The 57671-nt window shown below is 44.9% G+C and carries 57 protein-coding genes and 1 other annotated feature (2 of these 58 cut by a window edge); of the genes, 46 read left to right on the plus strand and 11 right to left on the minus strand.

What is annotated here, in order from left to right:
* The 28 genes from J2T19_RS07090 to J2T19_RS07225 all read left to right on the plus strand — a co-directional run.
* On the plus strand, positions 1 to 1739 hold the 3' portion of the coding sequence (locus tag J2T19_RS07090) for an FtsK/SpoIIIE family DNA translocase (RefSeq protein WP_307214274.1). The gene continues 988 nt to the left of window position 1, outside the view; only the last 1739 of its 2727 coding nucleotides appear in the window; the start codon falls outside the window, past its left edge; it ends in the stop codon at positions 1737 to 1739.
* A 193-nt stretch (positions 1740 to 1932) separates the two neighbouring features.
* Complete coding sequence (sleB, locus tag J2T19_RS07095) at positions 1933 to 2760, plus strand: spore cortex-lytic enzyme (protein ID WP_307214275.1); 828 nt, start codon at positions 1933 to 1935, stop codon at positions 2758 to 2760.
* Positions 2761 to 2977: 217 nt separating this feature from the next.
* Positions 2978 to 4258 carry an EF-P 5-aminopentanol modification-associated protein YfmF gene (yfmF, locus tag J2T19_RS07100; protein WP_307214276.1) on the plus strand — a complete coding sequence of 427 codons (1281 nt, stop codon included), beginning with the start codon at positions 2978 to 2980 and terminating at the stop codon, positions 4256 to 4258.
* Between the two features lie 3 nt (positions 4259 to 4261).
* Entirely contained in the window at positions 4262 to 5542 is a 1281-nt protein-coding gene (gene yfmH / locus J2T19_RS07105; protein WP_307214277.1) for an EF-P 5-aminopentanol modification-associated protein YfmH, read from the plus strand.
* 1 nt (position 5543) lies between these two features.
* The gene (gene ymfI, locus J2T19_RS07110; protein ID WP_307214278.1) at positions 5544 to 6317 is read left to right on the plus strand and encodes an elongation factor P 5-aminopentanone reductase; all 774 of its coding nucleotides are present in this window, start codon (positions 5544 to 5546) and stop codon (positions 6315 to 6317) included.
* A 121-nt stretch (positions 6318 to 6438) separates the two neighbouring features.
* A complete protein-coding gene (locus tag J2T19_RS07115) occupies positions 6439 to 6702 on the plus strand; it encodes a DUF3243 domain-containing protein (RefSeq protein ID WP_145046389.1) in 264 nt (87 codons plus the stop codon).
* A gap of 198 nt (positions 6703 to 6900) precedes the next feature.
* Positions 6901 to 7668, plus strand: coding sequence for a DUF3388 domain-containing protein (locus tag J2T19_RS07120; RefSeq protein WP_056700702.1), 768 nt, complete (start codon positions 6901 to 6903; stop codon positions 7666 to 7668).
* A 193-nt stretch (positions 7669 to 7861) separates the two neighbouring features.
* On the plus strand, positions 7862 to 8896 hold the full coding sequence (locus J2T19_RS07125; protein ID WP_307214279.1) for a helix-turn-helix domain-containing protein: 1035 nt from the start codon (positions 7862 to 7864) through the stop codon (positions 8894 to 8896).
* Positions 8897 to 8969: 73 nt separating this feature from the next.
* Positions 8970 to 9134, plus strand: coding sequence for a hypothetical protein (locus J2T19_RS07130; RefSeq protein WP_164848671.1), 165 nt, complete (start codon positions 8970 to 8972; stop codon positions 9132 to 9134).
* Positions 9135 to 9292: 158 nt separating this feature from the next.
* The gene (locus J2T19_RS07135; protein ID WP_145046393.1) at positions 9293 to 9784 is read left to right on the plus strand and encodes a YajQ family cyclic di-GMP-binding protein; all 492 of its coding nucleotides are present in this window, start codon (positions 9293 to 9295) and stop codon (positions 9782 to 9784) included.
* A gap of 325 nt (positions 9785 to 10109) precedes the next feature.
* Positions 10110 to 10697 carry a CDP-diacylglycerol--glycerol-3-phosphate 3-phosphatidyltransferase gene (gene pgsA, locus J2T19_RS07140; RefSeq protein WP_307214280.1) on the plus strand — a complete coding sequence of 196 codons (588 nt, stop codon included), beginning with the start codon at positions 10110 to 10112 and terminating at the stop codon, positions 10695 to 10697.
* 106 nt (positions 10698 to 10803) lie between these two features.
* Complete coding sequence (locus J2T19_RS07145) at positions 10804 to 12060, plus strand: competence/damage-inducible protein A (RefSeq protein ID WP_307214281.1); 1257 nt, start codon at positions 10804 to 10806, stop codon at positions 12058 to 12060.
* Positions 12061 to 12300: 240 nt separating this feature from the next.
* Positions 12301 to 13365, plus strand: coding sequence for a recombinase RecA (gene recA, locus J2T19_RS07150; protein ID WP_145046399.1), 1065 nt, complete (start codon positions 12301 to 12303; stop codon positions 13363 to 13365).
* 254 nt (positions 13366 to 13619) lie between these two features.
* Complete coding sequence (locus J2T19_RS07155) at positions 13620 to 14360, plus strand: regulatory protein RecX (protein ID WP_145046400.1); 741 nt, start codon at positions 13620 to 13622, stop codon at positions 14358 to 14360.
* Positions 14361 to 14666: 306 nt separating this feature from the next.
* Positions 14667 to 16208 carry a ribonuclease Y gene (gene rny, locus J2T19_RS07160; RefSeq protein WP_056700714.1) on the plus strand — a complete coding sequence of 514 codons (1542 nt, stop codon included), beginning with the start codon at positions 14667 to 14669 and terminating at the stop codon, positions 16206 to 16208.
* 109 nt (positions 16209 to 16317) lie between these two features.
* Positions 16318 to 17112, plus strand: coding sequence for a TIGR00282 family metallophosphoesterase (locus tag J2T19_RS07165; RefSeq protein ID WP_128101453.1), 795 nt, complete (start codon positions 16318 to 16320; stop codon positions 17110 to 17112).
* 117 nt (positions 17113 to 17229) lie between these two features.
* Positions 17230 to 17490: a stage V sporulation protein S gene (locus tag J2T19_RS07170; protein WP_019005392.1), complete on the plus strand. Its 261-nt coding sequence runs from the start codon at positions 17230 to 17232 to the stop codon at positions 17488 to 17490.
* Between the two features lie 90 nt (positions 17491 to 17580).
* Positions 17581 to 18564: a dipeptidase gene (locus J2T19_RS07175; protein WP_307214282.1), complete on the plus strand. Its 984-nt coding sequence runs from the start codon at positions 17581 to 17583 to the stop codon at positions 18562 to 18564.
* Positions 18565 to 18826: 262 nt separating this feature from the next.
* Positions 18827 to 19399 carry a phosphate propanoyltransferase gene (gene pduL, locus J2T19_RS07180; protein ID WP_017689107.1) on the plus strand — a complete coding sequence of 191 codons (573 nt, stop codon included), beginning with the start codon at positions 18827 to 18829 and terminating at the stop codon, positions 19397 to 19399.
* A 307-nt stretch (positions 19400 to 19706) separates the two neighbouring features.
* Positions 19707 to 21263, plus strand: a complete 1557-nt coding sequence (gene miaB, locus J2T19_RS07185; RefSeq protein WP_056700721.1) for a tRNA (N6-isopentenyl adenosine(37)-C2)-methylthiotransferase MiaB — start codon at positions 19707 to 19709, stop codon at positions 21261 to 21263.
* A 314-nt stretch (positions 21264 to 21577) separates the two neighbouring features.
* Positions 21578 to 21991, plus strand: coding sequence for a YlbF/YmcA family competence regulator (locus J2T19_RS07190; protein ID WP_285859217.1), 414 nt, complete (start codon positions 21578 to 21580; stop codon positions 21989 to 21991).
* A 235-nt stretch (positions 21992 to 22226) separates the two neighbouring features.
* Complete coding sequence (locus J2T19_RS07195) at positions 22227 to 22652, plus strand: PaaI family thioesterase (RefSeq protein WP_056700726.1); 426 nt, start codon at positions 22227 to 22229, stop codon at positions 22650 to 22652.
* A gap of 58 nt (positions 22653 to 22710) precedes the next feature.
* Complete coding sequence (locus tag J2T19_RS07200; protein WP_056700728.1) at positions 22711 to 23514, plus strand: NUDIX hydrolase; 804 nt, start codon at positions 22711 to 22713, stop codon at positions 23512 to 23514.
* Positions 23515 to 23579: 65 nt separating this feature from the next.
* Positions 23580 to 24140: a cysteine hydrolase family protein gene (locus J2T19_RS07205; RefSeq protein WP_307214283.1), complete on the plus strand. Its 561-nt coding sequence runs from the start codon at positions 23580 to 23582 to the stop codon at positions 24138 to 24140.
* A gap of 185 nt (positions 24141 to 24325) precedes the next feature.
* Positions 24326 to 25783: a nicotinate phosphoribosyltransferase gene (locus J2T19_RS07210; protein ID WP_307214284.1), complete on the plus strand. Its 1458-nt coding sequence runs from the start codon at positions 24326 to 24328 to the stop codon at positions 25781 to 25783.
* Between the two features lie 374 nt (positions 25784 to 26157).
* Entirely contained in the window at positions 26158 to 26808 is a 651-nt protein-coding gene (locus J2T19_RS07215) for a hypothetical protein (protein ID WP_307214285.1), read from the plus strand.
* A 151-nt stretch (positions 26809 to 26959) separates the two neighbouring features.
* Positions 26960 to 27973 carry an acrylyl-CoA reductase family protein gene (locus J2T19_RS07220; protein WP_307214286.1) on the plus strand — a complete coding sequence of 338 codons (1014 nt, stop codon included), beginning with the start codon at positions 26960 to 26962 and terminating at the stop codon, positions 27971 to 27973.
* A 92-nt stretch (positions 27974 to 28065) separates the two neighbouring features.
* Positions 28066 to 28620 (plus strand): hypothetical protein, encoded by a 555-nt coding sequence (locus J2T19_RS07225; protein ID WP_307214287.1) that lies wholly within the window; start codon positions 28066 to 28068, stop codon positions 28618 to 28620.
* Positions 28621 to 28724: 104 nt separating this feature from the next.
* On the opposite strand, the gene J2T19_RS07230 is transcribed toward J2T19_RS07225, so the two are convergent.
* Entirely contained in the window at positions 28725 to 29189 is a 465-nt protein-coding gene (locus tag J2T19_RS07230; RefSeq protein ID WP_307214585.1) for a MogA/MoaB family molybdenum cofactor biosynthesis protein, read from the minus strand.
* A 387-nt stretch (positions 29190 to 29576) separates the two neighbouring features.
* Between J2T19_RS07230 and J2T19_RS07235 the strand changes: the two genes are divergently transcribed.
* The 7 genes from J2T19_RS07235 (at position 29577) to J2T19_RS07265 (ending at position 36589) form a co-directional block, all read left to right on the plus strand.
* Positions 29577 to 30740 (plus strand): CobW family GTP-binding protein, encoded by a 1164-nt coding sequence (locus tag J2T19_RS07235; RefSeq protein ID WP_307214288.1) that lies wholly within the window; start codon positions 29577 to 29579, stop codon positions 30738 to 30740.
* A 67-nt stretch (positions 30741 to 30807) separates the two neighbouring features.
* Complete coding sequence (locus J2T19_RS07240; protein WP_307214289.1) at positions 30808 to 31146, plus strand: four-helix bundle copper-binding protein; 339 nt, start codon at positions 30808 to 30810, stop codon at positions 31144 to 31146.
* 264 nt (positions 31147 to 31410) lie between these two features.
* Positions 31411 to 31695: a binding site (T-box leader), on the plus strand.
* A 69-nt stretch (positions 31696 to 31764) separates the two neighbouring features.
* Positions 31765 to 33492 (plus strand): arginine--tRNA ligase, encoded by a 1728-nt coding sequence (argS, locus tag J2T19_RS07245; protein ID WP_307214290.1) that lies wholly within the window; start codon positions 31765 to 31767, stop codon positions 33490 to 33492.
* A 7-nt stretch (positions 33493 to 33499) separates the two neighbouring features.
* The gene (locus tag J2T19_RS07250) at positions 33500 to 34588 is read left to right on the plus strand and encodes an ATP-binding cassette domain-containing protein (protein ID WP_307214291.1); all 1089 of its coding nucleotides are present in this window, start codon (positions 33500 to 33502) and stop codon (positions 34586 to 34588) included.
* The gene (locus tag J2T19_RS07255; protein WP_307214292.1) at positions 34585 to 35295 is read left to right on the plus strand and encodes a hypothetical protein; all 711 of its coding nucleotides are present in this window, start codon (positions 34585 to 34587) and stop codon (positions 35293 to 35295) included. The genes J2T19_RS07250 and J2T19_RS07255 overlap by 4 nt, the downstream gene beginning before the upstream one ends.
* Complete coding sequence (locus J2T19_RS07260; protein WP_307214293.1) at positions 35262 to 35948, plus strand: hypothetical protein; 687 nt, start codon at positions 35262 to 35264, stop codon at positions 35946 to 35948. The genes J2T19_RS07255 and J2T19_RS07260 overlap by 34 nt, the downstream gene beginning before the upstream one ends.
* A 32-nt stretch (positions 35949 to 35980) precedes the next feature.
* Positions 35981 to 36589 carry a YdcF family protein gene (locus J2T19_RS07265; RefSeq protein ID WP_307214294.1) on the plus strand — a complete coding sequence of 203 codons (609 nt, stop codon included), beginning with the start codon at positions 35981 to 35983 and terminating at the stop codon, positions 36587 to 36589.
* Positions 36590 to 36699: 110 nt separating this feature from the next.
* On the opposite strand, the gene J2T19_RS07270 is transcribed toward J2T19_RS07265, so the two are convergent.
* The 5 genes from J2T19_RS07270 to J2T19_RS07290 all read right to left on the minus strand — a co-directional run bounded on the left by J2T19_RS07270 (position 36700) and on the right by J2T19_RS07290 (position 42427).
* Positions 36700 to 36873 carry a hypothetical protein gene (locus J2T19_RS07270; RefSeq protein WP_239289443.1) on the minus strand — a complete coding sequence of 58 codons (174 nt, stop codon included), beginning with the start codon at positions 36871 to 36873 and terminating at the stop codon, positions 36700 to 36702.
* Positions 36874 to 36887: 14 nt separating this feature from the next.
* Positions 36888 to 37682, minus strand: coding sequence for a hypothetical protein (locus J2T19_RS07275; protein ID WP_307214295.1), 795 nt, complete (start codon positions 37680 to 37682; stop codon positions 36888 to 36890).
* Complete coding sequence (locus J2T19_RS07280; RefSeq protein WP_307214296.1) at positions 37672 to 38373, minus strand: TetR/AcrR family transcriptional regulator; 702 nt, start codon at positions 38371 to 38373, stop codon at positions 37672 to 37674. The genes J2T19_RS07275 and J2T19_RS07280 overlap by 11 nt, the downstream gene beginning before the upstream one ends.
* A gap of 208 nt (positions 38374 to 38581) precedes the next feature.
* A complete protein-coding gene (locus tag J2T19_RS07285; protein ID WP_307214297.1) occupies positions 38582 to 40669 on the minus strand; it encodes an ABC transporter ATP-binding protein in 2088 nt (695 codons plus the stop codon).
* Between the two features lie 12 nt (positions 40670 to 40681).
* Entirely contained in the window at positions 40682 to 42427 is a 1746-nt protein-coding gene (locus J2T19_RS07290) for an ABC transporter ATP-binding protein (RefSeq protein ID WP_307214298.1), read from the minus strand.
* 643 nt (positions 42428 to 43070) lie between these two features.
* Between J2T19_RS07290 and J2T19_RS07295 the strand changes: the two genes are divergently transcribed.
* On the plus strand, positions 43071 to 43367 hold the full coding sequence (locus J2T19_RS07295; RefSeq protein WP_145046436.1) for a HesB/YadR/YfhF family protein: 297 nt from the start codon (positions 43071 to 43073) through the stop codon (positions 43365 to 43367).
* A gap of 118 nt (positions 43368 to 43485) precedes the next feature.
* Positions 43486 to 43929: an NUDIX domain-containing protein gene (locus tag J2T19_RS07300; protein ID WP_307214299.1), complete on the plus strand. Its 444-nt coding sequence runs from the start codon at positions 43486 to 43488 to the stop codon at positions 43927 to 43929.
* 241 nt (positions 43930 to 44170) lie between these two features.
* On the opposite strand, the gene J2T19_RS07305 is transcribed toward J2T19_RS07300, so the two are convergent.
* The 3 genes from J2T19_RS07305 to J2T19_RS07315 all read right to left on the minus strand — a co-directional run bounded on the left by J2T19_RS07305 (position 44171) and on the right by J2T19_RS07315 (position 46305).
* A complete protein-coding gene (locus J2T19_RS07305) occupies positions 44171 to 44683 on the minus strand; it encodes an ADP-heptose synthase (RefSeq protein WP_307214300.1) in 513 nt (170 codons plus the stop codon).
* A 174-nt stretch (positions 44684 to 44857) separates the two neighbouring features.
* Positions 44858 to 45301, minus strand: coding sequence for a DUF441 domain-containing protein (locus J2T19_RS07310; protein ID WP_128101478.1), 444 nt, complete (start codon positions 45299 to 45301; stop codon positions 44858 to 44860).
* A gap of 5 nt (positions 45302 to 45306) precedes the next feature.
* The gene (locus J2T19_RS07315) at positions 45307 to 46305 is read right to left on the minus strand and encodes a YpdA family putative bacillithiol disulfide reductase (protein WP_307214301.1); all 999 of its coding nucleotides are present in this window, start codon (positions 46303 to 46305) and stop codon (positions 45307 to 45309) included.
* 188 nt (positions 46306 to 46493) lie between these two features.
* Here J2T19_RS07315 and J2T19_RS07320 point away from each other — a divergent pair, with 188 nt between their 5' ends.
* The 6 genes from J2T19_RS07320 to J2T19_RS07345 all read left to right on the plus strand — a co-directional run bounded on the left by J2T19_RS07320 (position 46494) and on the right by J2T19_RS07345 (position 51741).
* On the plus strand, positions 46494 to 47087 hold the full coding sequence (locus J2T19_RS07320; protein WP_307214587.1) for a DUF2087 domain-containing protein: 594 nt from the start codon (positions 46494 to 46496) through the stop codon (positions 47085 to 47087).
* Positions 47088 to 47542: 455 nt separating this feature from the next.
* Positions 47543 to 48634 carry a ribosome small subunit-dependent GTPase A gene (gene rsgA, locus J2T19_RS07325; RefSeq protein ID WP_307214302.1) on the plus strand — a complete coding sequence of 364 codons (1092 nt, stop codon included), beginning with the start codon at positions 47543 to 47545 and terminating at the stop codon, positions 48632 to 48634.
* A gap of 57 nt (positions 48635 to 48691) precedes the next feature.
* Positions 48692 to 49030, plus strand: coding sequence for a L,D-transpeptidase (locus J2T19_RS07330; protein WP_056700775.1), 339 nt, complete (start codon positions 48692 to 48694; stop codon positions 49028 to 49030).
* Between the two features lie 138 nt (positions 49031 to 49168).
* Positions 49169 to 49708: a GNAT family N-acetyltransferase gene (locus J2T19_RS07335; protein WP_307214303.1), complete on the plus strand. Its 540-nt coding sequence runs from the start codon at positions 49169 to 49171 to the stop codon at positions 49706 to 49708.
* A 164-nt stretch (positions 49709 to 49872) separates the two neighbouring features.
* Positions 49873 to 51354 carry an aldehyde dehydrogenase family protein gene (locus J2T19_RS07340; RefSeq protein WP_307214304.1) on the plus strand — a complete coding sequence of 494 codons (1482 nt, stop codon included), beginning with the start codon at positions 49873 to 49875 and terminating at the stop codon, positions 51352 to 51354.
* A gap of 234 nt (positions 51355 to 51588) precedes the next feature.
* Positions 51589 to 51741, plus strand: a complete 153-nt coding sequence (locus J2T19_RS07345; protein ID WP_307214305.1) for a hypothetical protein — start codon at positions 51589 to 51591, stop codon at positions 51739 to 51741.
* Positions 51742 to 51761: 20 nt separating this feature from the next.
* Here J2T19_RS07345 and J2T19_RS07350 read toward each other — a convergent pair whose 3' ends face one another.
* The gene (locus J2T19_RS07350) at positions 51762 to 51944 is read right to left on the minus strand and encodes a hypothetical protein (RefSeq protein ID WP_307214605.1); all 183 of its coding nucleotides are present in this window, start codon (positions 51942 to 51944) and stop codon (positions 51762 to 51764) included.
* Positions 51871 to 52110, minus strand: coding sequence for a hypothetical protein (locus J2T19_RS07355; protein WP_082560509.1), 240 nt, complete (start codon positions 52108 to 52110; stop codon positions 51871 to 51873). Before J2T19_RS07355 ends, J2T19_RS07350 begins: the two co-directional genes overlap by 74 nt.
* Before the next feature lie 420 nt (positions 52111 to 52530).
* Here J2T19_RS07355 and J2T19_RS07360 point away from each other — a divergent pair, with 420 nt between their 5' ends.
* The 3 genes from J2T19_RS07360 to J2T19_RS07370 form a co-directional block, all read left to right on the plus strand.
* On the plus strand, positions 52531 to 52851 hold the full coding sequence (locus J2T19_RS07360; RefSeq protein ID WP_145046449.1) for a hypothetical protein: 321 nt from the start codon (positions 52531 to 52533) through the stop codon (positions 52849 to 52851).
* 100 nt (positions 52852 to 52951) lie between these two features.
* On the plus strand, positions 52952 to 56953 hold the full coding sequence (essC, locus tag J2T19_RS07365; RefSeq protein WP_307214306.1) for a type VII secretion protein EssC: 4002 nt from the start codon (positions 52952 to 52954) through the stop codon (positions 56951 to 56953).
* 16 nt (positions 56954 to 56969) lie between these two features.
* On the plus strand, positions 56970 to 57671 hold the 5' portion of the coding sequence (locus J2T19_RS07370) for a hypothetical protein (protein WP_307214307.1). It continues 129 nt past the right edge of the window; 702 of the gene's 831 nt are visible here — the first part of the coding sequence; its start codon is at positions 56970 to 56972; its stop codon lies beyond the right edge, outside the window.

Here is a 57671-nt window from a genome sequence, read left to right on the forward strand (position 1 = left end):
CTATCATTCGTGATTTCTTTGAACATGTTCGTTCAGAGGATACCAACAAGGATGACGATCTGGATGACGCATATCCATTTCCAGCGGATATAAGTGACCCTGGTAACGAAGGGGATCATGGGATTCAGATCAAAGATGAATCACTTGGCTCTGATGAAGATTGGTCTGTGCCTGAGGAAGGTGTTGGTGAGGTTCATACTGGTGACCAGGTTCTAACTGCTGAAGCCACAGAGAACAATTCTACACCGCTTGATCCTGCATCGAGTAGTGGTAATGAAGAAGCACAACCTATTCAGCCACCACCACCGCCACCGAAGCCTTACAAATTACCTTCGTTCCGCCTTCTCTCTAAGCCGAACAATGGTGGCAAGGCTGGGGATCAGAAGGATTATATGCAGACAGCGCGTAAGCTAGAAGCTACTTTGGAAAGCTTCGGAGTTCGAGCTAAGGTTCTTGAAGTCGTTCGAGGACCTGCGGTGACGCGGTACGAGATTCAACCAGATATCGGTGTAAAGGTCAGCAGAATTGTCAGTCTTACAGACGATATTGCATTGGCTCTGGCAGCTAAAGACATTCGTATGGAAGCACCGATTCCTGGTAAATCAGCCATAGGTATTGAAGTACCTAATGGAGAAGTTTCTATGGTAACCATGAGAGAAGTCATGGAGACGGCAACCTTCCAAGATGCAGAATCCAAAGTGACGATTGCTTTTGGACGCGATATCTCGGGTCAGACCATCATCGGTAATTTAGCTCGGATGCCCCATCTACTTGTTGCTGGTGCCACGGGTTCGGGTAAATCAGTATGTATTAACGGAATCATCACGAGCATACTGTACAAAGCTAAGCCAGACGAAGTGAAGTTCTTGATGGTCGATCCCAAAATGGTCGAGTTGAACGTATATAACGGCATCCCGCATCTGATGGCTCCTGTTGTAACGGATCCCAAACGGGCGTCGCTTGCTTTGAAAAAAATCGTAGTTGAGATGGAGAAGCGATATGAGCTATTCTCCAAATCGGGTACTCGGAATGTAGAAGGTTACAACAACTTGATGAAGGATAATCCAGCAGCAATCTTACCTTACATCGTAGTTATTGTAGATGAGCTTGCTGATCTTATGATGGTCGCGGCAGGTGACGTGGAGGATGCGATTGCTCGATTAGCTCAGATGGCGCGTGCCGCAGGGATTCATTTGATCATCGCAACCCAGCGGCCTTCCGTTGACGTTATTACAGGGGTAATCAAAGCCAACATCCCATCACGAATTGCCTTTGGCGTGTCTTCCCAAGTCGATTCACGAACAATCCTTGATATGGGTGGCGCGGAGAAGCTTTTAGGACGTGGAGACATGCTGTTCATGCCTATGGGGGCTTCCAAGCCTGTGCGGGTACAAGGAGCGTTCATGAGCGATGAGGAAGTGGAGAACATTGTAAATTATGTACGTGGCCAAGGTGAAGCCCAATATGATGAATCGATCGTGCCTGAGGTAGATGACTCGGTTCAGGCGGCGGACGAAGTACAGGACGAGCTGTATGAGCAGGCTGTACAGATTATATTGGAGGCTAAGCAAGCCTCAGTATCACTATTGCAGCGCCGGATGCGAGTTGGTTATACCCGGGCTGCACGTTTAATTGATTCCATGGAAGCCCGAGGTGTTATAGGCCCTTATGAAGGTAGTAAGCCGAGGGAAGTATTAATCTCACTGGAGCAATATCAGCAAAATAAAATAAGCTCGTAATGTTAATAGGCTATAACAGACGGCAAGGAAACCCTCAATCCATTTGATTGAGGGTTTTTTATGTGTTTATTTGTTTGATGCATTGGCATCTTGTCCAATCCTCGGGAGAATTGGTGCATAGGAAACAGGCAGGCTTGTCATAATAAGCTTAGCGATTCTGTTAATCCCACAAGAGAAAGGTAGAGCACAATCGATGCGAAAAATGAACATATGGCTTTTCACTGCTATTTTGCTGATGTCCGCATTGGGACTTCGTTATTTGCTCCCTCACCATGCGGCAACGGAAAGTACTAGTCCAAGTAAGCCGCAAACGGAAGAGACGGCTATGCCCACCTTTAGTAGTAATGCTGTCAAGTATGGGAGCTATGGTCAGGATGTCTATGAGTTACAGGGTAGACTGAAGTATCTCGGATTCTACAATGGTAAAATCGACAGTAATTTTGGCAGTAGCACGTTAAAATCTGTAAAGTGGTTTCAGTCCGAATTCGGAATGAAAGCAGATGGAGTCGTTGGCGCTAAGACCAAATTGAAGCTGTACAATGCAACCAAACAGTGGTCACCTACTGAGCCTCCTTTGCATAAGCAGCCGGCTGGAAATAAACAAGGGAATGCGGATTCGGCTAATCAAGAACAGAATAATATGGGTTCAGCCAACACGATGGGACTTTCCGAGAATGAACTAAAAATCATGGCGAATGCCGTATATGGGGAAGCGCGTGGCGAACCATTCGAAGGTCAAGTGGCAGTAGCGGCCGTGATTTTGAATCGCGTTAGAGCCGAAAGCTTTCCTAGTACACCGTCAGGAGTTATCTTCCAACCTGGTGCGTTTACCGCGGTGGCGGATGGTCAGATTTACTTAGAGCCTAATGCGCAAGCGCGTAAGGCTGTTGAACAAGCGATGAATGGATGGGATCCATCGGGTGGGTGTCTGTATTATTTTAATCCGAAAACAGCAACATCGAAATGGATCTGGACTCGCCCTCAGGTGAAAACAATCGGTCAGCACATCTTCTGTATGTAATGATCTTATAAGAAGCGTCCATGAAGTCCATTTCTTACTATTTAGGAATATCAATACGGACGTTTCGAATGTTCTCAAGAAGCAACCAGAAGGCGTGTCTTTGGTTGCTTCTTGGCTTTTGGATGGGTTAAAATGGTTGATACGCTTAAGGTTTGCTACGCTTAGCATCACAACGCAATCGTGCATGACAAATGACGCCGTAAAGGGGTTTTGACAGTTGAATACAACAGGCTTTGAACGAGGAAGTCGGAAACAATTCCGTATACATGTATTGCCTACGAAACGTTTCAAGACATTCGCTATATCGCTTTACGCGGGTGTTCCTTTACAAGAAGATACAGTTACAAAGGTGGCGCTAACCCCTTTTGTACTTCGACGGGGAACAGAATCATATCCTGAAACAACGCAGTTCCGTGAACAACTGGAGCATTTGTATGGTGCTGGATTTGGGTTTGACGTATATAAACGCGGAGACTATCAGATTGTACAATTTCGGATGGATACCATTAATGATTCGTTTGTAGGTGGAGATGAGCAGCTGCTGGATCGTTCTTTTGCTTTCCTAGGGGAAGTGCTCACTCGCCCGGCTCAGGAGAATGGACATTTCAGGTCATCTTATGTGCAGGCTGAGCGTGAAACGGTACGCAAAAAGTTGGAATCCATCGTCAATGATAAAATGCGTTACGCTGCTGAGCGAAGCATTGAGGAGATGTGTAAGCATGAGCCTTACCGTCTGCATCCATTGGGAGAGCGCAAAGATCTTTCTACTATTGAACCTCAGGGTTTGACAAATTCATATCAATCATGGTTGCAGGATGCAAGTATGGATCTATATGTGGTTGGAGATACAACGTTGGAAGAAGTGGAGAACATGGTCGAGCGACATTTTAATGTGGAGCGAGTGACGTCTGCTGACTATCATGCGCAAGAAGCTTCTGTCGGAGATAATGAAGTCAATACAGTGGTTGAACGAATGAGTGTCAGTCAAGGTAAATTGAATATGGGATTACGGACATCGATCACGTACAGAGACCCTGAATATGCATCGGCGTTGCTGTACAATGGTATTTTGGGCGGGTATCCTCATTCGAAATTGTTTGTTAATGTTCGTGAGAAAGAAAGTTTAGCTTATTACGCTTCTTCACGTTATGACGGACATAAGGGGATTGCAACCATTCAATCAGGAATTGAAATCCCCAATTATGAGAAGGCTGTGACCATTATTAAACAGCAGCTAGAAGAGATGAAAAGTGGAGCAATCACGGATCTGGAGATGTCGCAGACCAAAGCGATGATTCGCAACCTTTTAAAAGAAATGCAGGATTCTGCATACGAGATGATCGCTTATGATTTTAATCGCCAATTATCAGGGAAAGATCGTACAGTTGAAGAGCTGTTGAATCAAGTAGAGTCCCTTAGCAAAGTTGATGTTCAACAAGCAGCTGAGAAGTTCCGTCTGGATACGATTTATTTCTTGCGTGATGAGAAGGAGGAATAACCGGTGGAGAGCATAAGATATGAACATTTGCAGGAAACGCTGTATTACGAAGTCATGGAAAATGGACTGCATGTCTATATACTGCCTAAACCGGGATTCCAGAAAACGTATGCAACGTTTGCTACGAAATATGGATCGGTTGATAATCATTTCCGAGTAGAGGGACAAGAAGAGATGAAAGTGCCAGATGGCATTGCTCACTTTTTGGAACACAAAATGTTTGAAGAGCCGACTGGTGATATTTTTGCTACTTTTGCGTCTAATGGTGCTTCGGCGAACGCATTTACCAGTTTCGATCAGACCGTTTATTTGTTTTCTGCCACAGAGCATATTAACGAAAATATACAAACATTAATCAATTTTGTGCAAAATCCGTATTTTACGAATCAAAATGTGGACAAGGAAAAAGGTATTATCGGCCAGGAAATTAATATGTATTCCGATAATCCCGATTGGCGTGTTTACTTTGGCTTAATTGAAGCTATGTATCAGAAACATCCTGTGCATATCGACATTGCGGGTACCGTTGAATCCATAAGTGGGATCACGAAGGAAACGTTATACAACTGTTACCATTCTTTCTACCATCCGAGTAACATGCTCTTGTTTGTTGTTGGTGGAGTAGACCCGGAAGAAGTGATGGAACTGGTTCGTAGGAACCAAGCGGAGAAAAGCTTTGAGTCCCAAGGACAGATAGAGCGTCTGTTCGAGGATGAACCAGAGCAAGTAGGAGAGGCCAGACGAGAATCCAAACTCGCTGTATCCTTGCCTAAGTGTCTCTTTGGGTTCAAGGAAACAGAGGTCGGATTCACTGGAGAAGAATTGCTGCGTCGTGACATGGCTACCAAATTAATGATGGATCTACTTTTTGGCTCCAGTACACCACTGTTCCAGAAGCTGTATGATGAGGATCTGATTTCGGATAGTTTCGGATTTGAATACAACAGCTCACCGCAGTATGCATTCTCGGCTATTGGTGGTGACACGAAGGATCCGGATCTATTGCTCGCCCGAATCCGTGAAGAGGTCGATGCTATCGTGGCAAAAGGATTTGAAGCCTCTGATTTTGAGCGGGCTCGCAAAAAGAAAATAGGGGGATATTTACGAATGCTGAATTCACCAGAGAACATTGCACATGAATTTACACGTCAACAATTCCGTGGAGGGGACTTTTTCAACATGTTACCGGTGTATGAATCCCTTACCTTGGAAGAAGTAAATGACAGATTGAAAGAACATATTCGTTGGGATCAACTAGCGGTATCGCTTGTCGTGAGTCCTTAACATGGAGAGGGGAACAGGACAAATGTTGAAGCCGATTGGAGAAATGACAGTGCTGGTTACTGGTGCGAGTGGAGGCATTGGAGCAGCCATTGCAGAGCGCTTTGCGAGAGTTGGCATGAATGTCGTAATTCACTACATGAAATCACATGAAGCAGCCAATGAAGCGGCTAGAAGATGTATGGAGCATGGTAGTGGCAAGGTAATGACGGTATCTGCGGATCTTCGTAGTCGGGAACAGATTGGACGTATGCGAGAGAAGCTGGAAAGTCACGGGCTAATGCCTGATATACTAGTTAACAACGCGGGGATATCCCATTACGGAATGCTCGCAGATGTCACGGAAGAAATATGGGATGAAGTGATGGCAATCAATCTGAAAGGTACATTTATGTGTACCCAGGAAATGATGCCACATATGATCTCACAACGATATGGACGAATTATTAACGTGTCATCCATATGGGGGTTGTCAGGTGCCTCCTGTGAAGTGCTGTATTCCACGACTAAAGGAGGCTTAAATGCCTTTACCAAAGCGTTAGCCAAAGAGCTTGCACCATCTGGGGTGACCGTAAATGCGGTTGCTCCCGGGGCGGTTCAGACATCAATGTTAGATCATTTAGATCAGGATGAGTTGAAACTGTTAGAAGAGGAAATTCCCGCTGGAAGACTTGCTCAGCCTGATGAAATTTCGTCACTGGTCTATTTCCTCGCCTTACCAGAGTCTGGATACATTAATGGGCAGATCATTAGTCCTAACGGAGGCTGGCTTACGTAATCCGCTTGAATAATGAGACTAGAGCATTGCTGGATGATTTACCCTGTATATAAAATGTTCGGAAAGCACATATTACAACTGTTGATTTTAAATCTCATGCGACAGCTAAGGAGGATTTATCATGTCAACAGAAAAAACAGTGGTCTCTAACTTTGACACTTGGAAGAAGTTCTTAGGTGATCGCGTACTGCAAGCAGAGAAGATGGGTATGAGTGAAGATACCATCAACAAACTTGCCTACGAAATCGGTGACTTTCTGGATGAGAAAGTCGATCCGGCGAACCATTCCAACCGGGCATTGAAGGAATTATGGGATGTCGGCGATGCAGATGAGCGTCGCACGATCGCGTGCCTGATGGTCAAATTGGCCAAACAAAACGCATAAGTTTCACAGATGGAGAGCTCCCGCAAGGGGGCTTTTCTCTAATGATTACAGACTGATTACAGACCTGTTCTTGTAATTCATTTTCATTTTATATATCATTAACGTGACCCATTTTTAGAAGATGACTCAGTTTGCTGTCTTAAGGACGCGTTCTGTTGCTGTCGAATAATGTGGAATAATGCATTACGGGGTGTTCAAATGGAATCTAAACAATGGTATATGGAATACAAAATACATAAGAACAGACCCGGCCTTTTGGGGGATATCGCCTCTATGCTGGGGATGCTTGAAGTCAATATATTGACCATCAATGGTGTTGAGGGCAAAACTCGTGGTATGCTTCTTGAATCGGATGATGATGAGAAGATTCGTCTTTTAGGCGAGATGCTTGCTAAAGTTAACAGCATTACCGTGTCAGCTTTGCGCCAACCGAAGCTAGTCGATATACTGGCTGTTCGTCATGGTCGATATATCGACCGTGATTCTGATGATCGTAAAACATTTCGTTTTACACGTGATGAGCTTGGGTTACTTGTGGACTTTTTGGGTGAAGTATTTAAAAGGGAAGGTAATCAGGTTATCGGGTTACGCGGTATGCCGCGCGTAGGGAAAACGGAATCTATTATTGCGGGTAGTGTGTGCGCGATGAAACGTTGGACCTTTGTGTCGTCCACCCTCCTGCGTCAGACCATAAGGAGTCAACTATCCGAGGACGAAATGAATCCAAACAATGTATTTATCATCGATGGTATTGTTAGTACGATTCGTTCGAGCGAACGGCACTATAACTTGTTACAGGATATCATGACGATGCCAAGTACTAAGGTCATTGAGCATCCAGATATTTTTGTACAGGAATCCGAGTATGATTATAATGATTTTGACATTATCATTGAGCTTCGGAATAATCCAGGCGAAGAAATTATTTATGATACGTTTACGGCCAGCTACACCGATGAACTGTAAGGCTGCGTGAAAGATCATGAAATAGATTAGCACCAACTAGAGCATTTTGCACAATCCGAAAGGTCAACTATCAAACCCATAGGATCTAGGCGAGACTTCGATTTCGTCTAGATCTTGTACCCTTGAGCATGTGGGATCGAATGATGCAAAATGCTGACTACAGAGAAAAAGAAAAACTGAAGGAGGAGATGGCATGTCTGAACTGGGTCAGCAGTTGAGAGAGGCCCGGCTGCAAAAAGGGATGAGTCTTGACGACGTACAGGAAATGACTAAAATTCGCAAAAGGTACTTGGAGGCAATAGAAGCAGGAGATTACAAGGTGCTTCCAGGTAGCTTCTATGTGCGTGCGTTCATTAAAACCTATGCGGAAACGGTTGGACTGAACCCTGATGAGCTGTTAGAGGGTCACAAAAAGGATGTACCGGCAGAGGAAGCCGAAGCGACTATGGAGCCTGTTATTCAGAAGCGTTCCAGTCGTCCGGTCGAGCGAAATAATCGCTGGATGTCTGTCGCTTTAATGTGGACATTCCCATTATTAATTCTAGTGTTGCTTTATGCCTTTTGGTCTTCGGGCAAGGGTGGAGATGAAACTCCAAGCCTGGATGATACAAAGATCACTGATAGCCAGCAACAACCAGATGATAAACCAGATCAACCTACGGATAACGGACAGGCGGCTAATCCACCATCTACAGAAACAGGTGGAGATGAAGGTGCTGCAGGTGGTAACGGCGGGGGTCAAGAAGAACCGGGACAGACAGATGAACAAACCGATGATCCTGCAGGCCAAACGCCAGAGGACACAGAGGAGGAGCCAACTAGTCCGCCTACAGGGGTAGCTGTGACTGAAGATGGCAAATCAGGCAATATCACAAACTTTAAAGTGAGTGGAAGTGCAGGACAGCCTGTGACGGTAACGATTAATGCTTCAGGCGAGAGCTGGCTTGAGGTGTACAAAGGTGAAAATTCCAGCGGCGAAAAACTGCAGTTCGGTATGACTGCTGATGGAAACTCCTTTACGTTTAATTTGGATAGTTCAGGTCTGTACATTAAATCTGGTCGTGCTTCAGCAACGACTATTGAGGTAGGCGGACAAGTGGTAACAGATGGTAAAGCCACGAATCGGATCCGTTTACAGCTTGGGGATGACAGTGCTGATAGCACAACAACGGATAGTGTAGACTCTACGTCAACGGACGGAAGCGAAGGCACAGCCACTGGCGAATAACCGAAGTCACTGCGGGGGACACTAACCTTGTCTTAACTTGCAGTTAATCTTCGGTAAAGCGAGGTGGAAGGCTATGACAGTCAGCTGGATCGTAACAGGTTTAGGGATTATTGTCAGCCTCCTGGGGTACTATTTAACCCCGAGCGCTTGGGGTTACGGAATTTTGGGGTTTGGACTTGCACATGTGATTTTGGGTGTGCTTGATATGTTCAGACAACCAAACCGCAGCAGGTATTAGGCTATAAGACAACAGTAAGAAAAAGCATTCTTGATCAGCCAACCATGGAGGGTCAAGAATGCTTTTTCTGTTGTTTATCTTCTCTAAAATTAGACTTTTCAATAGGGTATCCTCTATAATGTTACACAGAACATATGATAACTGAAAGGGTGACCGGTTTGAGTTCAGAAAATTCTTTTGATATCGTGTCCAAGATGGACTTGCAGGAACTGACTAATGCCGTAACACAAACGGAAAAGGAAATAGGCACACGTTATGATTTTAAGGGGAGCAAGAGTAGCTTGAAATTGGACAAAGATGCTCTAACAATTGTGTCTGATGATGAGAGCAAGCTCAAGTCTGTTATTGATGTGTTGCAATCCAAGATGGCAAAACGAGGGCTGCCTCTGAAGAATATTGATTATGGCAAGGTTGAACCAGCTTCTTCGGGAACCGTTCGTCAACGTCTGAGCTTCAAACAAGGAATTGACCAGGATATTGCTAAAAAAATCAATATTTTGATCCGTGATTCCAAGATGAAAGTGAAGAGCCAGATTCAGGGTGATCAACTACGGGTAACTGGAAAAAGTAAGAATGATTTGCAAGCGGTAATGCAATTGTTGAATGGTGCAAATCTGCCACTAGATCTGCAGTATACCAACTTTAAATAAGCCATGCGTTCAGAACGCTTGAAATCAACAAGCGTTTTTTGACACTGCAATGGGCGTATATTATACTAAGTGTGCATTGCTGGCAATCCATCATATTAGCCCAGTCATCATCGTTTGCTGACTTTGTGATAAGCAGTACATTTTCTGGAAGTCACCGGAACGTTTTAAACGCTTTTACGTTTGAACGGTGGACTTTATTTTTTGCGTTTTTTACATAGTGAGACATGTTGCTGAAGTGGCCTGTACAAATTACAAGTTTCTGATGATGCATCTGGGATAAAGATGAGTGTTTGGAGTTATTGGAGGATAAGAGGGAGGGCGTCTTGTGAATTTACCCAACCGGATTACGCTTGCACGAATTTGCTTAATCCCTTTTTTGATGGTGTTTCTGCTCGTGGATTTTCCATTTTATCCAGAGCCGTTGCAGCTTGGAAGCTTTTCGCTTCCTTATAATCAATTGATTGCGGCTGTAATTTTTGTCATTGCAGCAAGTACAGATGGACTCGATGGTTACTTGGCACGTAAGAACAATATGGTTACTAATCTTGGTAAACTGCTTGATCCTTTGGCAGACAAGCTGTTGGTGACTGCTGTACTCATTTCACTCGTAGAAATGGGTAAGTTAGATTCCTGGATTGCTGTCGTGATCATTAGCCGTGAATTTGCAGTCACAGGTCTTCGCCAGATTGCATTGCTGGATGGATCTGTTGTAGCGGCAAGCAATTGGGGCAAGCTAAAAACCGTTGTGCAAATTGTAGCTATTGTACTGCTTCTGCTGAATAATTTCCCGTTCTCCTACACAGGGATTCATGTGGATGTTATCGCAGTGTGGGCTGCAGCGATTATAACAATCTGGTCAGGAATTGATTATTTCATTAAAAACAAAAACTTGCTTAATTTATCAAAAGCGTAATCGTTCCGGAAAACGGGTAATTTAGAAGGAACAACTTGTACTAAGGGCAATAGGAAAACATCCTATTGCCCTTTGAATACTCACAGCGTGTACAGGAGGATACAGAATGAAGGCAGAAATCATTGCGGTTGGCACAGAGCTATTGCTTGGACAGATTGTGAATACCAATGCGAGATATTTGTCTCGCGAATTAGCCGCGATCGGAATTGATGTGTATTTCCAAACAGTTGTTGGGGACAATCTGAGTCGCCTTAGTGAAGCAATTCGCATTGCTCAGAGTCGTGCAGATGTCATTTTATTTTCCGGTGGCATTGGCCCAACACAGGATGATCTAACCAAAGATGCTCTGGCTGATGTGTTAGGTCGTAAGCTGCATATAGATCGACTAGCGATGGACAAAATAGAAGGCTTTTTCAGGGATCGTAATGTTACGATGACCGAGAATAATCGCCGTCAGGCTATCGTTATTGAAGGGGGAACACCTCTAGCTAACGAGACGGGGCTTGCAGCGGGAAATGCTATCTCTGACAATGGAAAACACTATGTAGTTATGCCTGGGCCGCCTAAAGAGCTGATTCCGATGTTTGAGCAGGAGGTTAAGCCGTGGCTATTTCAACATGTTCTGACAGAAGAGATGCCGATCTATTCCAGAATGCTGAAGTTTGCAGGTATAGGGGAGTCGGCTTTGGAGGATCGTCTGCTTGATCTGATCGACGGACAGACAGACCCTACGATTGCACCGTATGCAAGCGAAGGGGAGGTTACTGTGCGTGTCTCTACCAAAGCACCGAATGAGGGAGAAGCGAAGGTTAAGCTGGATGCGATGGAAGTTCAGATTCGTGAGCGTTTGCCAGAGCATCTGTACGCCAACGAGGATGTGCCTATTGAGTATACGATTGTTACGATGATGGCTGATATGGGTCTGACTCTTAGTGCTGCTGAGAGCTGCACAGGCGGGCTTGTTATGCAGAGCCTGACATCAATTCCAGGCAGTGCGGCAATTCTTAAAGGCGGAATTGTATGTTATTCCAATGAGATGAAAGAAAAACTGCTGAACGTTCCTCATGATTATCTTGAGGGGGAAGATGCGCCCGGAGCTGTAAGTCCAGAGGTTGCTAAAGTATTGGCAGAGCAGGTACGCATGATTGGTGATGCTAACTTTGGATTAGCTGTTACAGGTGTCGCAGGACCGGGTTATTCTGAGCGTAAGCCACCTGGTCTCGTCTTCATTGCTCTAGCTGAACGTGGCAAAGAGACGGAAATCCATGAATTACGTATTAACGGTAATCGGGAAACGGTTCGCATCCGTTCGACCAAATCTATCTTGTACCGATTGTGGCGCAAGCTTGTTGAACTAGATTAGTTCTTTCGCTTGGTTTGCTTTTACAGTGTAAACCAGGTATACTTTTAACAGACGGAAGAACCGTAGAATCAGGCACTGTAGCCTTGTTTACGGTTCTTTTTTCTGTTTAATTCCAGATTTTCTTGAGGAAGAGGCGCCTCGACCTTGCGAAAAAAAACGAATGTATGTTCGAAAAAAAGCTTGGCAAACGTGTTAAAACAAGGTATCATTATCTTATAAACAGTAAAGGGTGTGAGCATATTGTCAGACCGTCGTGCCGCGCTTGATATGGCGCTCCGTCAAATAGAGAAGCAATTTGGTAAAGGATCCATCATGAAACTGGGTGAGTCGACCCACATGCAGGTGGAAATTATCCCCAGTGGTTCCTTGGCTTTGGATATTGCATTAGGAACAGGCGGCTTGCCTAAAGGCCGGATTGTTGAAATATATGGACCTGAATCTTCTGGTAAAACAACTGTAGCACTACATGCGATTGCTGAAGTGCAAAAAGTAGGAGGACAAGCTGCATTTATCGATGCCGAGCATGCTCTTGACCCCCAATATGCAAGTAAGCTTGGTGTTAACATTGATGAATTGCTTCTGTCTCAGCCAGACACGGGCGAGCAAGGGCTTGAAATTGCAGAAGCACTCGTTCGCAGTGGTGCTGTAGATATTATCGTTATTGACTCTGTTGCTGCATTGGTACCAAAAGCTGAAATTGAAGGCGAAATGGGGGATTCCCACGTTGGTTTGCAGGCACGTCTGATGTCACAGGCGTTGCGTAAATTGTCGGGTGCAATCAGCAAATCCAAAACAATCGCAATCTTCATTAACCAGCTTCGTGAAAAAGTTGGGGTTATGTTTGGTAACCCTGAAACAACACCTGGTGGTCGTGCCTTGAAATTCTACTCCACAGTTCGTTTGGATGTTCGTCGGATTGAAAGTATCAAGTCAGGCAATGACATCATCGGGAACCGTACACGTGTAAAAGTCGTTAAGAATAAAGTAGCACCACCGTTTAAACAAGCTGAAGTGGATATCATGTACGGTGAGGGTATCTCCAGAGAAGGTAGTATCATTGACATTGGTACAGAACTGGATATCGTTAACAAAAGTGGTGCATGGTACTCTTATGAGGGCGAGCGTTTAGGACAAGGTCGCGAAAATGCGAAGCAATTCATGAAAGAGCACAAAGAAATTGCCCAAGTAATTGAGCAAAAAATTCGTGAAGCAAGCAATTTAACGACGCTAGTTCCTGCTCCAACGACTGAGGATCAGCAAAAAGAAGAAGCAGAAGAACAAGAATTGTTTGAAATTAACGAGTAATGTACTGAACTCCTGAGGCTCGTCTGACTATGACTTGACTGTGCACAGGAAATAAGGTTTGTGGCTCGCATTGTCTAACAGCCTCTGTCCCATGGGACAGGGGCTGTTGGCACACTAACTGTATAAGATATGGCCGGGCTGAACTCCCGGCCTTTTATCATAATATCTGATCTCCTGTAGAGAGCAGAGCTATATAGGTTCAACTAAACTTCTTTAGTTGAACCTATATAGCAACGATGAAAGGAGATTAAGGCATGGACAAATATGATGAGGATTTATTTGAGGAAGCAGAGCTAACGGGAATCTCCCAATTTCCCGATCATGAGGAGTTGACTATTACAAGGGTTGAGCGGTTGCTGAAGGGAAGAGTGGCGAGATATCGTATCGAGTTCGGTATGCACTCAATTACTGTTCTGGAAGATGTAATGATTAAATATCGGTTGACACGGGGTAACACATTTGTAAAAAAGGATCTTGAGGAAATTGTTGTGGCTGATGAGCGCCAACAGACATATGTTCAGTCTTTGCGTTACCTCGAATTTAAGCCGCGTACACGTCATGAATTAAGCCAGCGCTTGCGGCAGAAGCAGTTTGCGCCTCCGTTAATTGAAGAGGTGTTGGATCGGCTGGAGCAGGAGAGATTGATTGATGATGAAGCATTTGCGAAGGAATGGACACGTCAGCGTATGGAGGGTCAGCGTAAGGGAAAACTGTGGATAAGGCAAGAACTTCGTCAGAAGGGCATTGCCAATGATCTAATTGCTGAAGCTCTGGAAACCGTTAGCGGGGATACAGAATTTGAGACTGCTTTGACCGCAGGACGTAAGAAGTGGAATCAAGTCAAAGGCGACATTTCTGAGAAGAAACGCAAAACGCTTCCTTTTCTGATGCGGCGTGGTTTTCCGATGGATATGGTGCGCCGTGTGGTTAATTGTTTAATTGAAGAAACTGAGGCAAAAGACCCTGATGATGACGACGCTTTACTGTGGGATTAGGAGACAGGACACTCTATGTCGCATTCTCTTGACAATTTCTTTCGTCAAATACTAAAATGGACATGAGTCTTATTGAAATGGAAACCCTTTTTCCTTCCAAAAAAGCGGTTTCGGTTCTTGAGATTTCAATCATTCATGATTATGGGTTCGCTTGAGAGCGAATAGTACGTGGTGAACATGTACACTTGAAATGAAAATCGGCGGGGGATCGCCGTAGGTAATCTTTATTCCCAAACATATGTAAGGCTTGAAAACTGAAATTGACCCAAGGAATGCCTTGGAGGAATCAACGAGGAGGTGAACAGTATGTACACTGCAATCATGATCGCTCTCGTTGTAGCCGCGCTATTCATTGGGTTCGGAGTAGGATATTTTATTCGCAAATCTCTTGCAGAGGCTAAAATCTCTAGTGCGGAACAAGCTGCCGTACAAATCGTGGAGAACGCGAAAAAAGAGGCAGAGGCACTGAAGAAAGAAACGGTGCTGGAAGCGAAGGATGAAATTCATCGCATTCGCGCCGAGGCTGAAAAAGACACTCGTGAACGTCGGAACGAAATTCAACGACAAGAAAGACGATTGTTGCAAAAAGAAGAGTCGCTGGATAAAAAGATGGAATCACTCGAACGTAAAGAAGAGCAAGTGGCTAACAAAGAGAAACGTATTGATGAGACACAGCAGCAAATTGAAATGATTTACAAAAACCAAGTGACTGAATTGGAGCGTATATCCAATCTCACTATGGAAGATGCACGCAGTATCATACTGTCCAACGTAGAACAGGAAGTTCGTCACGAGACGGCTCAAATGATCAAGGACATCGAACAGCAGGCGAAAGAAGAGGCGGACAAGAAATCTCGCGAGATTATTACGCTTGCTATCCAACGTTGTGCGGCTGATCACGTTGCCGAAACAACAGTATCTGTTGTGACATTGCCGAATGAAGAAATGAAAGGCCGGATTATCGGTCGTGAAGGACGTAACATCCGTGCGCTTGAAACCCTTACGGGGATTGACCTCATTATCGATGATACGCCAGAAGCAGTTATTCTGTCGGGCTTTGACCCGATCCGTCGTGAGATCGCTCGTACTGCCCTGGAGAAATTGGTGGCAGATGGACGAATCCACCCGGCACGCATTGAAGAGATGGTTGAGAAGTCTCGTAAAGAAGTGGACGAGCGTATCCGTGAGTACGGTGAGCAGGCAACCTTTGAAGTTGGCGTTCATGGATTGCACCCAGACTTGATCAAAATTTTGGGACGACTGAAGTTCCGTACAAGTTATGGTCAAAATGTCTTGAAACATTCTATGGAAGTGGCTTACTTGACTGGGCTGATGGCTGGCGAACTCGGAGAAGACGTAACGCTGGCAAGACGTGCAGGTCTATTGCATGACATCGGTAAAGCGCTGGATCACGAAGTGGAAGGATCACACGTCGAAATTGGCGTGGAACTGGCGAAGAAATACAAAGAACATCCTGTAGTAATTAACAGTATCGCGTCCCATCACGGGGATTGCGAAGCAACTTCGGTTATTGCGATGCTGGTTGGCGCAGCAGATGCGCTCTCTGCAGCAAGACCGGGTGCACGCCGCGAAACACTGGAAACGTATATCAAACGACTGGAGAAATTGGAAGAGATTTCGGAATCGTTCGAAGGTGTCGAGAAATCGTACGCTATCCAAGCTGGACGCGAAGTTCGCGTTATGGTACAGCCTGAGAAGATCGACGATGCTGAAGCATTCCGTCTCGCACGTGACATTACGAAGATGATCGAGAATGAACTCGATTATCCAGGTCACATCAAAGTCACCGTCATTCGGGAAACCCGTGCGGTTGAATACGCAAAATAGAGTATTTTGGGAAAAGTGGCCGCAGTGATGGGCCACTTTTCCTGTTGATAACCAAGTATTTGCAAGTGTCAGAATCTGAAGATTTGTAGGGAATGAAGGAGGCAGTACCATGAAAGTTCTGTTTATTGGTGATATTGTAGGCAACGTTGGACGGAAAGCATTGAAAGAAAATCTTCCGTACCTGAAAAATAAATATAAACCACATGTCATTATTGTTAATGGTGAAAATGCAGCCGCAGGTCGAGGAATTACAGGTGCAATTGCTAACGAATTTTTCAATTGGGGTGTGCATGGAATCACCCTTGGTAACCATACATGGGATAACAAGGATATTTTTGATTTTATAGATGATGAACCACGTATGATTCGCCCAGCGAACTTCCCTCCTGGTACACCAGGAAGAGGCTATACTGTGGTCAAAGGCGAAGGTAAAGAACTGGCCATCGTAAACTTGCAAGGGCGGACTTTCCTACCTGCACTGGACTGCCCGTTCCGTGTAGCTGATGAAATTGTAGATGAGCTACGTCAGGATTATAAATGTATTCTCGTGGACATGCACGCTGAAGCGACTTCAGAAAAAATCGCGATGGGATGGCATCTTGACGGACGTGCGTCTCTTGTCGTAGGTACACATACTCATGTACAGAGTAACGATGATCGCATTTTGCCAGGTGGAACAGCTTATCTGACAGATGCAGGTATGGTTGGACCACGTGATGGTATTCTTGGTATGGAGCGTGAAGCAGTGCTCCGTAAATTCTATACGCAACTGCCTGTGCGCTTTGTCGTAGACGACGGCAAATGGCATTTTCACGGCGTAGTGGTCGAGATTGACGAATCTACAGGTGCAGCAACACGAATTGAAAAAATCCGCCTGACAGAAGACGAGTGGCGCATGGAATAGGGGTAATGTCCCATTTTGCCAGGAAACCCTTCTAAAAAGAAGGAATTTTTTTGCCTCCCGCGAATAACATCTAGTAAGTGGAAACAAACATTCAACATTCCCAGGGAGGTACTTACCATGGAAGTATTAAAAGTTTCAGCAAAGTCCAATCCCAATTCCGTAGCCGGCGCACTTGCAGGAGTTCTTCGTGAACGTGGAAATGCTGAACTGCAGGCCATTGGAGCGGGAGCACTGAACCAAGCCATTAAAGCGGTAGCGATAGCCCGGGGATTTGTAGCACCAAGCGGAGTTGACTTGATTTGTATTCCAGCTTTTACAGACATTGTGATTGACGGTGAGGACCGAACGGCCATTAAGCTGATTGTGGAGCCCAGATAATACATGCATTCTTAGCAAGAACCTGTTTACGAAGTAGACAGGTTTTTTGCGTTCTATTCGCTATATTAGCCTAGAAAAGGGGGAATTCGAATGAAAAAATGGCTCATAGCAGACTATCATTGTGATGTGCTTAGCAAAATGTTGATACAGCCGGGGATTTCCTTTCTAGATGCTCCAGAGCTTGATGTGAACTGGCAACGACTGCAGGCTGGCAACATTGGACTGCAAGCATTTGCTGTATATTTACCCGAAGTGTTGGGCAGAGGTAAGTTTGAACATGTGATGAGCCAGTTGGAAATATACCGTACTAAGGTGGAACGTAATCATGAACGCCCAGAAGGTACACAAAAGTTGTTATGGCGTGAACAGCTCACTCAGGAGGCAGCACAGCCTCATCCATGGGGGTTGCTTACGTTGGAGGGTGTGGATGGGCTGGAGGGAAACCTCTTCTATCTAGAGATCTGTTACCAGATGGGTGTTCGCATTGTGGGTTTAACGTGGAATTATGCCAATTGGGCAGCAGACGGAATTATGGAACAGCGAGGAGCGGGTCTGACTGAGAAAGGCAGACAGTTGGTTCAACGTTGTAATCAGATAGGCATGTTGCTAGACGTGTCACACTTAAGCGAAAAAGGATTTTGGGAACTTGCCGATCTTAGTGAACGTCCTTTTATTGCTTCACACTCCAACAGCTATACGGTATGTCCGAATGTGCGTAATCTTAAGGATGATCAGATTCGTGCGATTATTACACGGGATGGCCGAATAGGACTCACGTTTGTTCCTTGGTTTGTGAAGCAGGAAGGTGATGTTAAGATCGAGCATTTATTGCCACATATTGAACAGATCTGCTCTTTGGGTGGTCAGCATCATTTGATGCTTGGATCTGATTTTGACGGAATTCCTACATATATCGAACAGCTTGAACACGCAGGACACTATCCGAACTTAATCAATACACTATGCAAGCACTACGATGAATCCTTGGTTCGTGGCTGGATCTGGGGAAACGGGGTGAGCTATTTGAGCAAAAATTTGCCTGAAATCGAACCTGTAGGAAAACGTAAAGTTTAAACAAAGTCGTAAGAGGCATGATGATCTGAGAGAAATGTGCGTCTGATTTCGTGCTCGTGCTATAAGATCATGACCATTGATGGAATAGAGTAGGTTTTATCAAACGACAGATTTCCCAAAAACAGGGTTAAATTCAGGTAAAATAAGTGTATTTCATGAATTTTCATCAGTTCGTTTTCATTTCACTGCAAAAAGGAGTATAATACCATTGGATTGTTAAGAGCCTAATGAGGCCATAGATAAACAAGGAGTGAAATTCACAATGAGTAAAACAGTACCTGTGGGCGTATCAGCCCGCCACATTCATGTATCCCAAGAGCACGTTGAAATTTTGTTTGGTAAAGGTTACGAATTGACTGAGTTTAAACCTCTGTCCCAACCTGGACAATATGCTGCTAACGAAACAGTAGCTGTAATTGGTTCCAAAGGACAGTTTGATAAAGTGCGTATCCTTGGTCCAGTTCGCCCTGAAACACAACTGGAAATTTCGATGACGGATTCCTTCGCTATTGGTGTTAAAGCACCTGTACGCGAGTCCGGAAGCATTGAAGGTACACCAGGTATTACAATTAAAGGGCCAGCTGGCGAAGTAACGATCGATAAAGGCGTTATTGTTGCCGCTCGTCACATTCACTTCCATACGTCCGATGCTGCAAAATGGGGCATTGAGGACAAACAAATGCTGAAAGTTCGTCTGGGCGGAGATCGTGGTCTGGTATTGGAAAATGTACTGGCTCGTGTATCTGATTCCTTTGCTTTGGACATGCATATTGACACAGATGAAGCAAATGCAGCTGGCGCACGTAACGGCGATACTGCTGAGATCATCGACTAGTCATTTGTAATATGTCAATTGTGGAGTTGCCTTGGCGCTCCATTCATACAGCAACCCGAGTATACCTTACAGCTGGATCATCCAGTGGGGCTCGGGTTTTTTGTTGCATTTGAAGCTCGGACGGGACACTCATTCGTCATCCGTTAGAGGAGAAGGTGCGTGCGCTTTGCATGTGGAACTAGAGCCCAATACATGTTATAATTTACTGTAATGCTCTTTTGAATTATGGAGTATAAAGCTTATATGCGACCTAGAGATGAACTAACGAATTTTTATTAATAGAGGCTGTAAGGAGTGACCGAAGGAAATGGCTAAAGACTCAAAAAAGGATTACTCCCAATATTTTGATTTCTCCGATGCCAAAGTAATTTCGCAAGATGAATTCAGCAAAAAGATTCGAATTCGGGGCCGGGACATCAATATCAAATCGGAGCCGAATCATCGTCAGGAGAAACAGCGGGGCAAGGAAGACGTACAGGTACTATACGATAACGCCATCCCAGATGAACTGAAAAACATAGGAAAAGGCAAACACTATATCGTATATACGTACGGCTGCCAGATGAACGAGCATGATTCCGAAACGATCAAAGGGTTACTGGAATCCATGGGATACCAGTCCACAGAAGATCGCAAAGAGGCAGACATTATACTACTGAATACATGCGCGATTCGGGAAAACGCGGAAGATAAAGTGTTCGGCGAGCTAGGGCATCTGAAAACGCTCAAACTCGAACGTCCAGGACTATTGCTTGGTGTATGCGGCTGTATGTCTCAGGAAGAAGGCGTCGTTAATCGGATTATGCAAAAGCATGGATTTGTCGATATGATCTTTGGTACGCATAATGTACACCGACTACCACATCTGATTCAGGAAGCTCTGTTCAGCAAAGAGATGGTCGTTGAAGTATGGTCCAAAGAGGGCGACATCATTGAAAATCTGCCGAAAAAACGCGAAGGTATGCGCGGGTGGGTGAATATTATGTACGGCTGCGATAAGTTCTGTACATATTGTATCGTTCCATTTACGCGAGGCAAAGAGCGGAGCAGACGACCAGAAGATGTGATCGCTGAGGTTCGAGAGCTGGCAAGACAGGGTTTCAAAGAGATTACATTACTTGGTCAGAACGTCAATGCTTACGGTAAAGACTTTACGGATCTGAAATACAGCTTCGGTGACTTGATGGATGACATTCGCAAGATTGATATTCCACGGGTACGTTTCACAACCAGTCATCCACGTGACTTTGATGATCGCCTGATCGAGGTGTTAGCCAAAGGTGGAAACTTGGTTGAGCATATTCATCTTCCAGTGCAATCAGGGAGTACAGAAGTGCTCAAACGTATGAGTCGGAAGTATAATCGGGAACACTATCTGCAGCTTGCAAACAAAATTAAAACAGCCATTCCGGATGTCGTATTGACTACTGACATTATCGTTGGTTTCCCGGGAGAAACGGATGAGCAGTTTGAAGATACATTGTCACTCGTTCGGGAAGTCGGTTATGACTTCGCATATACCTTTATCTACTCTCCGCGTGAGGGTACACCTGCAGCGGTGATGGAGGATAATGTACCGATGGAAGTGAAAAAGGAACGTCTGAAACGGTTGAATGAAACGATCAACGAGTATAGCCAGAGCAGCAATGAGAAACAGCGTGGCAAAGTGGTAGAAGTTCTCGTTGAAGGGGAAAGTAAACGGAATTCGAATGTTCTGGCAGGACGGACGCGCAGCAATAAATTGGTTCATTTTGAAGGATCCAAGGATTTGATCGGTACATTCGTACATGTGGAGATCACAGATCCGATGACGTTCTATATTCGCGGTAACCTGCTCAACGAGCCAGTAGCTGCCAACCAGTAATATAAACAATATCAGTACCCACAACCCAATAAGATAGTTTTAGGTTTTTATATGTCTCGGACTACAGCAAAAGTAGCGGAGGGAACGGAATCGATTCTGTAGAAGCGAAGCGCTCGCCTTTGTCACTGTATTTTACCCTTTGAACAATTCAATCAAAAAATACATGGACAACAGCGATCAAAAGAACGATCCGTGCCCGTAGCGGTCTTGGAGCGATCGTCTGAATCATATTCACCAAAGAACCATCTTATATTATCTCATAGAATGGAGCGATTTCAGTGGCGCAGGAGCAAGTGCAGTACAACCATTATGGTATGCCGACCTACGATACGCGCAATCTGGTCATACGCGACGATATTATGGGAAAAGCCAAAGAATTGGCGGATATGCTTGGAACCAGCGAGGAAGTTAAGCAGTTTCAACAGGCAGAATCCAAAATTCGCGACCATGAGCGCATTCAGCAGTTGATTGCAACGATTAAGAAGAAGCAAAAAGAGATTGTTGCCTTCGAAAGTTTCAAAAATGCTGATATGGTAAACAAGATCGAACAAGAAATTACCGATTTGCAGGATGAACTGGACAGCATTCCATTGGTAACTGAATTCCAGCAGAGCCAGAGTGATATTAACTATCTGCTTCAGCTTGTCATTTCTGTTATTCGGGATACAGTCTCAGAGAAAGTAAATGTAGAAGCTGGCACGGATTCACCTCCGACGAGCTGCGGTTAAGTTGTAGAAGGGTGCGGACGCAGTCCGCGCCTTTTTGATGTATAGTATGTGTGTTCAATTTCGGAACAGCCTCTTATAGGACGAAGCAGGGAACAGACTCGAATGTAATTAGATATTATATTGAGAGGCTCCACTTCGTGGGGTTATTTTGTGTGAGTTCAAGCTGCAGAAGATTCACTAAAACACAGGACATCAAGAGCGATATACATCAAAGAGAATAAAGGGGAAATCAATAATGAGTATTTTGGACAAAATGGTTGAAGAGGGCGAGGAGCGCTTCTGGGGCTTCCTGGGCTGCCGATATATTAAAGGTGATGAAAAAGAAGTGCAAATTGGACTCACTGCAGGTGAGCACCATACCAATTCTATGGGTATTATCCACGGAGGTGTGCTGACATCTCTGATGGATCAGGCGATGGGAATGGTGGCAACCGCTGCAATGGCAGTGGACAGTTGTGTAACTACGAATCTGAATGTACATTTTCTAGCTCCGATGAAACAAGGGGAATTAATGGTGACCTCGACGGTACTGCATCAAGCAGGACGCAGCGTTACAGCACAATCTGAGGTTCGAGACGCTACCGGTACACTCGGTTGTATGGCAACAGCGACATTCCGTATTGCAGGGGTTAGAAAGCAAACTACTGAATCCAAAGGTTGACAAAAGATTTTATTACGTCATAATGAGATTATCAAATTGAAAATAGTCGGTGGTGCCCATGAGCGAAAACTACGAACACTTAAATGCTGATAGCGATGAACAAGCGGCTCGTGCATATAGTTCCAAGAAATATCGTACTCCCGATGGCGTGCCAGCGGATATCGTCATGTTCACCTTGACCAAACGAGAGCGGAAGACGGTCACGAAGACCCTTCCTATTCGGGAACTCAAGGTTATGCTTATTAAACGCAAAGGATGGCCTTTTGCGGGAAGATGGGCTCTGCCGGGTGGATTTTGTCAAGAGAACGAGTCAATCTACGATGCTGCAAAGCGGGAACTGATGGAGGAAACAGGCGTGGATGGTGGACATTTAGAATATCTGAATGTATATAGTCAACCGGGGCGTGATCCACGGGGCTGGATTATTTCACATGCGTTCTTTGCACTGGTGGAGGAATGGATGCTGGAACACCGCCAGGCTGCAGACGATGCAGAAGATGTTGGACTCTTTACGATTCAAGAAGCGCTCGAGGAGCTTGAGCTTGCGTTTGATCATCGAACCATTATAGAGGATGCGTATCGCCGGATTCAGCAACAAATGCTGGAAACGACGATTGCACGCCAGTTCCTTCCACGTGATTTTACGTTAAGTGAATTATACCAGGTCATTCAGAGTGTTGTCCCTGATTTTGAAGAACCGAATTTCATTCGTAAGATTACTTCAACGCGTAGTCGTAAAGGGATCGTAGAAGAAGTAAGAGATGAAGAGGGCAACCTACTCAGTTCCAATCAATATTCACAGCGTCCGGCGCAGCTCTATCGTTTCACAGAACTTGTGCCTCGCTTATCCATTTATACCTAAATGGCCAAGTTAACTTAGGATTGAATCAGGCTTAGACTATTCTCAAAATAAAGGGAGTGCAGACGATGAAAGCATTGATTGTCATCGATTTTACCCGAGATTTTGTGACAGGCGCTTTGCCTGTTGGTGAGCCGGCAGTTGAGATTGAAGAGACTGTAGCTGCAATTACTGAGAATTACTGTGATCATAAGCATGAAGTCATTATGGCTGTAGATTTGCACGAACAGAATGATCCGTACCATCCGGAAACTACACTTTTTCCGCCTCATAACATTAGGGATACAGAGGGAAGGCTACTATATGGAAGCTTAGCCCAAGTGATGGAGGATCGCAAAGAGCATATTCGTTGGATGGATAAGACGAGATATAGTGCCTTCTGTGGAACAGATCTGGAGCTTCGGCTCAGGGAACGCGGAATTACAGATATTGCACTGATAGGTGTGTGTACCGATATATGTGTATTACATACAGCGGTGGATGCCTACAACAAAGGCTTTCACATCACGGTGTATGAGGATGCTGTGGCCAGTTTTAATGCTGCTGGACATGAGTGGGCACTAGAACATTTCCGTTCGAGTCTAGGGGCTCAAGTCGTGAAAGCAAGAGAGACTATTCTTAAACAGTAGCTTACTGAACCCTGCGAGCTGTTAGATTGGCTTTAAATATGGTGAATCAAATAAACCGGAGACTTTTTTTGGATTCACAACGACTTGGTTAATGTTATGTAATCATGAAGAGAGTCTCCACATGGTAACCTGTGTTCACAGGTAATGCCTATGAACATGAGCGGAAGTCAGAGAGGATGAGACAAATGCAGACGACTAGCCTGGCTTTACATACAGATAAATATCAGATCAATATGATGTATGCCCACTGGGTGAATGGAACTCACAAGCGAAAAGCAGTGTTTGAAGCGTATTTCCGCAAACTTCCGTTTGGAAACGGATATGCTGTTTTTGCCGGATTGGAACGCATTGTGAATTACATCAGCCAACTTCGCTTTAACATGGACGACATCAAGTATTTATCGAAACAAGAGGAAAATTACGATCCTGTCTTTCTGGAAGAATTGCTCCAGTTTTCATTTCAGGGCACAATTCATTCGATGAAGGAAGGGGCAATCGTATTCCCTGATGAACCGCTTATTCGGGTAGAAGGCTCTATTATGGAGACGCAACTTGTGGAGACGGCGATACTTAACTTCATGAATTATCAAACGTTGATTGCTACAAAGGCATCGCGAATCAAGCAAGTAGCAAGCCAAGATACCTTGCTCGAATTCGGAACAAGACGTGCACAGGAAGCGGATGCGGCGATCTGGGGAGCACGTGCGTCTTACGTTGCTGGGTTCCATGCCACATCTAATATGCTGGCAGGAGAGCGTTTTGGAATCCCAACAGCGGGAACACATGCGCATTCTTGGGTACAGAGCTTCATGAGCGAGCAGGAGGCCTTTGACGTGTATGCTAAAGTATTACCTGATCAGGTAACCTTGCTGGTAGATACGTTTGATACGCTAAATAGCGGTGTACCTCATGCGATCAAAACAGCGAAAATGCTGGAGAGTCAGGGCAAAAGGATGAATGCGATTCGTCTGGATAGTGGTGACTTGGCATATCTATCCATTCAAGCACGTCAAATGCTGGATGAAGCAGGTCTGGATTATGTGAAGATAGTAGCTTCCAACGATTTGGACGAAAATACAATCTTCAACCTTAAGGCTCAGGGAGCACGTATTGACACTTGGGGCGTCGGTACACAGCTGATTACGGCTTCTGACCAGCCTTCTCTAGGCGGCGTATATAAGCTGGTAGAACGTGAAGTTGATGGTGGTGAGATGCTACCTACGCTTAAAATATCAGCCAATCCTGAAAAAGTGTCTACGCCAGGTAAAAAGGAAGTGTTCCGGATCATTGATCCGAAACATGGCAAAGCAATCGCGGACTATATCTGTTATCCGGGTGAAGAGCAGCCATTGCAGGGTGGGCCGCTCAAGCTGTTCAACCCGCTACACCCTTATCTAAAGAAAACGGTAACCCGCTACGAAGCGATTAACATGCTAGAGCCTATCTTCGTGAATGGACGCAAAGTATACGAGTTACCAACCTTAGATGAGATCCGCAGCTACCATCGGGAACAGATGAATCTGTTCTGGCCAGAATATCAGCGGAAGCTCAATCCAGAGATTTACCGTGTGAACATCAGCCCGGCAGCTTGGAATATGAAACAGAAGCTGATTGCAGAGCATGTTCAATTCACAGAAGAATAGCGCCTAATCATAGAGTAAGGCATAACCGGGGAGTTGCTCGGCTTATGCCTTTTTTTCATCTGCGTGTCTTTCCTTGGTAGTTTGGCGAGCGTGGTATTGAACCTAAGTGGTTATGACTTTCATCGAAGTTGTGTGATTCATCATGGACAAGAGATCAGATGATTACGCTATACTACGTGTAACGGAAACTGATGTTAAGCGGAAATGGCATCATTATTTCTCGGGAAAGCGCAGGAGACGCCAAATCTTGCAATCGATTAGTTCTTAGTTCGACATAGCGTACCTCTTTTTACCAAATAACTTCACCGATTAGCCGCTGGATTGCTGTTTCAAGCAAAGATTCGTGGGGGATGAAAGATAGAGGAGGTGTACATATGAGATGGTTTTTAGGATTAATATGGGTGGTTTTTATCATCTATGCTTGGTTATGGGCACCAGGACAGCCACCTGGCGATGACCCCATATTTGGAGAATTGATTACGATGCAGAGCAGGGAGCCGTGGCTACTTGTCGTATTTTCGTGGCTGGGGATATTCCCCGCGATCTATGCTTGCTTATTATTACGGACATCACCTCAAGAGCGAGGTAGTCGCTTTCCGGCATGGCCGTTCGTTATACTATCATTTGGATTGGGAGCATTTGCGTTGTTACCTTATTTCGCGTGGATCTCAGCACATAAGTTAACTCCAGCTAACACAAGCTTATCCTTCGGCAGTGATCGTAAGTCAGGTATTCGTCGATTGGTAGGAAATAAGTTAACGCATGGGATTTTGCTGTTATTGACCCTCGGGACGTTCTTTTATGGACTGACACAGGGGAATGTCGAAGCATATGTGGAAGCATTCAGCCAATCCTCGTTTGTACACATTATGACTATTGATTTTGTCATACTGTCCCTGCTATCTGTGCTTGCCATATATAGAGATGCCGTAATTAGTAGACGTTCACAGGCTTGGGCTTGGATCGGTCTTGTTCCACTAGTCGGGCCGTTAGTATACCTTTTAACGAGTAGCAGACAGAATTAAGCAGTAAAGTGATATAAGGGCATCGCTACCCGGAAAAACGAAACTTATGAATTATGGTGATGAATAATTCACTACATGAAATTCGTTTTCCTTAGCTGTTTCCGAAATGAGTTGCTTCTAAAAATACAAAAAACAATAGGAGACGATAACGATGGAGAACACTTTTCCAGCATACGTAGTTCGAAAAGAACAAGATGGGGAGGTCAAGGCTTCCATAGAACAGCTTAGAAAAGAGGATTTGCCTAACGGAGACGTTACACTACAGGTTCAATACTCTAGTGTCAATTATAAGGATGGACTTGCTACGATTGAAAAAGGAGGCGTTGTGCGTGAATATCCTATCGTGCCGGGCATAGACCTGGCCGGAACTGTGGAGGAATCTGTGAGCGGGCGATTTGCCCCAGGTGACCGTGTAATTAGTACGGGGTATGAGCCGGGAGTATCTCACTTTGGTGGCTATAGCCGGTATGCACGTCTTCGTAGTGAATGGCTGGTTCCACTGCCACCAGGTCTCAGTGAAAAAGAAGCCATGGCGATTGGAACAGCAGGTTTTACCGCAGCACTTTCTGTCGATGCCCTGGTTCAAGCGGGTGTAACCCCTGAGATGGGCAAAATTTTGGTGACAGGTGCAACGGGTGGTGTGGGGAGCATGGCAATAGCCATCCTAGCAAAGCTAGGATATGAGGTGACTGCCAGCACAGGCAAAAAGGATAAGCAAGAGCAGCTGCTTCGAGATTTAGGTGCTTCACACATCATTTCACGAGAAGAAGCAGACACGCCAGCTAAAGGAACACTCGGTAAACAATTGTGGGCAGGTGTGGTTGATCCTGTTGGAGGCTCAGCGCTGGCTGAACGGTTAAAACAGATCCAGTACGGGGGAGTGGTCGCTGTTTCGGGATTAACCGGGGGGACAGCATTTGAGTCGACGGTGCTTCCATTTATTTTACGAGGCATTCAGCTCATAGGTATTGATTCGGTATATTGCCCTATGGAACGTCGGGAACGTTTATGGAAGCTGCTTGGTGGTGAGTGGAAGCCAGATCGTGCACTTGAACTAGGCATTCAAGAGATTACATGGGATCAGTTGCCTCAGACATTGGGAGCGATTTTACAAGGAGAAGCTGTTGGGCGCACGGTTGTAAATACAATGGAGACATCAATTTAATTATTGAAGTCATGGAATAAGATTTGATTCTCTTAGACATGCTAACTCTACCATACGATCTCACAGCATCGTGACGGAAGGGAAGAGATAGCATGGATACTACAACTCAAGATCGATTACCTAAAATGAAGCCATATGCACTTGCACGAACAGGCCTCATGTTAGCATTAAGCATTTTGTTGCTCATAGGTTGCTCTTCATCCTCCACTTCACAGGAGGTTAAAATCTATTCCGGGCAAGCTACAAACGAAGGGAATATCCGCGCACAATCGCAGGGGCATGGTCTGAACGGAGCTTTTATTCAAGAGTTGGATAGGGCGTTCAACGAAAAAGGCATAAAGCTGATGAATAACATGTCTGCTGATGACGGTGAGGGTGGAATTACGTACATGTATCTGCTAAACGGAAGTGGAAGGCATGTTGTAAAAGTTCATATTTTTGGCGATGATCATACGCGGACACTTCGCATGAAAGAAATGTATGGCAACGCTGAGGATCAGGCTGTATTGCAGAATGTATTAGGCAAAACATCGATTCTTAGTAAAGGCTATGTATCTATGGTCTACACTGCTTCAGGTGGGCAAAAAGATGTCTATGAGGATGAAGTGTTGCAGGTGTTCGATCATATGTTATATAAGTTAGACTAAAATATGACTGTCTTCCTCGTTTCCGTGTGAACATTACGTTGGATTGACCGCACATAGCTCGAATGACGTAATTAAAATAAAACAATGGAAACCCGTCTGAGCGCTCAGACGGGTTTGTATATTTCTCGCATCACATGTCGTAACTCAGGCAAAATAAGCTTTTCCATAGCCAGCTTGACGGCTCCTCTGGAACCGGGCATAGAGAACACGGCTGTACGTCCAATCGTTCCTGCCACGGCACGGCTAAGAATAGCTGCAGATCCAATATCCTCCGTATAACTAAGGAAGCGGAAGATCTCACCGAATCCCGGCAACTCCTTATCTAACAATGAAGATACAGCCTCATATGTCGTATCCCTGGGTGCAATGCCAGTTCCTCCGCTGAGCAGCACTGCTTCTATATCATCGCGAACAGCCGCATCCTGCAGGATTGCTCGAATCTGATCAGATTCGTCGGGTGTGATGATGTAGTCGATAACTTGGTAGCCTGCTTCAGATAAGAGCTGATGCATAAGCTGACCGCTAGTATCCGTATCCTTCGTTCGAGTATCCGAGACCGTAACAATCATACATGAAACCGTGTTAGGGGCTTCCTGGCGATGTTGTTCCACTGAATTAATCACCTTAAACAATCCTCCTCATATCATGTCTCCATAGCATAGACCATCGAGCGAAATCAGGCAATGCGAAGAGTACAGGGGTACGTACATATTGCAAAGCGAATCCTACTTGGTGTACACTCGCTAGGGCGTGTCTGAAAACTCCGAAGGAGCAGATTTTGCCGAATTTTCGTTCCAAGCAAGGAAGTTTTCCGCAGGCGTGCCGGGGCACGTCAAGGGAAAGTGACGCAGCAGGGGGCGAAAAGGCGGTGAAAGATGCACTTCAGTGAGTTGTCAGACATGTCCTAGGGTAGAAATTGATCAGATTCAATGGTCAGGCTAAAGAGGTGTATAACGATGAATGAAACGCTTGTAAAAGATCAATCCATCCCTGTATATATATTGTCAGGCTTTCTGGGAAGCGGTAAAACCACGCTGCTCGTTCAACTGATCGAACATTGGCAGCAACAAGGATTACGCCCTGCTGTGGTCATGAATGAGTTAGGTGAAGTGAATTTAGATGGACAAGTTGTGGATTCTTCTGTTCCGATGACCGAAATGCTCGGTGGATGTATATGCTGTACGGTACGCGGAGACTTAGGACTACAGCTTGCAGAGCTGATACAGACAGAATCTCCTGATGTTATCATTATCGAGGCAACGGGAGCAGCCAATCCGATGGAGATTCTTGATGCTGTAACGGAAACGTCACTGTACATGCGCTTAGAGTTGACAAGCTTAATTACTGTAGTAGATGCTGCGCATTTGTCTGGATTATACCTTGAACAGAAAGGTCAGACATACAAGCTGATGCAAGAACAGATTCGCTGTGCGTCTGTATTACTATTGAACAAAATAGATCGTGTAAACGAGCAGGAACTGGACAGCTTGAAGCAATTACTCGCGAAATGGAATGCCTTTGCTCCGGTCATCCCAACCGTTAAATGTGAGGTCGATCTAGATATGTTGCTTCAAAGTGGCGTTGCTGTCCACGGAAGTGCATCACGTAGTGACTCAGAGCAGCACCCCAGTGAAGGACAACATGTCCATACGGAAGCCTGTGCAGTACATGGATGTAACCACCATGGACAGTATAAATCATCGCCGGCTAATCGGGTAGGGCATGATCACTCACATGAGAATTCCGATGATTCTCACGGTGATCACTCCCATGATCAGAATGATGAACATAATCAGGGGATGAATCATCAGCCTCATCCGCATGCTTCACATGAACATGTGATGGTATACACACATTATTTCAGTGCGCCGGTAAATAGTGAAGCATTTGAATCCTTTGTGTCACAATTGCCAAGGGATGTGTATCGTGCTAAGGGAATTTTGACTTTTAGTGATACAGCCAGCCGATTTTGGTTCCAGTATGCTTATCGTGAGTCGGACTACATGAAAATCACACCTCAGGGCGATGTGCCCAATGTTGCGGTGTTCATCGGGGAGCATTTTGATCAAACCATTATCCGAAACCAGTTATTGGCACTCGAAGCGGTAAAAACAGGGTAATGATTCAAGGTTCCTCCAGGCTGGTTATTAAGAAGCATAGGAAACTTTGCCTGGGAGGTAACTTTAAATGACACAACAACAAATTCAACAATGTATTGATGCTTGCCTGGAGTCGATGAATGCTTGCAACGTATGTTACATATCAAGCTTGAAAGAATATGATTTAGCCATGTTGCGTGATTGCATTCGATTGAGTCGAGAATGTGCGGAGATCTGTGGCTTTGCTGCACAAGCGATGACACGCGGAAGTGATTTTATCGCTGAGATTTGCGATTTATGTGTAAAAGCATGTGAAGCCTGCGCGGCGGAATGTGAGAAGCATAGACATGATCATTGCCAAGCCTGCGCTGAAGCTTGCCGTAAATGTGCAGAGGCGTGCCGCATAATGGCGTTAGTCGTGGCATAATGGTATATAAATAAATAACAGACTAGCCTAGTCCCCTTAAAGCAAATGACGTTTGCTGAGCATCTACGCAGATGAAAACGTTATCTCTTAAGGGGATTTTCTAATGAGAAACGTTGAAGTTTGTAGACTCATTTTGCATCTAGTATACATCTAGAGCATAGGTCGTGCGAAATTGAACAACGAAGATAAAGTATGGAAAGTAAGGTTTACCAGTTGCCAAAGCAGATCTCAGTCTGTATAATGATGGCAATGAATTGAAACTTACCAATATCTGTGATCAGGAGAGTAACCAGACCCATACATGACAGCGAGCCGGAGCGGGTGGAAGCCGGTATGAAATGATCTGTGTGAAACGCACCTGTGAGATGGTTGTCCGAAGTGATGTTTACATGTCTGCAGTATTGTAACTCATCAGTGTGAGGGTAATCCGGCATGCGACCGTTAATCGTACCGAGCGGAACAGTAGTAGGGCGAATCATTCCTGTACCTAGATACTGTTCACTTAGAGTGGTACCGCGGGAACTGTGAATAATAGCTCTCGTCTCTTGTTATAGGAGACGAGGGCTTTTTTTGTTTTGTAATTTACGTATATTTATTAAAGATCAAGGAGTGTTTTATATGTTGAAAAAGCAGGCTGCTTCACTTATCGCCCCCTTAGCAGGGCTTAAAGAAGCAGAGGTGTTCAAGCTTTTGGAAGTACCGCCGCAACAGGAGATGGGGGATATTGCGTTTCCGTGTTTTGTGTTAGCTAAGTCGTTAAAAAAGGCTCCCGTAGCCATCGCAACGGAGATTGCGAGTGCATTGCAATCGGATATTCTGGAGGCTGTTCCAGCAGGGCCGTATGTCAACATCCGATTTAGACGTGAGAAGCTGGCAGCGGAGCTGCTGCAGGAGTTGGGGCAGCCTGGATTTGGCAAACTTGAGGAAGGTAATGCTGCTCGTGTTGTGATTGATATGTCCTCTCCCAATATTGCCAAACCGTTTGGCGTCGGACATCTGCGTTCAACGGTCATTGGAGCTGCGTTATATCGTCTGTATAATGAAGCGGGTTATACCGCGGTGAGTGTTAATCATCTGGGGGACTGGGGTACCCAGTTTGGCAAACAGATTGCGGCTTACAAACGGTGGGGAAACGATGCTGCACTACAGGCAGAACCAATCCGCACTTCGCTTGAATTATATGTTCGTTTTCACGATGAGGCTGAACATGATCCCTCTTTGGAGGTTGAGGCAAGAGAATGGTTCCGCAAGCTTGAGCAAGGGGATGAAGAAGCTAAGCAACTATGGGCTTTTTTCGTTGAAGTAAGCATGAAGGAATTCGATCGAATGTATGAGCGTTTAAACGTTCAGTTTGACCACACGCTTGGTGAGAGCTTTTACAACGATAAGATGGGTGCAGTCGTAGATGAACTCCGAGCGAAAGGTTTGCTGGAAGAGAGTGATGGAGCACTTGTGGTGCGCCTGGAAGAAGAGAATATGCCACCTTGCTTAATTATCAAAAAAGATGGAACAACGATCTATCCAACAAGGGACTTAGCCACGGCAATATATCGGCATGATGTCATGAAAGCAGACAAGATGTTGTATGTGGTTGGAGGTGAGCAGAAGCTGCACTTCAATCAGGTGTTTGCGGTGTTATCCCGGATGGGTCATGACTGGTCTGCAAATTGTGAGCATATCCCGTTTGGTCTCATGCGTTTCGAAGGTCGGAAAATGTCTACTCGTCGTGGTAAGGTCGTCTTTTTACAAGAAGTATTGGACGAAGCGGTCTCCCGTGCAATGCAGATCATACAGGAGAAGAACCCCAACTTACCTAATCCGCAGGAGGTTGCGGAGGCAGTGGGTGTAGGGGCAATCGTATTTGGAGATCTAAGCAATAATCGTCTGAATGATATCGATTTCTCTTTGGAAGATGCGGTGAGCTTTGAAGGTGAGACGGGTCCATATGTGCAATATGCCTATGCTCGAATCAAAAGTGTGCTGGCTAAGGCGAGAGAAGTTGCCGAAACGGAGAAAGATCTTGAAGAGAAACTAACAGCAATTGATCACGAGAGCAACAGTACGAAGCAGAAAGTAACCACGAGTGAACCAACTTGGGCGTTGTTAAAACTGCTGGCTAATTATCCTGAATTTTTGAGCAAAGCCGTGCAACGCAATGAGCCTTCCGTCATTGCCAAATATGCAATTGATGTTGCACAGGCATTTAACCGGTTCTATCATGCAGAACGAATCGCAGACGCGCCACTCGAAGAAAGAGCTTTCCGGTTAGCGTTAACGGAACGTACGGCTGAACGTTTGGCACACAGTTTGAACTTACTCGGTGTAAAAGCACCAGAACGGATGTGATAACTTGGTGGGTTGGAGGACAAATACACGTTCTAAGAACACAACCAACGTAGAGGAGAAGCAGACATATCATTCAGGAGCCGAAGGGATTCTGCTTCAACAGGTATGCAAACGTCTGGGCTCAGTTCAGGTGTTGCGTGAAATCAGTTTCCATGTAGCTGTAGGGGAGTGTGCGGTGTTAGTTGGTAGAAATGGCTCAGGCAAAAGCTCACTCCTACGAATGTTAGCAGGAATGATCCTACCGAATTCAGGAAGCATGCAATCTTCCTTTAAGGGGCGAACAATGCTCGCCATTGATGGGCTACCGAAGCTCCCCTTTACGGCTAAAGAGTACCTTATGACAATGGGAAGGATTCATGGCATTCGCTCCACTGTGCTAGAGCAGCGCATCAAACAATGGAGCGAACGATTATTCCTGGATGCAGCGATTGATCAGCAGCTCCCTCTGTTGTCTAAGGGCACCCTTCAGAAGGTGAACTTAATTCAATCCCTGCTGCCAGGTCCAGGTGGGCTGATCTTGCTGGATGAACCGTTGTCCGGCCTGGACCATGCGGCACAGGAAGCCATCGTATCACTGTTACAACAATGGAAAGAGCAAGGAACAACGATTATAACGGCTTGTCATGAGCCCTTAATCATAGAACGTATGGCAGATCATGTGATCGTTCTGCAACACGGACAAATTCTTCGTCATTGGAGACAATCCGATTTGGCATGCATTGGTGAGCCTGACATGCGAATCCAGAGTTTCATGAGCCATGCGGTAGATTCGGGACAAGTAGATCAGATAGCGAACACTACTGGACAACTAGGTGTTCGATCTGTTCATAGCTCTCGTGCAGAACGACATGAGGATATCGAACATAACGAATGGGTGTGGGATTGGAGAGTAAGTCGCAGCTCTGCAGACCAGATCATTGCACAGATTGTTGCTTCAGGTGGTTCCATCGTATCTGTTCAGCAGGATAAAAGTTTAATTCAGATGGAACGTTTGTTAGAAGGGGACTCACCTACCCAAGCGATAGCAGACGAAAAGGATACTTCATCTCTTGATGCTCCATCTGCTGCATCTGTTGTTAAGGAGGATGCTCAATGATGTATTTAATCAAGTACTTGTTGCAACAGAACATTCGTTCACAGAAATATCTCGCACCTGTCGTGTTTTATACGATCGTTATGTTGCTTATATACTCATATAAACCTAATCCAGTAGCGGATAGTTATGGGGTAACAGCCATGCTGCTCTTTTTTGGATCAGCCTGGTTAGGTTTGACCGTTATGAACGCCGAACCCCCGGGTCAGATTCAATTATTGGTGCTTCATGCAGGAAGTAGACGAAAAGTAGCTATCGGACAATTGATCTGTGCAGCGGTTATGCAATTGGCCATGACCTTGATTACCATTGTATATCCTATCATTACTGGCATGTTTGAGAGGCAGCCGACCACCCATGAATGGATCGTTGCTTGGTGTGGACATCTTGTGTTAGCACTTCTAGGTCTTAGCATCAGTGTTTTCTTTCAGAACGCATACATATCCCGGCTCAGCTGGAGCTTACCCATCTTCATCGTTGTATTACTATCATCATTCGTACAAGTATCATTATCGGAGCGATTACCCGAATCACTTCAATGGATATCGTACATACTACCACCTGCGTTCTACCTTGTTCAAAAGATGATGTTGTTCGATGGGGACGGTTTAGACCAGATTGTTCTGGTCTGCACATGGTCGGCAGTATATGCAATGTTGCTTTTGAGCGCTCATATTTGGCTATCTGGCAGAAGGGATCTACGGAGTTAGAAGCCGTCCTCATCGTTAACTTGAATGTTAGTCCCGGTTTGGTTACGATAGAGGGACATGATGATGGAGTAACATTTACGGAGATGAGGGGGCGCTCGCTTATGCACAACACAGGCATGAAGAATGGTGACATGCTGGACAGCGAACACTCCAGAGAATTGTTTGCTTATTACGGGTTAGCGGTTTATTATGGACAGTCCCTTGAACAGCAGTTGGTTAATCTGATCTTATTAATGAAATTATCGCAGGGTAAAGTGATGACAGATGAAGATCTGGAGGATCTATACGAGCGGAAAATGGGCAGTTCATTGGGACAGCTTATCCACGAAGTTCGCCATCACTTTACGTTCTCGGATGACGAGACCCGGCAATTAAACGAACTATGGCAGCAACGTAATAGTATCGTGCATCATTATTTCAAGGAGCGAATCCATGAGACATTTAGCCCTGAAGGGCGATCAAGGATGATAAGTGAATTAGAGGATTTTAAGAACCGTGCGCAAGAACTGGAAATGACCCTGCAGATTTACACGGCTGCATGGATTGCCCAACTTGGTCTGGATGCGGAGTCTGCCGCAGCATTGCAACGGCTTGAACGTATGCATGAGGAGAGCGTGCATTGTCGTTCAACCGAAGAGGATGAGGCATTGTGACTAGAGGCATGTCAGACAAGATGAAGCCAAAGTTGAAGCGAATAATACTAATTTTCTTGGCATCCATCGTTAGTGGTGGAGTTGTATGGGCTTTTATCACGGCTTGGTTAATCACGACGTATAGTGAGCAAGCATCGACACGTATTTCGGATGCGGCTATTATACTTGGCGCAGCAGTGGTAGGGAACGAACCTTCACCGGTATTTCGCGAACGTATTGAACACGCCATATTGTTGTATCATCAGGGTGCAGTAAGTCAATTGCTGTTCACTGGTGGTGCAGGCAGTGTGGATCAACGTTCGGAAGCTGAGGTTGGACGTGATTATGCCATAGCACATGGAGTGAATCCAGTAGATATTCGGCTTGAGACACAATCGCGCATTACTGAGGAGAACTTTAAGTATTCAATCGGTGTCGGAGAGCAAGCAGGTTTCCACACGTATACGATTGTAAGTGATCCGTTACATATGAAACGAGCGATGATGTTGGCTAACGGTTTGGGCATGGATGTTGTACCTTCTCCAACACTTACGACAGCCTACCAGACGTGGCGCAGCAAGCTTCCTTTTCTATTGCGAGAGACGATTCTATACATGGGATATGCATGCAAAAGTTGGATAGACAATCCGCAGCAGCCATAAGGCTTTTGCGGATTTTTGTGTTCGTTTATATAGGCATACACAGCCATTAAACTGCAAAGGCTCCGTTCGTGTTTATTTAGATGAAGGATCACATGTGAATAGAAATTGCATTAAGTTCCAGGATAATTAATTGCCGCACTGATCAGGGCTGCTACGCTAAACCCGATGAGCCACCATGGCCAACGAACCTTACGTTGTCTTCGAGTAGCTTGGTTTAAACCTACAAGTCCAGACAACAATACGATGATAGCTAAGGAAGTACCTACAATCCAACCGATGCTCATAATGCGTTCCTCCTCTATAACGAATGGGATGAATACGTGCCTAGAGTAAATCGTCCACCTCGAACTTGGGCGTGAAAAGAGGCGGATGCATTCCCATAAATATGCTCGTCACGAATTGATTGAAGGGGGAACTCACTCTGAAGTGTGCCTCCGACGTGTTTATAATGCAATCGGAACCCTTCATTCGGGTTAGGAATTCGTAAATTCACATTACACCCGGTAGCAATGCTATTTATCGATTGTGGCATGCTGGCTGAATGAATGGAGAGTGTTCTGCCCGTTGTATTAGCTTGAATATGAGAGAACTGACCTGCAAGTTGAAAGCGTGAGGATATACCTTTTATGTTCATGTGTTCTGCAGTTAAATGCTGTGATTGTACATGACTGCCGACCATGCGTAGACTGAGCTGCTGCGTATCACCGGAGATATGCAATTGTCCTGAGGTACAGATACACTCACAGTGGCTTATTTGAGCATCTTTTACGATAAACCGAGTACCTGCGCCCCGAAGGTACAATTGTTCCAGTGTAGATGGAGGAAGTCCAATGGCTAACGATGTGCGCTGAAAGTGAATACCGATCGGAAACGACTTCGAACGTCCGTCACCAATTTGAAGTGAACCCTTGTGGTAACGGGTTGTGAAGCATCGTTTACTCGGAAAATGCACAGAAGCTCGCTGAATAATTCGAACATGCTGTTCGGTACTACGATACAAGTACACTTCACCGTGCATCCATTCGAGAGAGAGGGAAAGGACCGGGTCTTGAACAAGCCATTCTTTACGAATGGTGTGTGAGTTACTTTTCATTCGATTCATCTCTTGCTTGGTGAAAAGTGTCCTCAGCGGAATAGCTGTAAGCCCCCATCTCGTTATGTTGGTGGATAATCTGATCAATTAACTGATCCGTAACGATCGGAACACCGATGGTGCTCATCATGTGTTGCAGAAAGTGTAGACGTTTCTTCGTATCATCAGGTGTTCGACTGAATAAGGCTGGATTAATCCAAATATTGATCAGCATTAGAAAAATTTCCGCACAAGCATCAGGGTTTTCAGTATTGATTGAGCCGTCTGTAACGCCTTCACGCATGATGGCAGCTATAATCGGGGCATCCATTTGAACCGTTTGTTGAATGCCTTTGACGATAAATAAAGGATTTTTAATTTGAGTTAACAGCACTCGGTCCAACGAGTGTACCTGTTGATTAGAGACAATGTGTTCTAGAATATACACTAATTTGTCTTTAGCTGTGTTTGCGTCAGTATTCTCCACAAGTTGATCCAGCATTTGGGCTGCAAAAGCAAACTGTCTCTCCATAACCGCATCAAGGATCTCTTCTTTGGATTTGAAATGATGATAGACCGCACCTTTGGACATGCCTAAATGATCAATAATGTCCTGAATACTCGTCTTCTCATAGCCTTTCTCGGTGAATAATTGTGCTGATACCGTAAGGATGTGTTCTAACGTCTGTTCAGGGAATTTGTTCCTAGCCATAGCTACCTCCTCATTAATACCGACCGTTGGTATGTATAATACGAGAAGAAGCTCAGATTGTCAATAAGAGGAAAATGTGACACAGAGAAAAGCTATAAAAAAACCGATGCATATCAACAGATGGGGTGTCTGCGATACACATCGGTTTATTTTCATACACATTGTAGATTCATTTTAGCTTAGATGTATAACCACATAATCCTTTACTCTAGGCGTTGCCTCCAGCAAAGGAAGAGGTGCGTATTGCTTCATGGGCTGTGCCTTGAGTTTGATCAGCTTGAACAGCCTGAGCACCTTGTTGCAGTTGATACATCTGATAGTATCGACCTTGGAGTGCCATTAACTCATCATGTGCTCCTTGTTCAACAATTCGTCCACGATGCAGTACCAGAATCTGATCTGCTGAGCGAATGGTGGAGAGACGATGGGCGATGATGAAGGTTGTTCGTCCTTTTTTGAGCACTTCGAGTGCATTTTGAATCAAGGCTTCCGTTTCGGTATCAATGTTGGCTGTAGCTTCATCCAGAATAAGAATGGCCGGATCAAATGCCAACGCACGGGCAAAGGAAATCAGTTGACGTTGTCCAGCAGACAGCGTGCTTCCTTTTTCAATTACCGGTTCATCGAAGCCTTGAGGCAAATGAGCTAAGATACGCTCTGCACCCACATCGCGGAGTGCCTGTTCAATCTGCTCACGCGTAATCTTCTGATCCCCGAGGCTTACGTTAGAGGCAATCGTTCCGGTAAATAGATAAGGATCTTGTAGTACAATCCCCATATGTTCACGAATCCATTGTTTCGGAAGATCCTTCACGTTTTGTCCGTCAATAGTAATCTTCCCTTTTTGCGGGTCGTAGAATCGGAATAATAAATTTATAATGGAGCTCTTGCCTGAACCGGTATGACCAACCAACGCAACTGTTTGCCCTTGAGAGGCTTGGAACGAGATGTTGTTTAATACAAAGTCTTTGTTGTAGGCAAAGGACACGTCATCAAAGACAACATTTCCTTTGTATCTTGGCATTGAACCATCGGTAACGGCTTCTCCTTTTTCATCCATTAGTTCGAATACACGTCCAGCAGATACGAGAGAGGAGTCGAGGTTCGCCAGCTGGTTTACCATACCTGTTATCGGCTGGAACAGACGACCAAGTACATCCACGAATGCGTACAATACACCTAGCGAGATGATACTGGTGCCATCCAGCACACTTGATCCAAAATACCACAGGACAACCGCAAAAGCGATATTCCGCAATACGTTAACCAGATTGTGTGAGGTAAAGGCGTTCAGGTTAAGCATTTTGTTCTGATGTTTCATATAGTCATCATTCAGATCTTCAAATTCCTGTTTCGTTTGTTTCTGATGGCGGAATACGCGGATAATGGACATCCCTTGAATGGACTCGTTAATGATCGCATTGATCTCGCTGAGTCGTGAACGAATGATCGTATTGTAGCGAGTAGCGAATTTGCGATATAGCACAATCCAAGCAATAAGCATCGGAACAACAAATAAGGAGATGAGACCAAGACGAACATCGAGCAGGAAGAGTGCGACATACACCCCTGCGATTGTAATAATTCCCGAGAAGAAGTTCGACAGTACTGCAACAAACAGATCCTTAACGGCCTCCGTATCGTTGGTCACTCGTGAGACGACTTTACCTGCAGGCAGATTGTCAAAGAAATTGACCGGCAGACGCTGAATGTGAGCATACACATCATTGCGAAGACGTTGAATGACCTTATTGGCGGACGATTGAAGCCAGTAAGTTTTACCAAATTCCATAATGACCGAGATGACAAGAAAAATCATGTAATATACGATCAATTGATAGATGCTTGGCATTTCCGGTTTGTAAAAAGCAAACAGTTCTCCAGCCGACAGAGGCACTGCTGCATATTGACCGGTTACTTCGCCTGAACGGGTTACCGTCAGGGTGCCATCGGCATAAGAGCGGTCTCCGTCAGGTGTGCTCACCGGTTCATTTACAAAATAAAAGCTACGTCCAGCTTGCAGTATGCGTACCTCGGCACCTTTACTTTCCGCTGGTTCGAATAATCCTTCACGTTTATAATTCTTTCCTTGATATACCGCCGCATCTTCTGAAGCAGATGTCTCATAGAAGGGCTGTTCAATGGCTAACAAATGATTGTCGATCATATTTTTGGCGATAAAAGGGCCGGCGAGCTCTGCCGCAACACCGATCGCAAGCATAATTAATGCGGCTATAAAAGTACCTTTGGCTTTTAAGGCGTATTGTAATAGCCGTTTGCCTGTATTCGATTTCAAAGCGTTGACCTCCTACGTGGACAGATTGGATTCCACCTGTTGCCGTTCATATTGTTCACGATACCAACCGTTCATGGCAAGTAGTTCCTGATGGGTTCCTTCTTCCGTAATTTTCCCGTGCTCAAGTACAATGATTCGGTCAGCATGTTCAATAGCAGACAGGCGATGAGTCGAGATCAACGTTGTTTTACCCGAGCGTTTGTTGCGTATATTTTCAATGATTTTAGCTTCGGTTCTCGCATCAACTGCGGAAAGGGCATCATCCAGAATAAGAATATCTGGATCCGAGATGAACGCACGCGCGAGGGATACCCGCTGCTTTTGTCCACCAGATAGAGCAATACCTTTTTCTCCAACGAGTGTATCGAGTCCGTCAGACAATGTTCCAAGATCTCCGTCAAAAGCAGCTGTGCGAATGGCTTCCATGATGACATCATCACTTGCACCAGGTTTACCAAACTGAATGTTCTGGCGAACCGATTTGGAGAATAGCACTTGCTCTTGCGGCACATAACCAATCCAGCTATGCAAGTCGTCTTTAGCAATTTCCTGAATGGGGTGACCCGAAATGCTTAGTTTACCTGATCCGGCAGGGTATTCGTGTAGCAACTGCTTCAGCAGTGTGGACTTACCACTACCTGTACGACCGACAATGCCAAGTGTCTGACCGCGGCGTAGTGAAAAGTTAATATGACTAAGATTGTCTACTGTAGAACTAGGATAACGGAACGTAACATCTTGCATGACGATCTCTTCTGGGTTCGAAATGTAAGCGGGTTGTTCAACATCTTGAACAGCGGGTTCCACCGATAATGTCTCGTTGACCCGATCAAGGGAGGCACTACCGCGCTGCATCAGGTTAATTAACTCACCAATGGCGAACATCGGCCAGATCATCATCCCCAGGTACATATTAAATGATACGAGATCCCCCAAAGTGATTTCATTGTGAAACACAAGATATATGCCGTAAGCAAGCGCAATGACATAACTAAGTCCAACGCAAAGTCGGATCGTAGGTTCGAATAATGCATCCATCCGTGCGACGGCTAGATTTTTGCGGTACACGTCTTCGGTAACATCGGCAAAACGCTTCTCATCCAGACGCTCCTGAACATACGCACGTACTACCCGAATTCCTGCAATGGATTCAAGTACTTGGTCGTTCATATCACCGAAGGCATCCTGAGCGAGAGTATAGCGCTGATGCACGGCTTTACCGTAGATCATCATAGCGATGGCAATAAAAGGCAGGGGCAGAATGGCTGCCAGAGTCAGCTTCCAGCTAACTAGAAAACCCATAGCGAGCAATACTGTTGCCAAGAAAGCAGTAGAGTCCGTTAACGTAAGCATGCCGAAGCCTGCTGTGGTTGCAATCGAACGAAGATCGTTGGTAGCACGAGCCATAAGGTCGCCGGTTCTGTTCTTTTCAAAAAAGGGCGGTGTCATCCGTAACAGATGATCCATGAAACGTGAACGCAATAGACGTTCTACCAAGTTAGCTCCGCCAAATAATTTGTGCATCCATATGTACGTAATCAGATAGATAATAACGACGGTTCCTAAAATAAGTAAAATGTAGCTAGTAAGTGATGCTCCTGTAATCGACCCACGTACAATCTCGTCAATCGCATTACCGAGAAGACGAGGGGGCAGGAGTTCTGCGACACCTACAAGAATGAGCAAAATGACACCAATCAGGTATCTTTTGCGCTCTAGCCGGAAAAACCAGGCTAGGTTTTTAAGTACTGAGAACAAGTGCTATCCCTTCCTTTCCATATCTGTGAAATACATTATCGTTCATATATTTACTTGTGACCACAAAAAAAGACACACCGCACGCAGGCGGTATGTCTTAGGTATCATTCATACGGCAGCATGGCTCCGAGAGCAGAGCCACCACCGTACATAATTATATTGTGAGTTCACAACATAGTATATCTGATCAACAGATTGCTATGATGCAGAAATTATGAACGAAATAATGATTTCGGGGCTGCTCCGGTATTCAGTTGTAAGTTAGTTAGAACAAACATATCGCTATTAAACACCGTAATCACCCTTTCTTTTTTGGGAATAAATTCAATGTGAATCTCGTATGTTTGCATCTTAACACCGCATTTTACAATCTGTCAAACTTTTTTCACAAATGAGCAATGTCTGGGTTTAGAGAAGCCAGGAATGGAGTAACAAGCAGTGAAGTCATATGGCTTAATACGACTGTTGTTCTATATTGCAAAATACAGTTATGGACTCATCATTTTATTTTATGTTCCATGAAGTAAATTTATTTCTTGAATCTTGTTCGTTATTCGGTAATTTGTTCTGATGTACAGTTTGTATTCCGACCATTCTAGCGATATGATGTAACATATATATATAGAGAAGGAGCTGACACCACATGAGTACCATACATGTAACTGACCGCGCTGCGCGCTGGTACAAGGAAGAGCTTAATTTGAACGACGGGGATAGCATTCGATTTTTTGCCCGTTATAGCTCAGGCGGAGGTCTTCATCCCGGATTTTCGTTAGGTATCGCGGTTGAGGAACCAAGACATCCTGCCGAGCAAACAGAAGCATCTGGTATTCACTTTTTCATGGAGGATCACGATTATTGGTATCTAAAAGGTCATGAGCTTCATGTGGATGTTGTTGATGAAGGTCAAGATATTGAATATCGATACACTGAAGTATAATCCCTTACTCATAAATACATGCCTTTAGAACGTTCCGTAGGTTGGAGAGAAATGTGTTGCACTGATCTGACTATAGGTCTAAGTCGTCTCTTCGGCTTGGAACAGGAGGGGATAAATAGTGAATCCGCCAGCGCGAGATTTGGCTCAGTATATTGCTAACCGAGCGTTTATCGTCGTAAAGGCTGCTATATGGGCCGAGAACGAACATGGTGAAGTATTGTTAATCCAGCATGCAGACCAGAGTCATTGGCGAATTCCTGCAGGTCAGATGCGTCCAGGAGAATCGATTGAAGAGACTGCTTATCGAGAGCTGTGGGAGGAGACGGGCTGGACTACAGATCATATGGTGTTAGAAGGTCTCCATTCAGGGCCAGAGCTGAGACAGCTTCATACGAGCGGGGATGAAGACTATTATGTGATCGCTCTGTTTCGAACTCGAATTATCCAAGATGACCTTGTGAAGTCTCGTGTAAAAAGTGAAGCAGGTCTGAAGTTTTTTCCCATTGGATCTCTGCCTGTCCTCAATGATTTTACCCGAATGTTGTTAGCACGCTCCAACTGAAATGAATGACTTGAGTGCAAGCCAAGTGCCAATTAAGCAAAAAAAGGATACAAACCGAGCGCCAATAATTACAAACCAAGTGCGAACGAAGTACAAATGAAGTACAAATGAATTACAAAACGGAATAATGATAAAAGCCTCCCGACAGGGAGGCTTTTGTGCTTTATAATCCATTCATTGCAATGCCAACTGAGAATGTTCTCAGCGGGTATACATCCACAATAATCAATAACTATAATGCTTACACCTGATCAAGTGACTCCTCATCCATTGCAAAGTCAAAGTCGTCAATATCATACACTTGAACCGGAGCAGAAGATTCAATAATGCGAGCAATCAGTTCGACTTGATCTGTTAGGATAGGAATGCTCAAACGTTGTGAAGTGAGTATTAATTCCGTCTCGATTGGGTCGAAATACTCGCCATACTGAGCCGTATCAACAGCGTTAATAATAGCAATGGAGACTTGATCACCGAACAAAATCGATGGGCTTTTGGCCCAAGGAATAAGTAGCGCACGTTCTATTTTTTTCTTATTTAATGGTTCCTCAAAATAAGAAATCATCTCGTTAATTTTGGTCTTCACATGCTGATCATCCGCAGGGTTACCCATCAGAGGATCGCTGCTGGCTTGAAACTCGTATAATTCAAGGATGGTGGTGTATGGAACAATATATTCAACAGACGCGGGTGACGCGAGCAATTGACCATAAATAGCCACCATCACGGCTTCTGTAACAAACTGACGTGACATGATTCCTGAATCCTCCTGCGGCCATTATAGTTGCGAGGTGAATCAATGTTGAATGTTAGACGAACAAAAATCAAATTGATGTCTCCGCTATGGACTCGTGATATGAATAGAAGTATATCATACAACGGTGGGAATTACAGCCAGTTGACAGAAGGGAGTCCAGTCCAAGTTCAATCAGGATTTGCCCAAAAGCAAGGATAAAATGCCTGCTGCAATAAGTGGTCCTACGGGTACACCTTTGAACAAGGCAACTCCTAACACAGTACCGATGAGAAGTCCAGCGACGACAGTGGGCTGCGTACTCATCAATGTAGCACCCCTACCCCCGAGGTAAGCAACAAGCAGCCCAACACCAATGGCAAGCAGTGACTTCCAGTGCAGGAAGGACTCACCAATTGTCTGCAAGCTTATTTTACCGCTGGCAAGTGGAGCCATTACTCCAATAGTTAGGATGATGATCCCAATGGTCAGCCCATACTTCTCAAGCCAAGGAAATGCCTGATTCAGATTCAATACACGCAGCAATAATAGAAATACCATAGCTACAGCCACTGGAGTATTACTGCTGATGATGCCAAGCGCGGCGAATCCGAGTAACAGCAGCGAAGTTATATCCATTGATTTCATTTCCCTTCGGAAAGTTTACGATTCTTGCTCACAATATGTTCTGCAATGTATTTTCCGTGCCAGCGCCCAGATTCAATAAATACCTCATTGGCATTACGACCTGATGCAATAACACCGCCAACATAAATGCCGGGAACACTACTTTCCATCGTTTGAGGATCATACTTGGGTTTATCCATATCTTCGGACATTTCCACCCCTACAGAAGTGAGTAGTTTACGATCGGGACGGAAACCAGTCATGGCTAATACAAAATCATTTTCCAATTCACTGGTTGTTCCATCATGATGCAATATACGGACAGAATCATCCAAAATTTCATTAACACGTGAATTGAGATGTAAAGTAATCCGTCCTTTTTGAACCATGCTCTCAAATAATGGACGTACCCAAGATTTAATATGTTCAGACAATCCGCTTCCACGGTACACCATATCAATATGAGCACCTACACGAACGAGTTCCATCGCGGCATCTACGGCAGAATTGCTTCCTCCGATAATGGCAACACGGGTCTGAGCGTAAGGGTGAGCTTCGCGGAAATAATGCGTAACCTTATCTTTGTCTTCTCCCGGAATGCCGAGGTAGTTAGGATGATCGAAATAACCTGTAGCTACAACGATATTACGTCCTTCATGAATAACATTCTGCCCACGTCGGTTCATCGTATGTACTTCGAACGTTCCATCGTCCTTACATTTGATTGCGTGAGCTTCCTCATAGTTATGAACACGAAGGTTAAAATGTTCAGCGACCTTGCGATAATAGGCAAGCGCCTCATAACGAAACGGCTTGTCGTTAGGCGTGCTAAACGGAACATTCCCGATCTCAAGCAACTCAGCCGTGCTAAAAAATTGCATATGGGTTGGATACAAATAGATGGATTGTACAATGTTGTACTTTTCTACGATTACAGCAGATAATCCCAACCGTTCACATTCGATAGCAGCAGATAGACCACAGGGTCCTCCACCGATAATAATGACATCTTCCATGTTCTTACTCCTCCTTAAATTCAGCAATATAATCCTACCGTAAATAACACTCTAATGCCAGCTTAGGGAGGTATATAGGCTGAACTGCCACACAAAAATAAAGGATTTGACTTTAATTGGACAAAAGATTAACATCAAATTAGATAATCATCTAATCTATTGAGATTGAAATGGAGCTGAAAACATTCATGCAGTTGGAGAAAATTGTGGCTTATCACAAAGCATTAGCTGATCCAACCCGACTTCGCATGCTGTTGTTGTTATCCCAAGGAGAATTGCACGGCCATGCTCTCGCTGAGCGGTTGAACTTGTCCCAACCCACGGTGACACATCATGCATCGAAACTACGAGAAGTTGCGCTCATTAAAGAAAGAAGAGAGAAGAACATTGTATATTTCTCCTTAAACCCTTCTTTTATTCGTGAGCATGCACAAGCTTCCGTTGATTTTATTTTTAAAAGTGAGGAGGTTACTGAGATGAGTGAGGTCAACGAAACGCTGAAAGCATCCGTGATGAGGAATTTTTTCTCCAAGGATGGGCGAATTCGCCAAATTCCAGCGCAATATAAGAAAAAGTTGATTGTTCTTGGTCATTTGGCCGAGCAACTGGAATTCGGTCGCAAGTATACGGAAAAGGAAATCAATGTTTTCATTCAAAATTATCATGAGGATTTTGCAACGATCCGCCGTGAGTTCATCATGCACCAGTTCATGTATCGTGCAGACGGAGTTTACGAACTGAATCCAAAAGAAATGTGGACACGTTGGGATCAAGTTAAATAACAATTGGTCTTGACAACAATTCAGTAAGGTGTGTAATATGTTGGATAAATCTACAAGGGAGGCGATGTAATATGACAAACTTAATGGAACTATACGTTAATTTGAATATGAACAGCGTCTCCGGAACGGATCAGAGCATATAATTATACAACCACAGGACAGTTTTGTCTGTTATGAGGGTATGTATTATTGCATGCAACAATGAAGCCACGGGTGACGTACCTGTGGCTTTTTTTGTTGCTATTAGGAATGTTCTTTTATTGCGGTCAGGGGATCTCTAACATATGAGCCTCTGAATCTTACCCTATGAAGGTCATTCTCTAATTCGCTTAACAATGATTTGCCACGGGTGCTTGAGACTTGTGGTTTTTATTTTGGATACCGAACCGGGGCACACAGGTCAATCTGTCGTTATGTCCGAATCATCATTATCATTTTTGGGAGGAAACACGAATTTGAATAAACATTTGGAAGAGTATGGATGGTCTACACTTTGGCAAGAGCACTGGATAACGTTAGATATGAATCATGCCGAGAGGAAACCAGCTAGAATCATTGCAGATCATGGACATTTACTACGAATAATGACTGCGGATGGTGAAGGCTGGGGAAGAGCAACAGGCCGATTACGCCGCGAGCATGAAGAGACTGGTACAGGTCTTACGGTAGGGGATTGGGTTGAGGTTTCGGGTCAGGCAGGTGATGAGGCCATGATTCACAGTATGTTGCCGAGACGAACCAGAGTTTCTAGACAGGCTGCGGGAAACGTAACGAAAGAACAACTGATTGCGGCTAATGTGGATACATTGCTAATTGTCGCCGCGCTTAATTATGATTTTAATCTCCGACGGCTGGAGCGTTATATGATTATGGCTTGGAATGGAGGCGTTAGACCTGTTATCGTGCTGAGTAAAAGCGATCTTTGCTCCAATATAAAAGAACAGATGGCACTCGTGGAAGGCATTGCCCCAGGTGTCGAAGTCATTGCATTGTCTGCGGTGCAGGATCAGGGAAAAGAACAGCTTGAACGTTATCTACAACCTGGGATGACGGTTGCGTTGACAGGTTCTTCAGGAAGCGGTAAGTCGACCTTGGTCAATTGGTTACTCGGCGAGAATGTACAGCTTACGCAATCTGTCAGGGAGGCAGACAGTCGAGGCAGACATACAACGACACATCGTGAGATGTTTGTATTACCTCAAGGAGCGGTATTGATTGACACCCCAGGAATGCGGGAGCTTAACTTGTGGGAGGAAGGCGATCAGGGGTTAGCACTAGCATTTGGTGAAATTGAGCAGTTGGCTGCTTCGTGTAAGTTTCATAATTGCAGTCATACTCGTGAGTCTGGCTGCGCTGTAAAAGAGGCGATACAGAACGGCACGTTAGAGGGGAAAAGACTTGATAATTATCTGAAAATGCAGAAGGAACTGCAATTTCAGCAGCGTAAGGAGCTTCAGGCTTCGAAACGTCGAACAGCAACGAGCAAGCCAGTGAGCACTCGAAAACCGAAGCATGCCCGAAGCATCAGAGAGTGGGATGAAGCTTGAAATCAGGCGGGCATCTGTGATGAGATTGGCATAGGATAGGTCAGGAGGGATGTTAGTATGCCGGATTACAACATCATTGTTGACCTATCAGACCATATGTTATATCTACTGGATGGCAACCAAGTGGTTAAAGGATATCCTGTAGCGACAGGGAAGATGCTCACTCAAACCCCAAGTGGTGAGTTTACGATCATTAATAAACAATCGAATCCTGGAGGACCATTTGGTGTGCTGTGGATGGGATTGTCTGCACCTCATTACGGCATACATGGAACCAATGAACCCTCATCGATAGGGAAATCTGTTTCACATGGTTGCATCCGGATGTATAACTCAGATGTGTTGGATCTTTCTTCCAAAGTATCTGTAGGCACCAAGGTAAAGATCCGACCCTAGGGTCGGATTTTTTCTAACGTTGAGTGTTTGTTCAATTGTTTAGTTGAAATAAAATCGTTGGATTACTATGGGGATAAATGTACAATCTGTATATTTATTGTGCTTCAACGACGAAATATATGAGATGGAGGAAGGATCATGCAGATTAGACAGGCCCGTGAAGGGGATGCAAAAGCTATCGCTTATGTACATACTGAGAGCTGGAAGACCACATACCGTGGGATCATATCCGATGAATTTTTGGATCATTTGACTACAGAAGCCAGAGTACCACAGTGGGAGCAGATGATTCGTTCTAGCGAAAAGGAGAAGATTCTGTTGGTAGCCGAACAAGCGGATGGGAAAATTGTCGGATTTGCCTGTGGGGGCAGAGAGCGAGAAGGCAAGTTAGCTTATGATGGAGAGATTTATGCGATCTATTTACTGCAAGCCGCACAGGGACAGAGAATTGGAACAATGCTTGCTAATCAAGTTGTCCAATATCTTCATACACTAAAACTGCGGAGTCTACTGATCTGGGCATTGGAGAAAAATCCGGCTTGTCGTTTCTATGAGCAGATGGGTGGAACTGTAGTTCATAGTCAGACGTTATCCATCGGTGGTGAGAATCAGCTCGAAGTTGCCTATGGGTGGCAAGACTTGCAGCTTTTTGGAAAGAGGTCTACAAGCCAGGAATGATCGTATCATCACGAGGTTTTAAGGACGAGGTATGAACTCGCACGAATTGTCCTGTATAGGTTAGAGAGGTCTACATTAACGTTTGCGTAATCCTTAACAAGGTTAATGATGTACTACACTGCATCATAAGTAGACATGAATTCTTGATTAGGAGGCGTATTCAGATGACTTTAATGGACACGAAGCAAACATGGACTAAACAATATATTAATGGCGAATGGATTGAAGGCTCCGGTGAGAAAACCATGGAGAATATCAATCCGTATACAGGAGAAGTTATCGCCACTTGGCGATCCTCTAATAAAGAAGACATCGATCGTGCATATGAAGCTGCCGAGAAGGGGGCAGTGGAATGGAGTCAGACATTACCTAGTCAAAAAGAAGAAATTCTGCGCAAGGTATCCATGCTAATGGTTGAGCGTAAAGATGAAATTATTCAGTTGCTCATTACTGAATCCGGAAGTACTCGGATCAAAGCTGAAGCGGAGTTCGCTGCGGCCAAGCGCATTGTAGACGAATCGGCATCTTTCCCTTATCGAATGAAGGGGGAGATACTACCTTCTAATACAGCAGGCAAAGAGAACCGAGTTGTGCGAGAACCCAAAGGGGTAATTGGGGTGATCGGACCGTGGAATTTTCCGCTACATCTATGCTTGCGTTCAGTGGCACCTGCCATTGCGCTAGGTAATGGTGTTGTGATTAAGCCGGCTTCTGATACACCCGTTACTGCAGGCTGGCTAATCGCAGATCTATTTGATCAAGCCGGATTGCCAAAAGGTGTGCTGCATGTCGTTGCAGGAAGCGGAAGCGAGATTGGAGACTACTTCGTTGCTCATCCAATCCCAAAAGTCATTTCATTTACAGGATCAACAGAAGTCGGGCAAGGCATCGGTAAATTAGCTGGCGAGCATCTGAAAGAAACGGCGCTGGAATTAGGCGGTAACAATGCGATGGTTGTTCTGGAAGATGCGGATATTGAACGAGCGGCAGAGGCCGCAGTATTTGGGAAGTTTCTGCATCAAGGGCAGATTTGTATGGCGCTGAACCGTATTATCATTCATACCGATATCTATGACTCCTTTGTAGATGCATTTGTTGCGAGAACAAACCGAATCCAAGCGGGGGATCCAGCAGATTCTAATACGCTTGTAGGGCCTCTTATCCGTGAAAAAGAAGTAGAACGACTGCTTGAACTTGTGAAGAACGCAGAAGATGCGGGAGCCCGGTTATTGCTTGGCGGATCAAGCAAAGGCAGTGTGTTACAGCCTACTGTGCTGGCTGACGTGAAGCCTGAGCAGGAGATTGTGCAACAGGAGTTGTTTGGTCCGGTTGCTGTCTTAATGCGTGCAAAGGATGAGGCTGAAGCTGTTCGGTTAGCCAATGATACGCCATACGGCTTGAGTGGTTCGGTATTTACGACAAATCTGGAGAGAGGTTATCAAGTAGCTAAACGCATCGAATCAGGCATGGTTCATGTGAATGACCAGTCTGTAAACGACGAGGCTCATGTTATGTTTGGTGGAGAGAAGTCTTCAGGCATTGGCCGATTCGGCGGCGATTGGGCGATAGAGAAGTTCACGCGCACCCGCTGGATTAGTTTACAGCATCAATATCGGACGTATCCTGGTGTGAGTGATGTCGACTAAAGGTCTACAGGACATGAAACGATTGCAGGATGAGACCGAGTTCGTGTGAAATCGACAATACCAAGCAAAAGCCCGTTTTTACCTTTAAGGACGGGCTTTTGCACGTTTTTACATACCCTAAAAAGCATGTGGAAAAAAACGTTGAAAATGGGTTTGGGGAAGTCTGAATATGGTTATTTATGGATACACGGAAGAACAGATCCGTAAAATCCAAGGTAAAGGGGCTTGAATTTCATGTCCATTGACCGTTTTATTCTAAGGAAACTGAATTCATGTCAAGAGGAACATACACGGGCTAACCTAGTTCGATTGTTTGTCATTCGAATTCACAAAGCGGAGGTTGCAGAAGGTAATGAGACCGGCTATAGCGTGAGCCGAGTAAATTAACCAATAGATCAGATTGTGCTTCAACATAAAAAAGGAAGCTTGTCCTTAGTGGCAGCTTCCTTTTTCTTATCGTTCGTATAGAACGAGTGACGCAGCATCTCATTATAGATGAATTCACGTGGACTCGACTTAATATAAAGACAAGGCCAGAGAGTCATTTTCACTGCGACTGTGGAGAATGGCTTCTCCATTAACAATCTCAATACTAATCAAAGAGTGCAAACATTTTTGTAAAGCTCGTTTACCGTTGCTAATTTTGTGCTCTAGAGCACTGCTAAGCAATCTTAATGTCTTTTGCACAGGTTGTTTGTTTTCTTGATTAAAATATACAGGGATTGATTTGTTTTGAAAAGTTATTAGTGTTCTCACTTGAAATCACCTCACGGGAGTTATTTCATACAGGTAATATTAAATACCAATGCTTAAAATTACCTTAAAATCAGCTTATGAAAACATAAAGGTGATGAATGTTTGAAAAGTGTTCACAATTCAATTGTGGGCGAAGCAATAAACGGACAGGTAATGAAGTGTTATTCCCATTTAAATGGTAGAAAACGAATCGTTTTCGCATCCTCGCAAATTGAAAACGTAAGTCTGCCTCCAAAGTTCTGAGACCATGGGACGATATTTTAATATAAACGTGGGTCATATGTAACAAAATTACAGATAGTACATTGCAAACAAAGGGGTTATGTAAGAAAATAAGGGTTGAAACCGTGTTTCATCCGCTTTTTTTTGATTTAATCTGACATTAGGACAATTTACATATGAGACTATGGGAGGGATTTGATGATTCTTACCGTGTATTCCGGCCGGGAGGAAGGCGAATGGTTCGACATTGAAGTCCCGGATGAATGTACGATTGAACATTTGAAAACATTGCTTGGCGTCCGTATATTTGGACAGGCGCCTGGGGATGGCATTCAATATATCCTGGAAGCTAAGTTTCCAGAAGGACTGTGGTTCTCACCGCAGAATAGTCAGCAACTAATGGAAACAGGGCTAAGACAGGGTAGCTGTGTGCGAGTCCAGCGTGCGTTCTCAACCACGTTAGAAGAAGCGCCGGTATACGGAAGACGCTCACTGTTTCAACAGGACAGCAACGAATGAAGATTCAGAACGTATATATCATATTATCAACAATTAAAAAGGTTGTTCAAAAGGTTCGCTTTTGATTTTGAACACGTACTATTAAGGAGGTCTTCTCTTCGTGAATGTGTTATATCAGCGTTCTCCAAGAATGACGCCGGTTCTTAAGGAAGATAAGCTCGAAATTTTGAGGCCCCCTGCTGAACCTAGCAAACCTACATTCTCCATCATATCCATCGTTATTCCCATTATGATGACGATGGTGAGCATCGGCTTCTATGTATATATTAATCTAACAGGTAAATTTAGTAACCCTACCTTTATGATGTTTCAGATGATGACTGTTATGATGATGTTAACATCGTACACGATTCCATTCTTTGTATATTTAAGTAACAAGAAGAATTATCGCAAAAAAATTGAAGAACGTAAGGCGATGTACCGAGCTCAGTTGGACAAGCATCGTGAAGAACTGAAGGAAGCTCAAGCGGAACAAGTGAAGAGTTTGTATGAAATTCACGGCGATCCGGGTGTTTGTCTACAAGTTGTAAAAAACAGAAATAGTTCCTTGTGGGAACGCTCGCCAGAAGATGATGATTTTATGCAGGTGCGGATTGGTACAGGGGAAATTCCTTTTCGGATTAAGATTCAGGTTCCACGTCCAGATGGATATGAAAAGGATGAATTAATTGAGGCTGCTCACGAGCTCGCTTCTGAATTTGAGACTGTACCCGATGCATCAATCACCCTACCGTTATTCCAATCGAAAGTCATGGGGTTGGTAGGGAATCGTGAGGAAGTGCTGGCCTCACTGCGTGTGATCGTTTCACAGCTTACCGTGCGCCATTCACCAGATGAGCTCAAAATCGCTGCTTTTTATGAAGAAAAAGAAAGCAAGGAATGGGAATGGTTGCGCTGGCTTCCCCATATTTGGGATGAAGATCAGGGACAGCGATATATGGCCGACAGGCACAGCAGTGCGCATCAATTGGCGGACAGCTTGTTTTCCGTGTTAAACCGGCGGCGTAACAACAAGGAGGATCGTTACAAAAAAACGGTACAAACGCCTTGTTATGTGGTCATTTTGTCGGAAACACAATTAATTGAAGAAGAGCCACTGTTGCCGCTTCTGTTGGAATCGGCTCAAGAGATCGATGTGTGCACGATTATATTAGCCAATCGGAAGGAATCTCTTCCGATGCACTGTCAGCTTATTATGGAAGCTTCCAAAGGCAAGGGTGTATATATCAAAAAAACTGAAGATGCCGATGTCGTTCAGCAAACGTACACACCAGACGTAATCTCTAAAGAATCTGCAGAGGCGTTGTCGCGTTACATGTCTCCGATCCGTTTGAAGCGTTCTTCCGCTTCGGATATTCCACAGGTGCTTCCATTGTTCGATATGTTAAGCACATCACGCGTGGAGGATCTGGATGTTGTATCACGCTGGAGCCAAACTCGATATCCAGATACGCTGCCTGTCCCTATGGGTGTGCGTGCGGGTGGCAAGAAAATAGCCATTAACCTGCATGACAAAATTGAACGCCAGGGGCATGGACCGCATGGTCTAATTGCAGGAACGACCGGATCAGGGAAAAGTGAAGTCATTCAGTCCATAGTTGCATCGCTTGCGGCTGAATTTCACCCGCACGACCTTGCTTTTATGTTGATTGACTATAAGGGTGGCGGGATGTCCAATACGTTTGTTGGCTTACCACATGTCGTGGGCACAATTACCAATCTAGATGGAAATCTGATTGAACGTGCGAATATTTCACTTCGAGCCGAGCTGGTTAGAAGACAGAAAATATTAAATGATGCAGGCAACCTGCAGCATATCGATGAATATTACAAAATTCTACGTTCAAGGCATGAACAGCCATTGCCCCATCTCGTTATTATCATCGATGAATTTGCTCAGTTGAAACGCGATCAGCCAGAATTCATGGATGAATTGATTAGTATTGCAGCTATTGGCCGGACACTCGGAGTGCATCTGATCTTGGCAACTCAGAAGCCGGCGGGTGTTGTCGATGATAAAATCTGGAGTAACTCCCGTTTCCGCATCTGTCTTCGCGTTCAAAGTGAAGGAGACAGCCGAGATATGATTAAGATTCCAAATGCGGCATGGATTACGAAGCCGGGTCGAGGGTATTTCCAAGTCGGCAGTGATGAAGTATTTGAAGAGATGCAGTTTGCTTGGAGCGGTGCACCTTATAATCAGCAAGAAGATAAAACCTCCGTATTGCCCGTCATGGAAGTGCGTTTGAACGGGAAGCGGGAGCCTCTGCTGACTGGTGAACGCAGAGCTGTGCTCAAAGGAGACGATGTCCCTAAACAGCTTCAGGTCTTTATCGATTATGTTGCTCAAGCCGCGGAAGAAGCTGGAATTGATCGACTGCCAGGACCTTGGTTGCCACCATTGCCTGAAACATTGGAATGGGATAGCCTTAACGACTGGCAGGAAGAAAAGAATAGGGAAGTGCTGCTTGATGGTGGTGCTAGTGGGTTGAAACCACTCGTTGGCTTGCTCGATGATCTACCGAACCAACGCCAAGAGCCTCTTGCACTTCCGATTGATCAAGGCCATCTCGTCGTATACGGCATGCCTGGACTGGGCAAAACGACATTTGTGCAAACCATGCTCATGTCACTTGCTAGATCTGAACGTACAGAATCATGGCATGGATACATTATTGATATGGGTCGCATGATGAAGGACTTTGCTGGTCTTCCACAGGTCGGTGGTGTGATGATGGCCGAAGAGGAAGATCGGGTCAAACGACTGTTCCGATATATATTGAAATTGTCTGCACAGCGTAAAGACATCATCTCAGAAGCTGGTGTCAAAACGATCTCGGCTTACCGTCGGACAGCTCACGAAGCTGTGCCTCAGATCATCGTTGTGATTGACGGATATCTTTCTTTCCGAAATGCTTATCCAGATGAAAATGAATTGTTAGAGACGATTCTTCGTGAAGGTGGAAGTCTAGGGATTACTTTTGTACTCACGGCTAATCGAGTCACTGATATTTTCGAGAAATTTAGGAGTAACATTCCAAATGCAGTATCTTTTGAATTATCCGATCCGAGTGACTATTATTATGCAGTCGGAAGACCTTCTAAAGCGCCAAGTCAGCTTCCGCCAGGAAGAGGGCTCGTGAAGGGACAAGTTCCACCACTGATGTTCCAGGCAGCCTTACCGTCGTCAGGTGCAGATGAAGGGAAACGTTCATCTGAGCTGCGCCGCACGATTGCTGAGATTAGAGAAGCGTGGACAGGAGAGCAAGCACCTCAGATTGCTCCACTTCCGGAAGAAGTGAAACTGAAAGATGTTCTTATTCGAACAGGTACGTATGGTCAAGTGAATGAGTCCTCTGTAACGGTTCCTGTAGGGTTGCTCACAGATGATTTGGAGCCATTCCTTTTGAACCTGCGTGAGGGACCACACTTTATGGTAACGAGTCCGATGGAAGGCGGAAAAACAACATTTTTGTTGACTTGGATGTTATCTTTGGCGTATCATGCTTCTCCAGAAGTAGTACAAATATACACCGTTGATATGCGCTATGGTTCTGGCGGACTGGGTGAGATCAGCAGTTTGCCCCATGTCCGAGGACACGTATCACGGGAAGATCAGCTTGCGCCAGTGATCCAACAGTTGTACGATGAAGTACTGAAGCGAGGCGAGATTGCCGGTGGTCCGGAAATCGTGCTCACCATTGATGATGCAGAAACATTATCCAAACAATTAAATGATTTCAACGTGAAGGATCAATTAGGTGTAATTGTTCGTCAAGGTAGGGATCGGGGAATTCATGTTATCTTGTCAGGTGTTCCTGCTGACTTCCCGACCTTTGGATCTGATTGGGTAAGTGATGTAAAAGCTTCCCAAAGCGGATTGTTGTTCGGGACTTTAGACCCTAACGATCTCTCGTTCTTTCGTATTCCTTATTCCGAGTCTGGAGGCAGTTCGGCTGGGCTGAAGGTACTGCCACCAGGTCAAGGTTATTATGTAAAACGTAAATATTCCAGGGTTAAAGGTGCAGTTCCATGTGATGACAACTGGAAAATGAATGATTGGATTTTTGAAATTCGTGACCGATGGCATGTTGTAGTTTGAGGGGAGGTGGCTCATAATGTTGACGGTTCATGATTCCAAGCAAAAGGTAGTCACTTTGCAAATAAAAGAACTTTTTTTTCTGGCTGGTATTCTAGGCTCAGACCGATTGCTTGGCGTTGAAGATCCTTTCCGCGGGTATATGGCGGAAGACATTGCTTTGGAGTGGGAGCGCGTCAAAACCTCCTTGCTCGACAAAGGATATCTAATTCAGGATCAGAACAGCAATGAACTGATCATGACACCGACCGTATTCTCCAGAGTGGCCATTGCCGGATTGTCTGACAGAGCTTGTTGGATTCGCTACACGTCGAGTAGCAAGTCCTGTGAAAGTTATATTCATTGCACGGACGAGCGTGTCGTCGAAGTGTCGCGCGTTGTGGACGAACCGGATTCATTCCGGTTATCGGATCTGGGAAATGTTCGTGAAGCCATTGATTGTCTGATCGAAAGAATGAAGTGGAGTGGCCATTCTCCTGATGAGAAGCCAGCTCTTATGTGCTCTAAGAAAAAATTCTATGAAGTCTTGAATGAGTTAAATGGCAAGGAAGTTCAGGCAGTGGCAGATGAGCTAGCGCAGGAGACGAATGATTCGGATGGATCACTTGCCCTGGCACGCTGTTTGGTAAACAAGGAATCAGATGGAGAGCTGCGTTTGCTTGTGTGGAACGGAGAAGAATGGAATTCACAGTCAGCGGCGTTTACCGTTAGCTCGATTTCG

It is taken from the genome of Paenibacillus tundrae (assembly GCF_030812775.1).
Taxonomy (GTDB): Bacteria; Bacillota; Bacilli; order Paenibacillales; family Paenibacillaceae; genus Paenibacillus; species Paenibacillus tundrae_A.

What these genes read in the sequence shown, in the direction of transcription:
- sleB (WP_307214275.1), top strand. Translation starts at nt 1,933, where the DNA reads ATGCGAAAAATGAACATATGGCTTTTCACTGCTATTTTGCTGATGTCC.
- ymfI (WP_307214278.1), top strand. Translation starts at nt 5,544, where the DNA reads ATGGAGAGGGGAACAGGACAAATGTTGAAGCCGATTGGAGAAATGACA.
- J2T19_RS07115 (WP_145046389.1), top strand. Translation starts at nt 6,439, where the DNA reads ATGTCAACAGAAAAAACAGTGGTCTCTAACTTTGACACTTGGAAGAAG.
- J2T19_RS07120 (WP_056700702.1), top strand. Translation starts at nt 6,901, where the DNA reads ATGGAATCTAAACAATGGTATATGGAATACAAAATACATAAGAACAGA.
- J2T19_RS07125 (WP_307214279.1), top strand. Translation starts at nt 7,862, where the DNA reads ATGTCTGAACTGGGTCAGCAGTTGAGAGAGGCCCGGCTGCAAAAAGGG.
- J2T19_RS07130 (WP_164848671.1), top strand. Translation starts at nt 8,970, where the DNA reads ATGACAGTCAGCTGGATCGTAACAGGTTTAGGGATTATTGTCAGCCTC.
- J2T19_RS07145 (WP_307214281.1), top strand. Translation starts at nt 10,804, where the DNA reads ATGAAGGCAGAAATCATTGCGGTTGGCACAGAGCTATTGCTTGGACAG.
- J2T19_RS07155 (WP_145046400.1), top strand. Translation starts at nt 13,620, where the DNA reads ATGGACAAATATGATGAGGATTTATTTGAGGAAGCAGAGCTAACGGGA.
- rny (WP_056700714.1), top strand. Translation starts at nt 14,667, where the DNA reads ATGTACACTGCAATCATGATCGCTCTCGTTGTAGCCGCGCTATTCATT.
- J2T19_RS07165 (WP_128101453.1), top strand. Translation starts at nt 16,318, where the DNA reads ATGAAAGTTCTGTTTATTGGTGATATTGTAGGCAACGTTGGACGGAAA.
- J2T19_RS07170 (WP_019005392.1), top strand. Translation starts at nt 17,230, where the DNA reads ATGGAAGTATTAAAAGTTTCAGCAAAGTCCAATCCCAATTCCGTAGCC.
- J2T19_RS07175 (WP_307214282.1), top strand. Translation starts at nt 17,581, where the DNA reads ATGAAAAAATGGCTCATAGCAGACTATCATTGTGATGTGCTTAGCAAA.
- pduL (WP_017689107.1), top strand. Translation starts at nt 18,827, where the DNA reads ATGAGTAAAACAGTACCTGTGGGCGTATCAGCCCGCCACATTCATGTA.
- miaB (WP_056700721.1), top strand. Translation starts at nt 19,707, where the DNA reads ATGGCTAAAGACTCAAAAAAGGATTACTCCCAATATTTTGATTTCTCC.
- J2T19_RS07190 (WP_285859217.1), top strand. Translation starts at nt 21,578, where the DNA reads ATGCCGACCTACGATACGCGCAATCTGGTCATACGCGACGATATTATG.
- J2T19_RS07195 (WP_056700726.1), top strand. Translation starts at nt 22,227, where the DNA reads ATGAGTATTTTGGACAAAATGGTTGAAGAGGGCGAGGAGCGCTTCTGG.
- J2T19_RS07200 (WP_056700728.1), top strand. Translation starts at nt 22,711, where the DNA reads ATGAGCGAAAACTACGAACACTTAAATGCTGATAGCGATGAACAAGCG.
- J2T19_RS07205 (WP_307214283.1), top strand. Translation starts at nt 23,580, where the DNA reads ATGAAAGCATTGATTGTCATCGATTTTACCCGAGATTTTGTGACAGGC.
- J2T19_RS07210 (WP_307214284.1), top strand. Translation starts at nt 24,326, where the DNA reads ATGCAGACGACTAGCCTGGCTTTACATACAGATAAATATCAGATCAAT.
- J2T19_RS07215 (WP_307214285.1), top strand. Translation starts at nt 26,158, where the DNA reads ATGAGATGGTTTTTAGGATTAATATGGGTGGTTTTTATCATCTATGCT.
- J2T19_RS07220 (WP_307214286.1), top strand. Translation starts at nt 26,960, where the DNA reads ATGGAGAACACTTTTCCAGCATACGTAGTTCGAAAAGAACAAGATGGG.
- J2T19_RS07225 (WP_307214287.1), top strand. Translation starts at nt 28,066, where the DNA reads ATGGATACTACAACTCAAGATCGATTACCTAAAATGAAGCCATATGCA.
- J2T19_RS07230 (WP_307214585.1), bottom strand. Translation starts at nt 29,189, where the DNA reads ATGATTGTTACGGTCTCGGATACTCGAACGAAGGATACGGATACTAGC.
- J2T19_RS07235 (WP_307214288.1), top strand. Translation starts at nt 29,577, where the DNA reads ATGAATGAAACGCTTGTAAAAGATCAATCCATCCCTGTATATATATTG.
- J2T19_RS07240 (WP_307214289.1), top strand. Translation starts at nt 30,808, where the DNA reads ATGACACAACAACAAATTCAACAATGTATTGATGCTTGCCTGGAGTCG.
- argS (WP_307214290.1), top strand. Translation starts at nt 31,765, where the DNA reads ATGTTGAAAAAGCAGGCTGCTTCACTTATCGCCCCCTTAGCAGGGCTT.
- J2T19_RS07255 (WP_307214292.1), top strand. Translation starts at nt 34,585, where the DNA reads ATGATGTATTTAATCAAGTACTTGTTGCAACAGAACATTCGTTCACAG.
- J2T19_RS07270 (WP_239289443.1), bottom strand. Translation starts at nt 36,873, where the DNA reads ATGAGCATCGGTTGGATTGTAGGTACTTCCTTAGCTATCATCGTATTG.
- J2T19_RS07275 (WP_307214295.1), bottom strand. Translation starts at nt 37,682, where the DNA reads ATGAAAAGTAACTCACACACCATTCGTAAAGAATGGCTTGTTCAAGAC.
- J2T19_RS07280 (WP_307214296.1), bottom strand. Translation starts at nt 38,373, where the DNA reads ATGGCTAGGAACAAATTCCCTGAACAGACGTTAGAACACATCCTTACG.
- J2T19_RS07295 (WP_145046436.1), top strand. Translation starts at nt 43,071, where the DNA reads ATGAGTACCATACATGTAACTGACCGCGCTGCGCGCTGGTACAAGGAA.
- J2T19_RS07305 (WP_307214300.1), bottom strand. Translation starts at nt 44,683, where the DNA reads ATGTCACGTCAGTTTGTTACAGAAGCCGTGATGGTGGCTATTTATGGT.
- J2T19_RS07310 (WP_128101478.1), bottom strand. Translation starts at nt 45,301, where the DNA reads ATGGATATAACTTCGCTGCTGTTACTCGGATTCGCCGCGCTTGGCATC.
- J2T19_RS07315 (WP_307214301.1), bottom strand. Translation starts at nt 46,305, where the DNA reads ATGGAAGATGTCATTATTATCGGTGGAGGACCCTGTGGTCTATCTGCT.
- J2T19_RS07320 (WP_307214587.1), top strand. Translation starts at nt 46,494, where the DNA reads ATGCAGTTGGAGAAAATTGTGGCTTATCACAAAGCATTAGCTGATCCA.
- J2T19_RS07330 (WP_056700775.1), top strand. Translation starts at nt 48,692, where the DNA reads ATGCCGGATTACAACATCATTGTTGACCTATCAGACCATATGTTATAT.
- J2T19_RS07335 (WP_307214303.1), top strand. Translation starts at nt 49,169, where the DNA reads ATGCAGATTAGACAGGCCCGTGAAGGGGATGCAAAAGCTATCGCTTAT.
- J2T19_RS07340 (WP_307214304.1), top strand. Translation starts at nt 49,873, where the DNA reads ATGACTTTAATGGACACGAAGCAAACATGGACTAAACAATATATTAAT.
- J2T19_RS07345 (WP_307214305.1), top strand. Translation starts at nt 51,589, where the DNA reads ATGTCCATTGACCGTTTTATTCTAAGGAAACTGAATTCATGTCAAGAG.
- J2T19_RS07360 (WP_145046449.1), top strand. Translation starts at nt 52,531, where the DNA reads ATGATTCTTACCGTGTATTCCGGCCGGGAGGAAGGCGAATGGTTCGAC.